We start from the raw sequence: 57124 nt of genomic DNA, 5'->3' as shown, positions 1-57124 counted from the left end.
AGGCGAGCTCGGCCAACGCCTCCACGAACTCGGGGTCGTCCTGAACGAGCTTCTTGAGCATGCCGATGGCTTCGCTGTACCGCTTCAGGCCGCCCAGAGTGCGCGCCTTGAGGTAGTTCAGCTCGGGGTCCATCTTGTCCGCGGGAATGGTCTCCAGCAGCTCCATGGCCTCGAGATTGCGGCCGCTGCGCATCATCAGGTCGGCAAGCTGGCGGCGTATCTCCACATCCTTGGGGTTCTGGGCCAGATACCCCTCCAAGGTCTTGAGCGCCTCGTCGTAGTGCTGCTCGGCAAGGTAGACCTGGGCGAGCATGAGCTGGAGCTCGATGTTCTTGGGATACTCCTGGATGCCGAGCCTGAGAATCTTCTGCGTGTCCTCGGAGTTGCCGGATTTCCAGAAAAAATCAGCCGCCTCGGCGATGATTTCCGGCGAAGGGTCCAGGGTGAGCAGCTCGTCGATGGCGTATTGGCCCAGGGTGGCGTTCTGGGAACGTTTCGCATCCTGCAGCAGCAGGTAGTTGTACGTGGTCGTGGCCTCCGGCGAGAGGTCCCAGTCGTCGGCCCGCATGCCGTTGCCCTTGGACTGGCAGGCGGCGAGACACACGGATGCGAGCACAAGGGAAAGCGCGAGGACAAGGGGGACGTTGGGGCGGCGTCCCTGGTGAGCGGATTTTGTCATTGGCAATGTATCTGAGCCGGGCGGCCGGAAAGGACCGAAGTGCGCCGGCGGTTAGTCGTTGCGTATGATCCAGTCCGATGAAAAGTCATCGATTTCCTGCGTCAGGTGGTTGCGCAGCTTTTCCAACAGGCGGGATTCCAGCTGCCGGACGCGTTCCCGCGTGATGCCGTACTTCTCGCCGATCTCTCGCAAAGTGACCGGTGGATCGGCCAGCAGCCGCTTCTCCAGAATGTCGCGTTCCTTCTCGTTGAGCTGTGGAAGGATGGACCTGATCTGCTCCTGCAACGCGTTCGAAATCTCGTCCGTGGCCAGCCGGTCCTCGATGGTGGGGCCGATGGCCGGGAGGATGTCGAGCCGCGTTGTCGTGGAGTCGTCGCCCAGGGTCACGTCCAGGGACATGTCGTTGGAGCCCAGACGCTGCTCCATCTCCTGCACCTGTTCCTCGGTGACGTTGAGATTCTTGGACAGCGTGGCGGCGTCCGGATCATAGCCCATGGTCTGCAGCCGGCGGCGCTCCTTGTTCAGATTGTAGAAGAGCTTGCGCTGCGCCTGGGTGGTCCCTATCTTGACCATCCTCCAGTTGTCCATGATGAATTTGAGAATGTACGCCTTGATCCAGAAGGCGGCGTAGTAGGAAAACTTGATGCCTTTTTCGGGATCGAATTTCTGTACGGCGCGCATGAGGCCCACGTTGCCTTCCTGGACAAGATCCAGCACATTCTGCATCCAGCGACGCTGGAAGTCCATGGCGATCTTGACCACGAGGCGGAGGTGCGAGGAGACGAGCCGGAAGGCGGCCTGGGTGTCGTTGTCGTCGCGCACGCGTCGGGCGAGCTCGAACTCCTCCTCGGGCTCCAGCATGGGGAAGCGGCTTATCTCGCGCAGATAGAGTCGCAGGGCGTCCTGCGTGACGGGCCGGGTGTCCTTCAGGTCGGCCAGCGAAGGCAGGTTGGCGATGGGGTTCTCTTCCTCATCGTCGTCCAGCTCGCCGTCGTCCATATCCGAATCGTCCAGCTCGTCGTCGACAAGCTCCACATCCTCGGGTTCGGCATCGTCGATTTCCGCGTCGTCTTCCACCTTGGCCTGTTGCCGTGCCTGCTCCTCGGCCTGCGCGGCGCCGTCCTTGGCGGATTTCTTCGCGTTCTTTTTCTTGGTCTTGGCAGTCATGGCGTCCTTATAAGGATGCGCGCTTCCTGGTGAAGCGGCGTTAAGTCCTTACCATATCTTGAGATCATACTCACTACAATAAAGGGTATAGTTTTTGTTTGTCCTTTTCAACGATTTTCAGTACATGTACATTTTTTCAGGTCAATTCTTCCCCGGTATGTCCCGACGGGGTCCCCAGCCCCGACGGAAGGCCGCTTGAGACGGTCCGTATTCTTGAATACTCAAACTTTGGAGAATTCGTGTCTCTATTTACGACCTTTCGAGATTCGCAAGGCGTTGTGGTGTTGGATGGAGCCATGGGCACCATGTTTCAGGCCCGCGGCCTGCCCTCTGGCGTTTCCCCCGAGCTTTTCGGGCAGGAACGGCCCGACATCACCGCCTCAATCCATCAGGCCTATGTCGACGCCGGCGCGTGCGGCCTGACCACGAACACCTTCGGCGGTACGCGCTTCAAGCTGCCTGCCGACGCCGACGTGCACGCCGTGAACTTCAGCCAAGTGCAGGTGGCGCGCCAGGTGGCGGACAAGGCCGGCCGGCCCGTCATGGTGATGGGCAGCGTGGGACCCACCGGCAAGTTTGTCAAGCCGTTGGGAGAGCTGGACTTTTTGGAAATGGTCCAGGCGTATGAAGAGCAGATTCGCGGCATTGCCGACGGCGGGGCCGACCTCATCGTGGCCGAGACCCACTACGATCTGGCCGAGGTCCGCGCCGTGTCCGTGGCCACGCGCAACGTCTGCGACCTGCCGCTGTGCCTGTCCATGACCTTCGAGCAGGGTGTGAGCCTTACCGGAACGCCGCCGCTCACATTCGTCGACACCGCGCAGAACCTGGGCGTGGACGCCGTGATGGTCAACTGCAGCGCCGGACCGGCCCAGCTTGCCGAGCTGGCCGAGGTCATGGCGCCGCGGCTCTCTGTGCCACTTATATTGCGCCCCAACGCCGGCCTGCCCGTGCTGGAGGACGGCGAGACAGTCTTCAAGATGGGGCCGGCCGAGTACGCCGAGAAGATGGCCAAGCTGCCCGCCCTGGGCGCCAAGTTCCTGGGCGGATGCTGCGGCACGTCGCCCGATCACATCGCCGCCGTGGTCAAGGCTGTGGAGGATATGGCCCCCACCGTGCCGGACACCGGCTGGAGCGGCGTGGTGCTCACCTCGCGCGCCGTATCCGTGCCCATTGCCGCGGGCGGCCCCTTCGCGCTCATTGGCGAACGGATCAACCCCACTGGCAAAAAGGTGCTCACCGAGGAGCTGCAGCGCGGCGAGTTCTCCCAGGCCATGACCTACGCCAAGCAGCAGCTCGACGCCGGTGCGCCGATTCTGGACGTGAACGTGGGCGCGCCCATGGTGGACGAAACCAGGCTGCTGCCCGATCTGGTGCTGCGCCTGGTGGAGCGCCACACCGTCCCCCTGTGTCTCGACTCCTCCAACCCCGACGCCCTGGAAGCCGGCTTGGCGGTCTATCCCGGCTCGGCCCTGATCAACTCCATCTCCGGCGAGGAAGGCCGCATGGAGGCCCTGGGGCCGCTGTGCAAGCGCTACGGCGCGCCGTTCATCCTGCTGCCGCTGCAGGGCAAGAAGCTGCCCGTGGCCGCGGCGGATCGCATCGCAATCCTGGAAAAGCTCCTGGAAAAAGCGGAGTCGCTCGGCATTCCGCGCCGGCTGATCATGGTGGACGCCCTGGCCCTGGCCGTGTCCAGCAAGCCGGACGCCGCGCGCGAGTGTCTGGAGACTATCCGCTACATCACGCAGACACTGGGCCTGCCCACCACGCTGGGGCTCTCCAACACCTCCTTTGGCCTGCCGGCGCGGGAGCTGGTGAACACCACCTTCCTGGCCATGGCCATGAGCGCAGGGCTCTCCTCGGCCATTGCGCATCCCGGCGCTCCCGGTTTCTCCGAGGCCATCGCCTCGGCCGAGGTGCTGCTGGGACGCGACCGCAAGGCAGCCAACTTTATCGAGAACTACTCCGACTGGAAGCCGGGCGTTGCGTCTGGGGGTGCGCCCGCCAGAAAAAAGCCGTCCATGGAGGGCCTGCCCGAGGGTGAGCTGGAGATGGCCGTCATCCAGGGCGAGAAGGAGCTCGTAGTCAAGCTGGTGAATGCCGCGCTGGAGAACGGCGAGAAGCCCTTCGACATCGTCAACGGCAAGCTCATTCCTGGAATCACCGTTGTCGGCGATCTCTATGAGCGCAAGGAGTACTTCCTGCCGCAGCTTCTGCTGGCCGCCGAGGCCATGCAGGCCGGCTTCGCCGTGGTCAAGCCGCTCCTGGAAGAGGAGGCCGAGGCCGAGGTCAAGCCCGTGATCATCATGGCTACGGTGGAAGGCGACATCCACGACATCGGCAAGAACATTGTCTGCCTGCTGCTCTCCAACTACGGCTTCGAGGTTGTGGATCTGGGCAAGGACGTGCCTGCCGCGACCATCGTTGCCGAAGCCAAGAAGCGCAACGCGGCCGTCATCGGGCTCTCGGCCCTGATGACCACCACCATGGTGCGCATGCAGGACACCGTGGACCTGGTGAAAGAGCAGGGCGTGTCCGCCAAGGTCATGCTGGGCGGCGCAGTGGTGACGCGCGAGTACGCGGATTCCATAGGCGCGGACGGCTATGCCGACGACGCCGTGGGCGCCGTGCGCGAGGCGCGCAAGCTGTGCGAAACGCGCGAGAAGGCATGAAGCCCCTTGCCTTCCGCGGTATTCGGCACTAGGTAGTGGGTGCTGTTTTGAATTTGCCGGTATAAACGTCAACGCCGCGGAGTGCTGCTCCATCATGACCTTGTTTCGTACATCCGTATCTTCACGCCCGGCCCCGTATCTCAAGGGGCTGGGCGTTGCCGTTGTTGTCGCCCTTGTCCTGGCCGCCATATGGTTGCGTCCGGCCTACGCCTCTCTGCAGAAAATGAGCGACCTGGACGTGCTCCAGCTCATCAGCGAGTCCAAGGGCAAGGTCACGGTCATCAACTTCTTCGCATCCTGGTGCGGCCCGTGCCGTCTGGAGATTCCGGAGCTTATCGAGCTGCGCAAGCAGTACCCGAAGGAAGATGTCGTGGTAGTGGGCCTGGCAGTGGACGACACCAGGGACGCGCTGCAGGCCATGTCCGACGAGGTCGGGTTCAACTACCCTGTCTACCTGGCGGAATCTTCCGCAGCCAAGCTGTTCAACGTGGAAGGCGTACCCATGGTGCTGGTCTACGCGCCGGACGGCAAGCTTATCACCACACAGGTGGGCTACCGGCCCGGATACGTGCGGGAACTCGTTGAGGAGCATCTGCCCAAGTGAGCCTGACGACCAAAGAGTTTTACATCCGCAAGGCGCGGGTGCAGGACGTGGAGGTCATCCACAAGGGCGTCATGGCCTGCGCCAAGGAAGGGCTGATGCTGCCGCGGGCGTTTACCGACCTCTACAGCCACATGCGCGACCACTATGTGATCGCCCCTCGGGAGGGAGACGGTCCGGTCAAAGGGTGCTGCGCGCTTTCGCTTTGCTGGAAGGACTTCGCCGAGGTCCGCTCCCTGATGGTGGATGAGGACATGCGCGGCCATGGCTGGGGCAAGCGTCTCGTGGAGGCGTGCCTGTCCGAGGCGGTCACGCTTGGCTTCTACAAGGTCTTCACCCTGACGTACCAGGTGGAGTTTTTCCACAGCCTGGGCTTTACGGAAGTGGACAAGAACGAGCTGCCACAGAAGGTGTGGTCCGACTGTATTCATTGCGCGAAGTTTCCGGACTGCGATGAGACGGCTTTGCTCATCGAACTGTAATCGCAGGCGTTCCGGCAGGAGCTGGAGCGGTCAAAGGGCCGGCGTTTCGCCCGGCTGCCCCGAACCATCATGAAAGAATCACAACTCAAGCCCGTCGTGGATAGGGAGACCATCCGGCGGCGCGTGGAAGAGCTCGGCCAGGAGATCGGCGAGCGTTACAAGGGCAAATGCCTGCACATCATCTGCGTTCTCAAGGGGGGCTTCATCTTCGCAGCCGACCTTATGCGCGCGCTGCCTGTATCCCCAACCATTGATTTCATTCGTCTTGCAAGCTATGGAGGAACTACGGAGAGTTCCGGGAACATAGAGTTTCTCGCGGATCTGAGCGATGAGGTCTGTGGAAAACATGTGCTTATAGTGGATGATATCGTCGATACCGGGCTTTCCATGCGCGCGCTGCTCGACCATATTGCCGGTCTGGAGCCGGCGAGCCTTGAGGTTTGCGCACTGGTGGATAAGAACGAACGGCGCCGTGTTCCTATCCATGTGGAATATGCCGCTTTTCAATTGCCGGGCGGCTTCCTTGTAGGGTATGGTATGGACTACGCCGAACAATACAGAAACCTGGATGCGCTCTACGTGCTCGAACCTTCCGAGTAAGACCCCGCGAGATCGCATCCGCAAGAGCCTGGAGACGGCCCGGCCATGATCGTTCAATGCCCCAGTTGCTCCACCAAGTATAACCTTCCTGACGATAAGGCCAAGGAAGGCGCCAAGGTCCGCTGTTCTGTCTGCAAGCACGTGTTTCCGCTGATCGGCCCCACCGATCTGGAAGCGCCGGCCGAGCCGCCGGTCCCGGAACCCGAGCCGCAACCCGAGCCAGAGCCCGAGGCGCAGATTCCTCCGACCGACGAGGAGGTCTTCTCCCAGTCCTTCAATGACGAGGAGGAGATAGACTTCGGCGATTTCGGCGACCTCGGCATCGAGGGGCTGGATGACCTGGACGAGACCTCCGTGGCTTCGGAGCCCGGCGGAGCCGTCGACTTTGGCGATCTTGCCGGCGAAGGTGAGGACACCATCGACTTCGGCGATCTGGCTGGCGAAGAGGAAGAGGCCGGCGAGACCATCGATTTCGGCGACCTCGAAGGTGAGGAGGAAGAGGGGGCCGAGGCCCCGACGGAGTTCGGGCCCGCCGAGGTGGACATGGAGGAGGGCGAAGACTCCTTCGAGGACATCTTCGGCAAGAAAGAGGTGCCCGAGGATCTGGCTGTGGAGCTCGATGGTGGCGAGGGTGAGGAACCTGCCAGTGAGATCGAGGAGGCTGCCGCGGCGGCCGAGGCGGCCGACTCCCGCATCGGGGTGGACGAGGACCTCTTCGACATCGACGCCCAGAACGAGAAGCGCGCCAAAGAGTCCCTGACCAAGAAAAAGGTCAAGAAGAAGATCAAGAAGGAGAAGCCGGGAAAGGAAAAGAAGAAGAGCAATCCGATTGCTTCCGTCATCGTTTTCGCCGTTCTCCTGCTCTTTGCCGGCGGCGTCATCGCCTATCTCTATGCGCCGGACCTTTTGAAATCCATTCCCTTCATCGGCTCGTTGGTGGAGACGCCCGGTGCGCCTGCTCCAGCGCAGCCCAAGGCTCCAAAGCCGGCTGCCGGCCAGAAGCCCGCGTCAGAGGCTCCCGCACCCGTGGCCGACATCAAGGATCTCGCCCTCAAGGACATCCAGCAGAACTACGTGGAGAACGAGAAGGTTGGCGAGCTCTTCGTGGTCCAGGGGTCCGTGGTCAACAACTTCAAGACCCCCAAGGAGCTCATCCGGATCGAAGCCTCGCTGTTCGACGCCAATGGCCTCCCCGTGGTGACCAAAAAGCAGCTCATCGGCAACACCCTCACCCTGTTCCAGCTCCAGATGCTGACCATGGAAGAGATCGACAAGGAGCTGCAGGACAAGGTCGGTATCGTCACCTCCAACACGAATATCCCCTCCGGCGGCGAGGTGCCGTTTGTCGTGGTCTTCGCCAACCCGCCGCAGAATGTGGCCGAGTTCGGAGTCAAGATCATCGAGGCCAAGGATCCGCCCGCCGATAAAGCGCAGTAAACAGATAAAGGGGCGTAAGCCTTGGCGAAAGAGCGCACGGTGTACGTCTGCAGCTCATGCGGCGCGCGTACGCCGCAATGGCGCGGACAGTGCCCCACATGCCGGGAGTGGAACACACTCTCGGAAACCGTCGACAGAACTCGTACCACTTCCTCCGGCTCCGGAAGGCCCCCGAGGCCGGCTCCGCCGCCCGGCTCCGGTCTGCCCGGCGCGCCCGTCGTTCTGGGCGATCTCTCTCCCGACATCTCCAAACCGGAACCCACCGGCCTGGGAGGTCTCGACCGCCTTTTGGGCGGCGGCCTCGCCCCCGGCTCCGCCGTGCTCCTGGGTGGTCCGCCCGGGGTAGGTAAATCCACTTTGCTTCTCCAGCTTGCCGGCGCACTGGCCAAGGCAGGCAAGGGCGTGCTCTACATCTCCGGCGAGGAGTCCCTGGGGCAGCTTCGCGGCCGCGCCGAACGGCTCGGCGCCTTGTCGCCCGGTCTGGAGGCGCTGGCCACAAGCAGGCTGGAGGACGCCTTGCCTGCGCTGGAGTCCGGCGAGCAGCGGCTGGTGATCCTCGACTCCGTGCAGACCGTGGCCTCGCCCCGGACGGACGGCCTGCCCGGCAGCGTGGGGCAGGTGCGCGCCGTAGCCGCCGAGTGCCTGGAGCTGGCCAAGGTCCGCGGTTTCGCCATCGTCCTGGTGGGCCACGTGACCAAGGAGGGCCACATTGCCGGGCCCAAGCTGCTGGAGCATATGGTGGACACGGTGCTGGCCATGGAGGGGGACAAGCAGAACACCCACCGTATCCTGCGCGTGCTTAAGAACCGTTTCGGCTCCGACCGCGAGCTGGCCGTCTTCTCCATGGAGCGCGAGGGGCTGGCCGAGGTCACGGACCCGTCGACCCTGTTCCTGGAGGACCGCGATCCTTCCCTGTCCGGCTCGGCCCTGGCCATGGCCGTGGAGGGCAACCGGCCCTTTGCCGTGGAGGTGCAGGCCCTGGCTGCCAAGAGCTACCTGGCCATGCCGCGGCGCACCGGCCTGGGTGTGGATGTGAACCGGCTGAACCTCCTGCTGGCCGTGCTGGAGAAGCGCCTTTCCGTCAACCTGGGCCAATGGGACATCTATGCCAAGACCGCAGGCGGCATGCGCATGCAGGACCCCGGCATGGACCTTGCCCTGGTGGCCGCGGTGCTCTCATCCTACTATGACCGGCCCCTGCCGCCAGCGGCGGTGTTCTGGGGCGAGCTGGACCTCAACGGCCGCATTCGTCCGGTTTCCGGCCACGACATCCGCCTGGAGCAGGCCCGGCGTCTGGGCTGGAAGCCGATCTTCTGCCCCATGTCCAAAAAGTCCGAGCAAGGGGTAATTGTTCCGGAGACTTTGGCCGATTTGCAAAAGCGGCTGTTCGGCGCATGAGCCGGCTGGAATATTTGCTCAATTGCCAACAGATACGTATTGCCGTATCGTTTCGCTGTTTCCTATAGAGAGCCATGTTGGCCGGGAAAGGCGCCGTTGGATAGCCAAAAAGCGGAACCAGAGCTCAATTAACAGGAGCAAGGCGGATGGAAATGGATGGTCGTGAAACAGGATACGCAGATATTGGCACATGCATACTTGTACTTGGTCTTGCACTGTGTGCTTTGATGTTTGCCGGCGTTGTCGCAGGAGGCGGTAGTAGCGGCTGGTGGGTTGCGGCGGGTGCCGCCGCGGTCGGTCTGATCGGCACAATTTTCGTTTTCGGCTATATTCGAAAAAACGTGGGGCGGTTTGTGGACGAAACCGAGGGCCTGCTCGGTCCCGAAGCCGTTCCGGCCTCGGCCAAAACGCTCGATGGCGCGGCGGCGATGCTGCGGAACTCCCTGGCCACAGCATCCGGCAAGGAGCGTTTTCTCCTGGAGGCGACGACCATTACCGACTCCGGAACTCCGCTGGCCATCGTAGATCAGGAAGGGGGCATCCGTCTGGTCAGCCGCGGTTTCGCTGACCTGGTGGACAAGCCGATTTCGCGCATCCAGGGCGAGCTCATCACCTCGGTGCTGGGAGATGACGCTGCGGACATTCTCCGCGGCGATACGCATGGCCTGCAGGTGAACCTGCAGACTCCGGCCCGGCATCTCCGGCTCATCATCCATGCCGACTGGCTGCCCACGACCGGGCAAGAGCCCATGCTCATCATCAGTCTGGCGGACGCCGAATCCATCGCTCAGGAGTGCAAGGACCTGCAGGGACAACAGGCGCGGCTCCTGGAGATCGGCTCACAGATCAGCGGCCTGGCCCAGCGCGTTGCCGCCGCGGGCGAGCAGCTTTACGCCTCGGCCGATGAGCAGGCGCGAGGGGCTCAGCAGCAGAAGGATCAGTCCGAGTCTGTGGCCACGGCCATGGAGGAGATGGCAGCCACTGTGTTGGAGGTTGCGCAAAACGCATCGGCCACGTCCGAGGCCGCGGACGGAGCGCGCCGCTCAGCCAGTGAGGGCGCCCAGCTCGTGGGCCAGGCCGTGGACGGCATCCACCGCGTTTCCAGCCATACCGAAAAGCTCTCCACCGTGCTCGACCAGCTCGGTGAGCAGTCCAGCCAGATCGGCCAGATCATAGGCGTGATTAACGACATCGCCGACCAGACGAACCTGCTGGCCCTGAACGCGGCCATCGAGGCCGCGCGCGCCGGAGAGGCGGGCAGAGGCTTTGCCGTGGTGGCCGACGAGGTGCGCAAGCTTGCCGAGAAGACCATGGCCGCCACCAAGGAGGTGGAGGCTTCCATATCCACCATCCAGTCGCGGGCCACCGAGGCCACGGAATCCATGCGCGTCACCGAGGAGCAGGTGCATCAATCCACGGAGCTCTCCAATCGCGCCGGCCAGGCCCTGGAGACCATTCTCGGGGCCATCGAGAACATGGTGGAGCGGATCACGCAGATCGCCACGGCCGCGGAGCAACAGTCAGCAGCGGCCGACGAGATCAACCAGTCCGTGGAGGAAATCGCCACCATCGCGCGAGATTCCGAGGAGGGCGCGCTCCAGACGGCCGACGCCACCAAGTCCATGACCAAGCTGGCTCAGGAGCTTCTGGGTCTTGCCGTCAGCCTGGCCGGCAATGCGGACGATCAGACCAAGTTCTGGAAGTCCGAAGGTCAGATGCGCGGCGTGCTGCCCAAGATGATGCAGGACTTTATCCACGAACATTACGGGGAGAAGATTTCGGCAAAGGTTTCGAATGCCCTGGGCAACCCCGTGTTTCTGCCCGGCGTCAACTATCCGGATCAGGTGCTCAAGCAGATGGCGCACGAAGTGGGCCAAGCCACGAATACGAGCACGAAAGACGTCTTCATCGCATTCGGCAAGTATACCGTGCCGAAGTTCAAGAAAATGTACCGCCGCTACTTCAAGCATGAGAACCTGAAGGAGCTGTACCTGGACATGGATCGGGTGCACGAGCAGCTGACCAAGGATTATCCCGGCATCCAACCCCCGCGCTTCACCTATGACGACAAGGGCGATACACTGGTGATGGAGTACACATCGGGGCGCGGCCTGTTCGAGTATTTCGAGGGCATCATCAAGGGCGCTGCGGACTTCTTCGACAAGCCCGTCTCGGTCAAGATTACGCCCCTCACCCGGGAAAAGGCTCGGGCGGAGATTCGATTCCTCTAGTCGGCTGGAGACTGCATGAGCGAAAATGAAACGTTTACAGTAGATATTCCACGCGCGCAGGCGTTTTTAGAGCGGTGTGAATCCGAGCTGCCGAAGCTGGACGCCCGGCTTGCTCGCACCATCCAGGAACGAGAGCCCGAGTTTTTAGAGCTAGGCAGCTCGCTGCAGCAATACTCGCTGCAGGCCTCGCAGCTTGCCGAGGAGACAGGCTCGCTGATCAACCTGACCTCGGCCGAGGCCATGGATTCCTTCCGGGACGAGCTGCACGTCGAGCTCGACAAGATGACTGCACTCTGGTCCAAGGCGGCCAGTGACCAGAATGTGCAGGAGCTGACCACGATTCACGACACCGTGGACGTGCTGACCAAGACCATCGACGAGTACCGCCGGGTGGTCCGGGCACTGTCCATGCTTGGCATCTCTACGCGCATCGAGTCCGCCCGCCTCGGGACGGAGGGCCGGGGGTTCACCACCCTGGCGGACGATGTGGAGAAGCTGGCCAAGCGCATCGTGGAGTACTCCGGACAGATCATGGAGAAGGTGAACGACCTGTCCGAGATGGTGGAGGACACCCTGTCGCAGACCGGCGAGATGCGGGAGCACCAGGCAGCCTCCAGCCAGACCATCGAGACCACCATTCGCACCAATCTCGACTCCCTGGTGCAGATGGCGGACAAATCCGGCGTTGTTTCCCGCAACCTGGAGCCGCTTTCCCGCGAGATTGCCTCCTCCATCGGCGAAGCCGTGGCCTCGGTGCAGTTTCACGACATCACTCGCCAGCAGGTGGAGCACGTGGAGGAATCGCTGCAGGAGCTGCGCGATCTGATCTCCGAAAAAGAGTGGCATGGCAATGCCAAGACAGACGAAGTGCGCGACCTCGTGGGGTTTGTGGGCGACGTTACCGGCCTGCAGCATTCGCAGCTCATCAACGCCTCGTCGAGCTTCAACACGGCGGTGGTTTCCCTGCAGAACAATCTTTCCGCCATTGCCGAAAACGTCTTCAGCCTGGAGCAGAACGCCTCAAGCATCACGGCCTCGGAGAGTGGCGTCTCCACACTGGACGCCATCGAGGCCGGGCTCAAGGACGTGATGAAGGCCATGGATGACTTTGCCGAGCAGGGCGAATCCATCGGCCAGATCATGGTGCGAGTGGCCGATACCGTGACGGAAATGACGCACTTTCTTGAAGATATCGAGGAAGTGGGGTCCGAGATCGAACTCATTTCCCTCAATGCCAGCGTCAAGGCAGCGCATACCGGCGAAAAGGGCAAGGCCCTGGGCGTGCTGGCTTCTTCCATCCAGCAGCTTTCCCAGCAGGCCGGTGGGCTGACCGCATCGGTCACGGATATCCTGGGCCGTATCGGCGAGGCCTCGACCCATCTGAAATCCAACGCCGAAGCGTTCATGGATACGAGCCAGGTCACGGATATTGTCACCAGAATCGAGCAGATATTGGCAGGACTCAGACGTATTGACGACGAGGTTGATTCAGTGTTCGATAATATAAGGCAGCAGGGCAGGGATCTCGGCACGTCCATCGAGTCCTTCAACAGCTCCATGACTTTTCATAAGGAAGTGTGCGAGAACCTGGAGCGTGGAGCCGTCGTGCTTTCCTCCCTGCGTGACGAAGCTACGGACATCGTGCCTCAGGACAAGGACGAAAGTCGACCAGAACGATTGGAAAAGATGCTCGCCCGGTATACCATGGAGGCGGAACGGCTGATTCATCAGCAGGCCTTCAACAAGGAGGGCTCCTGCTCTTCGGACGGTTCCGGCGGCGAGGAAGGCGCATGTTCAGATGACGCGGAGGCATGGGGCGACGTCGAGCTCTTTTAGTGCTCGGAAGCTCTGATGCATTGTCCCGGAATAACGGGAAACAATTTCGGATGGGACTCTTTATTCAAGGCGAAAATGCACCAAGGAGATAGATGTGGCGAAAACCATAATGACCGTTGATGACTCGGCCAGCGTGCGACAGATGGTCGCTTTTACCCTGAAGAACGCCGGTTTCAACGTCATCGAAGCGCAGGACGGACAGGATGCGCTGAATAAACTGAACGGCCCGGTGGACATGATCATTACCGATCTGAACATGCCCAACATGGATGGCATTACCCTCATCAAGAACGTTCGAGCCAAGGCGCAGTACAAGTTTATTCCTGTCATCATGCTGACCACGGAATCCCAGGCAGGCAAGAAGCAGGAGGGCAAGAGCGCCGGGGCCACAGGTTGGATCGTCAAGCCGTTCAAGCCGGATCAACTGCTGGCTGTAGTGAACAAGGTGCTGCGATAGCCGACATCCGGTCGGGCCGGCTCCGGCCGTTCCCGGTTTCAAGGGGAATGGGGTAACATGACGCAAGACGACATCAACAGACAAGCCTTCCGTGAAGAGGCCACGGAGCTCCTGACCGAGCTGGAATCCGCGCTCCTGGAGCTGGAGGAGAACCCCGACGACCATGATCTCGTGGATCGGGTGTTCCGCGCCATGCACACCGTGAAGGGCTCCGGCGCCATGTTCGGCTTCGACGACATCGCCGCCTTTACCCACGATGTGGAGACTGTCTTCGACCATGTGCGCAACGGCCAGATGGCTGTGACCAAGGAGCTTCTGGACCTCACCCTGGCCGCACGCGACACCATCGCCTACCTGCTGGACTGCGCCGACACAGGGGACGCCGTGGACCTGGAGCGCACCAACGCCGTGACCGTCGGCCTGAGGGCCTTGGTTCCTGGTTCGATCGCTCAGGACAATGCCGAGGCGACTGCCGCTGCCGAACCTCAGGACGTGGAAGAGAGTACGCCGGCCACCTTCCGCATCCGCTTCAGGCCGGAGGAGAGCATCTTCTACAGCGGCACCAACCCGTTGTCGCTCATCGTGGAGCTTTCCGAGCTCGGGGCATGCCACACGTATGCGCACATGGAGAACGTGCCGGAGCTGGAGGAGATCGATCCGGAGCGGTGCTACGCCTGGTGGGACGTGATTCTGACGACGACCCACGGTCTTGACGCCATCCGCGACGTCTTCATCTTCGTGGAGGATGACTGCGACCTGAAAATCGAGACAATCGACCAGGACGGTGACTTCGACGACCGGGCCGACTACAAGCTGCTGGGCGAGATTCTCGTGGAGCGGGGCGATCTTGCGCCGGCGGACCTGGAGCGCGTGCTTCAGGAGCGCCAGCCACTCGGCGAGGTGCTGACCTCGTCCGGCGTGGTCTCCAAGCAGAATGTCGAAGCGGCCTTGGCCGAGCAGAAGGCCGTGCGGGATATCCGCAAGGGCCGGACCAAGCCGGAGGTCACCGAAGCCGCTTCCTCCATCCGCGTGGCCGCCGATAAGCTGGATCAGCTCGTGGACCTGGTGGGCGAGCTGGTCATCGTGCAGGCGCGCATCAGCCAGGTGGTCAGCGAACGCCGCGATCCGCTGCTCACCACCCTCTCCGAAGAGCTGGAGCGCCTTTCCGACGAGCTTCGCGACTCCACCCTGAACATCCGCATGCTTCCCATCGGCACAACTTTCTCCAAGTTTCGCCGCTTGGTGCGCGATCTCTCAGACGAGCTGGGCAAAAAGATCGAGCTCGTCACCCACGGCGCCGAGACCGAGCTGGACAAGACAGTGATCGAGCGGCTCAACGATCCCCTGGTCCATCTCTTGCGCAACTCCATCGACCACGGCATCGAAACCCCGGACAAGCGCACCGCGGCCGGCAAGGAAGAGGCCGGGACCATCGTGCTCTCGGCGCAGCACTCCGGCGGCGAGGTGCATATCCGCATCGAGGACGACGGCAAGGGGATGGAGCCCAAGGCCATCTTCCAGAAGGCCGTGGAGCGGGGCATCGTCTCCGCGGATGCGGAGCTCTCCGATAAGGAGTGCTACTCCCTCATCTTCCAGCCGGGCTTCTCCACGGCGGAGAAGGTCACCAACGTTTCGGGCCGGGGCGTGGGCATGGACGTGGTCAAACGCTCCATCGAGTCCCTGCGCGGCAGCGTGGATGTGGAGTCCGCCCCGGGCAAGGGCACGGTCATCACGGTCCGGCTGCCGCTGACGCTGGCCATCATCGATGGCCTCCAGGTCCGCGTGGCCGACGAGTACTTCGTCATTCCGCTGACCATGGTGGAAGAGTGCGTGGAGTTGATGAACCGCGCCGACGACGCGGCCAAGCTCCAGGCAAGCGGCAACGGTTCGGAGCAACAGCTCGCCGTGCGGCCCAAGGCCGAGCAGCGCATCGTGAATCTGCGCGGGGAGATCGTCCCCTACATCCGGCTGCGCGAGTGGTTCGAGTCGCCGGGGGACAGGCCGGCCATCGAGCAGATCGTGGTGGCGGGCGTGGATGGAACCCGCGTGGGAATCGTGGTGGATACCGTCATCGGCGAGCATCAGACCGTCATCAAAAGCCTTGGCAGATTGTACCGGAATGTGGAAGGAATCTCCGGCGCGACGATCAAGGGTGACGGCACCATGGCGTTGATTCTGGATGTGCCCAAGCTCGTGCAGTGCGTTAACAGGGAACAGTAGCGATTACGGCCGCCGGGACAGGGAGCCTGCCTTAGTGACCACGCAGAAGTCGAAATCAAGGGGAGAGCGCGGCAAGACCGCCGACGTCCAAACGAAATCGTTTCGGCCGGGCGGCATGTCGGCCAAAGATTTCGAGCGCTTCAGTCAATTCATCTATGGCGAAGTGGGCATCAAGATGCCCATCAGCAAAAAGACCATGCTGGAAGCACGGCTACAGAAACGGCTGCGCTACCTGAAGATCGAAGACTACCACTCGTACTGCGAGTTCCTGTTCTCCTCGGAGGGCATGCAGCGGGAGCTGCCGCACCTCATCGACGTTGTCACAACCAACACCACGGACTTTTTCCGCGAGCCCAAGCACTTCGAGTTTCTGTCGGATACCGTGCTGCCGCTTCTGGCCCCGCGCCTGGGGCCCCGACCCCTCACCGTGTGGTCGGCGGGCTGCTCCACAGGCATGGAGCCGTACACTCTGGCCATGGTGCTCAGCGAGTTTGCGGGCACACGCACAAGCTTCACGTTCTCCATCCTGGCCACGGATATCTCCACCCAGGCTCTGGAAAAGGCCGTGACGGCCATCTACGAGGAGGAACGCGTGCTGCCCGTGCCCAGCATGCTCAAATCCAAGTATCTGCTGCGCAGCAAGGACCGCAGCAAGCGCCTGGTGCGCATCGTGCCGGAGCTGCGCAAGCTCATCCGTTTCCGGCGGCTCAACTTTATGGAGGACTTTACCTTCAAGAGGCCGCTGGACATCATTTTCTGCCGCAACGTGATCATCTATTTCGATCGGCCCACGCAGGAGGTTCTGTTTCAGAAGTTCTGCCGGTGTCTCGCGGCGGGAGGATTTCTGTTCATCGGGCATTCCGAGAGCCTTTCCGGCATGGACCTGCCGCTGAAGCAGGTAGCCCCCACCATCTACCAGCGTATCTGATTCAGGAACGATGCATGGGAAACAAGAACTCTATCAAAGTGCTCATAGTCGACGATTCGGCTCTGGTGCGTCAGACACTTACGGACGTGCTCAACTCAGACCCCGAGATCGAGGTCGTGGGCTCGGCGGCCGATCCCTTTGCCGCGGCCAAGCAAATGGAGGAAGTGATTCCGGATGTGCTGACCCTGGATGTGGAGATGCCGCGCATGGATGGCGTCACCTTTCTGCGCAAGATCATGTCGCAGCATCCCATCCCGGTGGTCATTTGCTCAACGCTTACGGAGTCCGGCGCGGAAACCACCCTGCGCGCTCTGGAGTTCGGCGCGGTGGACATCATCCAGAAGCCGAAGCTGAACACCAAGCGTTTTCTGGAGGAGTCGCGCATCCGCATCTGCGACGCGGTGAAGGCTGCTTCCAAGGTGAGCGTGAAGAAGATAACGGCGCGTCCCAGGGCGCCGCAGCCCAAGCTTTCGGCCGACGCCATCATGCCGGAGAAGCGCTCCCGCGCCATGGTCCAGACCACGGAGAAGGTCGTGCTGGTGGGCGCGTCCACAGGCGGGACCGAGGCCCTGCGCATATTTCTGGAGACACTGCCGGCGGATTCCCCCCCCGTGGCCATTGTGCAGCACATGCCGGAGAAGTTCACAGCGGCCTTTGCCAACAGGTTGGACAAGATCTGCCGCGTGAAGGTGAAGGAAGCGGCGGACGGGGACAGCATGCTCCGCGGCCAGGCGCTCATCGCGCCGGGCAACAAGCACATGCTGCTCAAGCGTAGCGGCGCCCGGTACTATGTGGAGATCAAGGACGGGCCGCTGGTCAGCCGGCACCGTCCCTCTGTGGATGTGCTGTTCCGTTCCGGCTCGCGCTATGCCGGCAAAAACGCCGTGGCCGTGATCATGACCGGCATGGGCGATGACGGCGCGCACGGCATGAAGGAGATGCACGACGCCGGCGCCTTTACCATCGCACAGGACGAGGCAAGCTGCGTCGTGTTCGGCATGCCGCAGGAAGCCATCAAGCTGGGCGGCGTGGACAAGGTGATGTCGCTTACGTCCATCGCCGCGGAGGTGGTGCGCCGGGCAGCTGGCGACTAAGCGCCACCTCAGCAATGAATATTCTGACTGGCGGCAGGAAAGACGAGTATCGCTCGGAGGGCGTGTCCCCACGATATTCGACCTCCGGGCTCGGCGATACTGACGCCGCCACGGAGCTGAGAAGCATTGTTGAGATGGCTTCCGGGCTCAGCTCGGGCTGTCCTTATGGCGGTAGGAGAGAACCCGCACAGAGTCGATGGTTACCAGGCCGCCTTGCATGAGCTCATGCAGTATCGGCACGAACGCTTCGATCTTCGACTCCTCGTCCACAATCTCGATGCGCATGGGCAGGTCCTCGGAAAGCCGCAGGATGCTGGCGGTGTGCACCAGGCTGTGTGCGCCGAAACCGGACAGACCGCGGAATACAGTGGCGCCGGCCAGCCCTTCGCGCCGCGCGGCTTCCACGATTACCTCGTACAGGGCGCGGCCCTTGTGCCGGTCCGCCTCGCCAATGTAGCAAATCAGTCGTTTTGCTTCTGAGGGAATAGTCGGCTCTTTCATTGTGGTCCTCCGTTCGGCATCAGATTGCCTTGCCCAGGGCCAGGCCCAGCCAGAGCAGGGTGAACCCGATGGCGATCTGGCCGCCGACATTGGCCGCGAACGGCAGCAGTTGCCCGGTCCGCAGCATGCCCGTGCTCTCAAAGGCGAAGGTGGAGAAGGTGGTGAACGCGCCCATGAACCCGGTAAGGATTATGGTGCGCGCCTCGGGGGTAATGGCCAGGCTCTCTTCGGATATTCCCCAGATAAGGCCGAAAAGGAACGATCCCAATATGTTGGCTGCGAATGTGCCGAAGGGAAATTCACTGCCCATAATGCGATGGACAAGGCCGCTGACTCCGTAGCGGGACAGGCTGCCGAGCCCACCTGCAATGCCGATAAGTAATAGTTTTTGCATGATGATAACGTAATGTGCGTGGTCCGCCGCGACCGCGCTTCTCTTGGGAGGAAAGCATGGCGCTGGAGACGGAGATCAAGTTCAAGGGGGCGGACTTCGACCGCGTCCGCACGATCCTACTCGCTTTGTCTGCGGAACGGAAGGGGCGGTGGATGGAGCGCAACCTCGTGTTCGACGACGCGGACCGTTCCCTGCGCCGCAAGGGCGTGCTCCTCAGGCTGCGGCAGGACCGGAACTCCGTGCTCACGCTGAAGCAGCCGCCGGCAGAGGAGCAGGAGGACGTGAAGGTCTTCCACGAGCACGAGACCATAGTGCAGGACTTCGAGGCAATGCGCGCAATCCTGGGGGGGCTCGGCTACACCGTGGCGTTTCGTTACGAGAAAGTCCGGGAAGAATGGGCTGCGGGCGAGGTCCACGTCTGTCTGGACGAGATGCCTTTCGGCCAGTTCGTGGAGCTGGAGGGGGAGCGCGTGGCCATACTGGCGCTGGCCAGGGAGCTCGGACTGTCGCTGGACACGTCAACCACGGCTACATATCATGCACTCAACCAGGCATGGCGGGAGGAAGAGGGATTGGCTCCTGATGAAAATTTTGTTTTCGAATCCCCGCCCGATGTATAGTATAACGTAATCGGCGAACGCTTTACGAGTTGCCTGGAATACTGGCCAAGTCAATGATCCCTGCATATTGTGGGAAAGATACCGGTAAATGATACGTCCGGGCCTCGACATCCCCACCGTGTGGCAGTATAGTCGATGTAAGCCTGAAAAAGGTATGTTTCATGACCACTCCCAATAAACGCCCCGAGTTCGAACCGGAAATTGGTCTTGAGGACGAGGTAGGGGAGCCTCGCAAGTACAAAGTGCTTCTGCACAATGACGACTACACAACTATGGACTTCGTCGTTCAAGTGCTTATTGAAGTTTTTCGGAAGTCGGAAACAGAAGCAACGCATATCATGCTGACCATTCATGAGAAGGGGGTCGGCACATGCGGCATATATCCGGCAGAGGTCGCCGAGACCAAGATAAACGAGGTCCATACCCGCGCACGACGGGAAGGTTTTCCTCTGCGGGCTTCCATGGAGGAAGTGTGAGGAAGGATCGCGGCCTTTGCCAAGGATGCACCACGAGGATTTCATGCTGAGCAAAAGACTTGAGAACGTACTGACTGTAGCGGTGCGCGAGGTTCGCCGCCGCAACCATGAATATCTGACCCTGGAGCACCTGCTGTACGCTTTGGTTCAGGAGGAGCAGGGCAAGGAGATTCTCTCCAACTGCGGGGTGGACGTTTCGCGCCTGCAGAACCAGCTGGAGCGCTTCTTTGTGGACCATATGGAAGTGATTCCTGAGGTGTCCACCGAGGTGGTTCAGACTCTTGGCGTGCAGCGCGTGCTGCAGCGCGCCATTCTGCAGATGCAGTCCGCCGGCAAGGAGAAGGTCGAGGTGGGCGACGTGCTCGCCGCCCTGTTCGACGAGGACGACTCCTTTGCCGTCTACTTCCTGAAGTCGCACGGGGCCACGCGCCTCGACATTCTGGAGTTCATTTCGCACCACGCGCCCAAGTCCGGCGCCTGGAAGAGCGACGACTCTCTGGAAGGCAAGGTGGATTCCGGGCCGGGCACCAAGAAGAAGAACGGATCCATGCTTGAGCAGTTTACCGTCAATCTGGTGGAGCGCGCCAAGGCCGGTTCCATCGACCCGCTTATCGGTCGCGACGCCGAGATGGAGCGCACCGTGCAGGTGCTTGCGCGCAGGCGCAAGAACAACCCGCTTTTCGTGGGCGATCCCGGCGTGGGCAAGACCGCCATGGCCGAGGGTCTGGCCCTGCGCATCGTCAATCAGGAAGTGCCGGAGCAGTTCCAGGACGCCGTCATCTACATGCTGGACATGGGCGCGCTCCTGGCCGGCACCAAGTACCGCGGCGATTTCGAGGTGCGCATGAAGGGCGTCATCTCCGAGCTGGAGAAGACCCCGGGCGCCATTCTCTTCATCGACGAGATCCACACCATCGTCGGCGCCGGCGCTACCAGCGGCGGCACCCTGGACGCCTCGAACATCCTCAAGCCGTTCCTGGCCTCCGGTTCCATTCGCTGCATCGGCTCCACCACGTACGAGGAGTACAAGAACCACTTCGAGAAGGACCGCGCGCTCTCGCGCCGGTTCCAGAAAATCGAGATCAGCGAGCCCACCATTGACCAGTGTGTGGACATCCTCAAGGGCCTGCGCGGCTATTACGAGGAGTACCACGGCGTGCGCTACACCCTGCCCGGCATCAAGGCCGCGGTGGAGCTTGCGTCGAGGCACATCAACGATCGCTATCTGCCGGATAAGGCCATCGACGTGATCGACGAGGCCGGCACGCTGCACAAGCTCAACCCGGGCTCCAAGAGCACGGTGAGCGTGGCCGAGATCGAGAAGGTCGTGGCGCGCATGGCGCGCATCCCGGCCCAGCGCATCACCGCCTCGGACAAGACCCGCCTGCATGACCTGGAAGGCGACCTGAAGAAGGTCGTGTATGGCCAGGACACCGCCGTGGAGACCATTTGCCGCTCCATCCTGCGCTCCCGCGCGGGCCTCAAGCAGCACGGTCGACCCACGGGTTCGTTCCTGCTGTACGGCCCCACGGGCGTGGGCAAGACCGAGCTGGCCAAGCAGCTTGCCTCCACCCTGGGCGTGCAGTTCCTGCGCTTCGACATGAGCGAGTACATGGAGAAGCACGCCGTGGCGCGGCTCATCGGTGCGCCTCCCGGCTACGTGGGCTTCGACCAGGGCGGCCTCTTGACCGACGCCATCCGCAAGAACCCGTACACCGTGCTCCTGCTGGACGAGATCGAGAAGGCCCATCCGGACCTCTTCAACATCCTCCTGCAGGTCATGGATTACGCCACCCTGACGGACAACAGCGGTCGCAAGGCCGACTTCCGTCACGTGATTCTGCTGATGACCACCAACGCGGGCGCTCGCGAGATGTCCGCCGCCAACCTGGGCTTCGGCACCAGGGGCTCCGAGGACATGAGCTTCAAGGGCAAGGAAGCTTTGGAAAAGCTCTTCAGCCCCGAGTTCCGCAATCGCCTCGACGGCATGGTTTCCTTTGCGCCGCTTTCGCAGGAGATCATGGAGCGCATTGTGGACAAGTTCGTGGCCGAGCTGGAAGAGCAGATGAAGGAGCGGAAGGTCACGCTGGAGCTCACGCCCCAGGCGCGCACCTGGCTGGCCGAGAACGGTTTCGATCCCGCCTTTGGCGCACGTCCCCTGGGACGGCTGCTGCAGGAGGAGATCAAGGACCGCCTGGCCCAGGAGATTCTGTTCGGTTGCCTGCAGAAGGGCGGCACGGCGCGTATCAAGATGAAGCCCGAAAAGCAGCGCTCCAAGGACGACAACCTGGCTTTCGAGTTCACCGCGGGTTCCTGCGCGACAAAGAAGCCGACAAAGACAACATCCAAGAAGCAACGCGCCAAGGAGACCGTGTCCTAAGGGCCGCCGAACGGTCCCTCGCACGGCCCTGGCCACACGGTTTCTGCCGTGGCCATATTCTATTTGCCCAAAGACGGGGTAGGATTTCCCGATCCCCAGGGCGCAGATCCCGACGGCTTGCTTGCGGTGGGGGGAGACCTCTCCCCCCGCAGGCTCACCGCGGCCTACGCCTTGGGGATTTTTCCATGGTACCACCAGGGCAGCCCCATCCTCTGGTGGTCGCCGGACCCGCGCTGCGTTCTGGAGCCGGAGAACCTCGTGGTGGGCAAGCGTCTGGCCAGAACCCTGCGCCAGCGCGGCTACGCCGTGACTCTGGACAGGGTCTTCGACCGCGTCATCGAGTCCTGTGCCTTCACCTGCCGCCATGGCGAGTACGGCACCTGGATCACCTCGGAGATGATGGACGCCTACACCGCACTCTACGACGCCGGACTCGTGCACTCGGTGGAGGTGTGGAACGGCTCCGGCAAGCTCGTGGGCGGCCTGTACGGCGTCTCACTGGGGCGGGTGTTCTACGGCGAGTCCATGTTCCACACAGCCAGCGACGCCTCCAAGGCCGGGCTGGTCTGTCTCGTCCGGCTGCTGGAGCAGCACGGCTTCACCCTGATGGATTGCCAGCAGACCACGCCGCATATGCTGCGTTTTGGCGCGTATGAGATCCCCCGTGCCGAGTTCAACCGGAGGTTGAGCACCGCCGTGCGTGAGGAAACCCTCCGGGGCTCCTGGAGCCACTGGCTGCTCGATCCCGAAAACCCGCCGCGCTCCTGAGCCGTATCCAAACGAAACCCCGTCCCGATCATGTCACGCCTTCCAGACCAGGATGCTCCGCCGGAGGGCGCCGCCGACCGCGAGGCCACGGAGCCATCGGATCATCAGCCTGGAGCGAGTCGTCCGGAAGAGCAGAAGCGGCGGTCATCCGCCGCCGGGCATCGCGGGGCGTCCGCCTCCTCCTCCAACCCGGATTCATCACGCAACGCTGCGCACCCCGGCGGCAGAAAACGTTGGCGACTCCGCCTGAGCCGGTCCGGCGCACCTGTCCCCATGCCGTTCGGCCAGGGCTTTCTGCGCGCAGTGCTCTGGGGCGACATCGTGGCGACGCTGGCGCTTCTCGCTCCTGTTCTGGACTACTACCAGCCTGTCGTGCGGCCGTACGCCGCCGGCGCGTTGGCAGTTTCCCTTGGCGCGGAGATATACTGGTTGCGGTTGCTTCGGCAGGGGACGGCCCGCGCCGGAGCATTGCTGCTTACTTTGGGCGGGCTCTTCGGCTTCTACGCCGTGCACAACTTCGTGGCCGCCGGCATGATCATGCTCTATCCCACTTGGTACGGCGTGGTCTTTGTCGTGGCGGGCGCGTTCTTTGCCTGGGCCAGCGTGGGCCTGCTGCGGCTCTGGTCCCGGCTCTAGCTTGCCGGCTTTCTTTGGAACTCGATTCGAGACACGGCGATTCGCGCAATGCGGAATCAGGCTGCGCCGTTTCAGGAGGCTCTATCAGGGGACGAGCCAGCGAAGCCAGCGAACTCTATGTAAGCCCATGGTAATCAGCAGTGAGATTGCGAACGTCACGACGATAAGCAACGGTCCACTGAGAAGCGGCTCAAAGCTTCTTATCGAGAATGGTGGTAGCAGCGTGCCGTCGAAAATAGGCAAGAGCTGCCCGCTGAATACGTCCAAGACAAGCATGTGGCACAGGTAGATGCCGTACGACATCTTGGAGACGTAGATAACCGCGCGCATGAAGCGGCTGTCACGGTACGTGAGCGACTTGAAGAATAAAAAGATTGCGAAAGCCATCAACATGACGAATGGCGTTCCGAAATCAAAAAACGCAGGCCAGCGGCTTCTTAGCACAATACTGTACTGGTAGTAGCTCCAGAATGTGAGAATGCCGCCGATAAAAAACAAGGGCGGGGAAAGCATGAGCCCAATGGACTTTGGGATGTCTGAGCGGCGTATATAATATCCAAGAACAAAATAAAACATGTAGAAAGAGAATAATGCTTCCCGCATGTAATAGGATGGATGGGATTGGTAAGCCATTTCAACAAAGAAAAGAAAAGCATTGTACAAGAAATAGAGAATGAGAAATGTCTTAGCCAGTCGCATGTCCTCATTCTTTCCATCTCCTACAAACATCTTTCGAATGAATGGCGTCATGAAATATATGCAGATCATCATATACAGAAACCACAGGTGCCCGGCCCAACTTCCAGTCAGCAGGCGTTTGAAGAAGGTAGGCAGCCAGAACGTCACTCCGTCTAGTACGTCACGTATATAGTATATGAATGACCATGCAATAAGCGGTATGACTATTTTGGGAAGGCGCTTTTTGTAGAAGGGAATGACGTCAAGTCGTTTTTCTGGAGAGAGCAATATGGCTCCAGAGATCATCACGAGTACAGGTACGCCAAAGTATGAGAATGTGATCAGTGCATGGCCAATCCACCACGTGCGCATGTCCGATAAATCGGTGCGGGATATATCAACGGCATGCATTGCGATGACCCCGAAAATGGAGAGGACTCGCAGCACATCCAGATAGTATATGCGTTGGGGGTGGCGACCGACAGAAGGTGGTTCGGGAAAATCTTGAAGTGCGACGTTGTTCGCCATGGGAAAATTCTTCTTCGACATCGAAATACGCAGGGTAAGATAGCGCCGCCGTGACGGGCACGGCGGCGTGTGTTATCAAATGCGGACCGTATGTATGGTTAGCCTTCGTCGCCAGTCACCAGCGGTTCGTGCTGGGCAAGGTCGTACATGCCTCTGAGCTTGAAGGGCAGGGAGTAGTGGGGAATCTGGTCGAAACGGATGAAGCCGATGGTCTTGCCCTCGGGTAGCTCGGAAAGGGGCGGCAGGCCCAGGGGCACGGGCAGATCCACCGGTCCGGAGTTCAGCACGGAGACTCTGTCCGCGTAATGCTCCTTGATGTAGTCGATGACCTGATCGCGCTCGTCCGCGGTGAACGCCTCCATGAGCACGCGCTTGGAGAACTCGGGATCGGCCGGCACTTGCGGGTGAATGGGATCGCCCAGAAGCTTGTTCCAATCGTAAGAGGCCATTTCGGCTTCGTCGTAGTCCGGGCGGAAGAGATGCACCTCCACGTCCCGGCGGCCTTTGAAGCTGTTGATGGTTATGGTAATAAAGTGAGCGCGCTCCACAGGGGGCTCTGTCTCGGGCGAGTGCAGATTGATTTCCATAATATCTCCTTGTGAATTCCTTCCGCGCGGCGTTGGGCCTGGGCGGGCCGGAACATGCGTCGACCCGGTGGAAGCTGGACGGGGCGGACCGTTTCCGGATAGTTGGTATGGTCTCCGGGAGCTTCCGGCGCAGGTGCTGCGCAGCAGGCTTTTCTCTATGATATATCCTTGCCGGAGTGAAGACCCTAACTGTTTCCTAAATCAAGTAAAGTATCATCAATGAGCGATCGTTTCAAACTCGTCAGCGAATTCACTCCCAAGGGAGACCAGCCCACGGCCATTGAGGCGCTAGCGGAAAACCTGGAGCAGGGCGTACGCGACCAGGTGCTCCTGGGCGCCACGGGCACGGGCAAGACCTTCACCATGGCCAGCGTCATCGAACGCCTGAACCGGCCCGCGCTGATTCTTGCTCCCAACAAGACCTTGGCCGCGCAGCTCTACAACGAGTTCCGGGCCCTGTTCCCCAAGAACGCGGTGGAGTACTTCGTCAGCTACTACGACTATTACCAGCCGGAAGCGTACGTTCCCCAGTCGGACACCTATATCGAGAAAGACTCGTCCATCAACGATGAGATAGACAAGCTGCGCCACGCCGCCACGCACGCGCTGCTCACCCGGCGCGACGTGGTCATCGTGGCCTCGGTCTCCTGCATCTATGGCCTGGGCTCGCCGGAATACTACTCCAAGATGGTCATCCCGGTGGAGGTGGGCCAGACCCTTTCCATGAAGGCGCTGATGAACCGGCTGGTGGAGGTGCAGTACACCCGCAACGACCTGGACTTCCACCGCGGCACTTTCCGCGTGCGCGGCGACGTGCTGGAGGTTATTCCGGCCTACCACCACGAGCGCGCCCTGCGGCTGGAGTTCTTCGGCGACGAGATCGAGGCCATGTACGAGGTGGATCCCCTGACCGGCGAGGTGGGCGAGTCCGTCTCCAAGACCGTTATCTATCCGGCCAGCCACTACGTATCGGACCGCGACAACCTCACCCGCGCCATGGAAGACATCCGCGAGGAGCTGGGGGAGCGCCTGCGCGCCTTCCAGGAAGAGAACAAACTGGTGGAGGCCCAGCGGCTGGAGCAGCGTACCATGCTCGATCTCGAAATGATTGAGGAGATGGGCTACTGCAACGGCATCGAGAACTACTCGCGCCATCTGGACGGCCGCACGCAGGGCGAGCCGCCCTCGTGTCTGCTGGACTACTTTCCGGACGACTTCCTCCTGTTCATCGACGAGTCGCACATCGCCGTCTCCCAGGTGGGGGCCATGTACAAGGGCGATATCTCCCGCAAGTCCACCCTGGTGGAGTACGGCTTCCGCCTGCCGTCTGCCCTGGACAACCGGCCCCTCCACTTTGATGAGTTCCTGGAGCGCATCAACCAGACCATCTATGTCTCGGCCACGCCTGCCAACTGGGAGATCGAGCGCTCCCAGGGCATCGTTGTCGAGCAGATTATCCGGCCCACCGGGCTGCTGGATCCCATGGTGGAGGTGCGGCCCACCAAGGGCCAGGTGGACGACCTCATGGCCGAGATCAAGGCCCGCGCCGAAAGTGACGAGCGCGTGCTCGTGACCACCCTGACCAAGCGCATGGCCGAGGACCTGACCGAGTACTGCAACAACCTCGGCGTACCGGCGCGCTACCTGCACTCCGACATCGACACCCTGGAGCGCGTGGCCATCATCCAGGCCTTGCGCGCCGGCGAGTTCACCGCCCTGGTGGGCATCAACCTGCTGCGGGAAGGGCTCGACATACCAGAGGTTTCCCTGGTAGCCATCCTCGATGCGGACAAGGAGGGCTTTCTGCGGTCCACGCGATCGCTCATCCAGACGTTCGGCCGCGCTGCGCGCAACGTGGGCGGCCGGGTCATCCTCTATGCGGACGCCATGACACCCTCCATGCGGAACGCCATAGAGGAGACGGAGCGACGCCGTGAGAAGCAGCTTGCCTACAACGAGGAGCACGGCATTACCCCGGAGACGGTGAAGAAAGAGCTCTCCAACATTCTGGAGAGCATCTACGCCGGTTCCAAGGACAAGACGAAACGGGATCGCCGCCGGGAGGTCGTTCTCGCCGAGGAAGGCGCGGACTACTCCATGAACCCGGCCGCGGCGAGCCGCGAGATCAAGAAGCTGGAGCGCGCCATGCGCGAGGCGGCCAAGGATCTGGAGTTCGAGCGCGCAGCCGAGCTGCGCGACCGCATCCGCGCCATACGCGAAACCTTCCTCGCCCCCCAGGAGGATTGATGAAGCTGGGCCACTCCTCGTTGCGCTACTCCAGGTTGCGCGGGCGTTTCGGCATCTTCTGGCCGGTCATCATCGGATCGATGGTGCTCTGCACCATCTTCATCCTCGCCATCATCTTCTATATGGTCGTGGAGGGCTGGGCCTTCTGGGACAGCTTCTACATGACCGTCATCACACTCTCCACCGTGGGCTTCCAGGAGGTGCAGCCTCTGTCCGTGCCTGGGCGGATATTCACCTCCGCGCTCATCCTCACCGGTGTCGGCAGCTTCGCATTCATGGCCGGCTCCGTGGCGCAGCTCCTGGTGGAGGGAAAGATCAACGAAATTCTCGGGAGAAGACGCGTGCACAAGACCATCGGCAAGCTGTCGGGCCATTACATCGTGTGCGGCTACGGCCGCATCGGCGCCATTGTGTCCCGCGAGATAACCCGCGATGGGCATCCTCTGGTCGTTATCGAGAACGATCCGGAAACGCTGATCAAGCTGGAGCAGCAGGACATCCTGCACGTTGCCGGGGACGCCACCTCCGACGAAGTGCTGCTCTCCGCCGGGCTGGAGCGCGCCTCCTGCCTCATCACCGCTCTGACCCAGGAAGCGTCCAACGTCTACGTGGTGCTCACGGCGCGGCAGCTCAACCCCACCATCACCATCATCTCCCGAGCCGACAACGAGAAGCACATCAACCGGCTGGAGCGCGCAGGGGCCAACCGCGTGGTTCTGCCGCACACCATCGGCGGCGTGCGCATGGCCCAGAGCGCCCTGCGGCCCACGGTTACTTCGTTTCTGGAAATCGCCGTGCGCGGGGGGATCGACCTGCAGATGGAGGAGCTGCACATCAGCAAGGACTCCACGCTGGTGGGCAAGGATCTCATCGAGTCGCGAATCCGCCAGGACTACAATATCATCATCGTGGCCATCCAAAAGAGCGATGGTAAAATGCACTTCAATCCCACCCCGAAGTACGTCATCGAAGCGGGCGACACGCTGCTTGCCATCGGCGGGCAGGACAACCTCACGCAAGTGTCGGAGGTCCTGTAACAGGGCAGACGCTAGGATTTCAGCAGGTCGGCCAACCGTTCGGACTTTTCCTCAAGATCTGCGCGCAGGATAGAGATCATTGTGCGCCGGATATTCTGCCAGCGCTCGCCGGCGTACTTGCCGTGCAGCTTCTTCTCGTTGCCGCGGCTGTTGGAGGCGGACTTGGAATCGGTCTCCGAGAGCACGCCGGTGCGCTTGAGATGGCCTACCCCCAGGTGGCCCTGGTACACGGGCGGCGTATCCTGCTCGGCCAGGCGCAGGTCCAGGTCGAAGTCGTCAAGCTGGCTGGGGGAGTAGCGCAGGTCGAACCCGCCTACGATGTCGAACGATTTGCGCGGGAACAGGTGGCAGCATCCAGTAACAGACAGCGCCGGCCGGATGTACTGGAAGTAGCCGGGGTTGAGCCCTTGCAAGTGGAGGTCGGAAACCTCGGGGTACTCTGTCGGCTCTCCATATGTGGGCCGTGGTTGCAGGTCCACGGACTGGGTGAACGGCGTCATCCCGGCGTCGTGCACGCGGCAGCCCCACGCGCCGGCCTCCGGATAGAGCTCCTGCGCGGCCATCAGCCGCCGCATCCAGTCCTTGGGCGGCTGCGCGTCGTCATCAAGAAACGCCACGAACTCGCAGCCGCGCACCTCATCCATGGCGAGCAGCCAGTTGCGCGCGGCCGGCGCGCCGATGTTGGTGGGCGTGGAATGGACCGCGAGCTTGTCCGGCCCCACACGGCGGAGCCACGCGGCGCAGATGTCCGCGGTTCTGTCGCTGGAACCGTTGTTGAGTATGTGCACCTTGGCGCCGGCCAGCTCGGAATCGAACACCCGTTTCAGGGTCGCATCCAGCTCCCCGGCCTTGTTGAAGGAGTAGAGCAGCACGGCAACGCGGTTGGGAATTGCCGCGCGGCGCGTGTGGATGCGGAATATCACGTCGTACAGCATCAGCCGCAGGTTCACATGCCACGGACGGCGGTGCAGCACGCTGATGAGGCGCGAGACGGCCTCGTCCTTGTGGTCCAGCTGGTACAGGCACATGGCCAGGCTTGCTTCCGCCTCGGCTGCCTCCAGGTACTCGTCCGCAACGCGGTAGTGCTGAGAGGCGGTCTCGTGGTCGCCGGCAAAGTGATGCACCCGGCCCAGGATCAGCAGCCGGATGGGTTGCAGCGAGGGCGGCCACGCCGGGCTCAGCAAGTTCAGCACCCGCGATTTCTGGCCCATGGCGATGGACAAACGGATGGCCATGTCCAGCGACCGCGGCAGGAAGATGTTGTCGGCAAGCCGCTGCACCAGGATGTCCAGCTGCTCGTCCGACGGCTTGCGAAGAAAGGCGCTGCTGAAGGGCTGTTCGTCCTCGGCGCGGGAAAGGAACTCTGCAAGCATGCACGGCAACGTCGAGCTGCCGTACCCCAGGTGCGTGGCCAGCTTGACCACGTGATGTGCCGCCATCAGGTTGAGCGGATCGGACTCCCACGCGGCCGAGAGCATGTCCAGGGCCAGCAGCGGGCCGTGCATGCCGGTATCCCCGGAACGCCAGCCCAGCGCCGCGCCGGCCATGGCCGTGCGATGCAGGGTGCCGACACTGCCGGTCAGCAGCATCTCTTGCAGTACGTTGGGAATGTCGTCCGGATAGGCGAGGGCTGGGTTCCAGATTGGCGTTTGCGGCGGAGCCGCTGCCGGGATATGCTCGGAATCTGCCATGTATGAGACCTGTGTTGCCTGTGCCGCAGTGGCGTTGAAAGCTCCAGTCTTTTGGTGCTGTTCGAGGTGCTGAGTCGTGCTGCGACCGCTAATTTTATAGTACGCCGTTTACCGTTTTTATCAAGGAACCCCTGCAACGTATGGAAACATCGCAATTTGCGCTCGTTATCCTGCACTACGGCAATCCGGCGCTGACAGCCCGCGTGCACGACCAGCTCCTGGCCGCTGATCTGGAGTGGGCGGAACGCATCTTCGTGCTCGACAACGCGGCCCCGTTGCCCTATGAGCGCGCCTGGCGACGGCTTCCGCAGAACATCTACTGGGCCGGAGCCCTGGCCTATGCCGTGCAGGTCTTCGGCGACATGGGCGTGGAGAAGCTGTGGTTCCTGAACAACGACATTCTCTTTGCCTCCGATCCGCCGTACATTGGCAAGGCCCTGGCCAGGCTGGAACGCATGGAGACATCGTCGCGCGGGCCGGGAACCCCGGTGGGGTGCTGGGCGCCGGCTGTGCTGCGCAGCCCGTACCACCCGCAGATGACCGCCGATCCGCGCCTGCAGATGAGTGAGGTCGCCCTTATCGACGGCATCGCTCCCATGTTCGATCTCGCCGCGTTACGTGCGGCCGGGGGCGTGGACTGCGGGGACAATCCCTACGGCTACGGTGTGGACCTTATCCTCAGCCGGCGTATTGCCGAGGCAGGCTATCGGCTGGTGGTGGATCATCAGGTAACAATCCGCCACACGTACCATTCTACGGCCAGGACCGTGGACGGATTTATGGACACGGCAGCCCGGGTAGAAGCGGACTATCTTGCCACGCGCCTGGGTCCGCGCTACCAGGATGAGCTGACGAACTGGAAGTTGCAACGACTGGATCGCGATAGATTGTAAGGAGCAGGGAGTGACCGAGGAACGTACGGCGAATGATTTGCAGGAGCGGGTGCAGGAGCTGCGCCGCCAGATAGCTGAAAATGACCGGCTGTACTACGTGCTGGACGCACCAGTGCTGTCCGACCCGGAGTACGACGCGCTGTTTGCCGAGCTCAAGCAGTTGGAGGCGGAGCACCCGGAGCTGGACGACCCGAACTCCCCGACCAAACGCGTGGGCGGCGCGCCGCTGGATTCCTTTGAGCAGTACACCCACGCACTGCCCATGTTCAGCCTGGACAACGGCTTTTCAGTTGAAGATTTCCGTAATTTTGTCGATCGCCTGGGACGCCTTCTGCCGGGCGTGGACACCAGCGCACTGCCCTTCTGGGTGGACCCCAAGATGGACGGTCTGGCCACTGAGGTCGTCTACGAAAATGGGCAGCTTACGGTTGGTGCGACCCGCGGCGACGGCGAGGTGGGCGAGAATGTCACCGAAAACGTGCGCACAGTGCGCAACCTGCCGCTGGCATTGCATTTCCGCGAAGATATGCCTGCGCCGACCGTTCTGGATGTGCGCGGCGAGATGCTCATGGACCGCAAGGAGTTCGAGGCCATGAACGCCCGCCAGCTGGAGGAGGGCGGCAAGGTCTTCGCCAACCCGCGCAACGCCGCGGCCGGCTCCCTGCGCCAACTCGATTCGCGCATCACGGCGCAACGTCCCCTCAAGTTCATCGCCTATGGCGTAGGCCGCGTGGAGTGGCCTGCAGGCGTGACCGCCCCGGACTGGTCCACGCAGGAAAAGCTCATGCTCGGCCTGGCCGAGTACGGCTTCACCATCCCGCCGCGCTGCCGGCTGTGCAGCACTCCGGCAGAGGTGGAGGACGCCTATGCCGAGCTGTCCGAGGCGCGGGAGTCTCTGCCTTTCGAGATCGACGGCACCGTGGCCAAGCTGAACGACCGCAGCATGCAGGACGCCCTGGGCGCCACGGCCCGCGCGCCGCGTTGGGCTCTCGCGCTCAAGTTTCCGGCGTATCAGGGCGTGACTACGCTCAAGGATATTCGCGTGCAGGTGGGCCGCACCGGTGCGCTCACCCCGGTGGCCATCCTGGAGCCCGTCTCCCTGGCCGGGGTCACGGTCTCCCGCGCCACCCTGCACAACGAGGACGAGATTCGCGCCAAGGAGCTGATGATCGGCGACCAGGTCGTGGTCCAGCGCGCCGGGGACGTGATCCCCGAGGTGGTTCGACCGCTCAAGGACAAGCGCACCGGCGCGGAAAAGGAGTTTGTTTTTCCCAAGTACTGCCCGGAGTGCGGGGCCGAGGCCGTGCGCCTGCCCGGTGAGGCGGCGTGGCGCTGCCCCAACATCGCCTGCCCGGCCGTGCGCAAGCAACGGCTCATTTATTTCGTATCCAAGGCCGGGCTGGACATGGAAGGCCTGGGCAGGAAGTGGGTGGAGCAGTTTGTCGACTCCGGCATGGTGAAGTCCCCGGCCGACCTGTTCTCGCTGGAAAAGAACGAGCTCGTGAAGATGGACCGCATGGGCGAGATCCTTGCGGAAAAGATTATCGACAGCATCGAGGCCTCCAAGGAGGCGCCCATGCGCAGGCTCATCGCCGCGCTGGGCATCCGGCTGGTGGGTGAACAGACGGCGCGGACTCTGGCCACGTACTACCGCAACATGGACGCGCTCATGGCCGAGGCCTCGCGCGAGCTGGCCAATGGCGAGGCCGATCCGTTGCAGGAGCTGCCGGACATCGGGCCCGAGGTGGCCGCATCGCTACGGGCGTTCTTCACCAACACGAGCAACCACGAGCTTCTGGAGCGGCTGCGCGAGGTCGGGCTGTGGCCGGAGACCGATCTGCCCGAGCCCTCTCAAGCGCCTTCCGAAGGGCCCCTGGCCGGCAAGAAGGTGTTGGTCACGGGAGCTGTTCCCGGCCTGACGCGCGACGAGGCCAAGCAGGCCGTGCTTGATGCCGGGGGCGAAGCCGCATCCTCTGTGTCCAAGAATCTGGACATGATCGTGGTGGGCGAGAAGCCCGGCCAAAGCAAGCTGGACAAGGCGGAAAAGCTGGAGATACCGCGCCTAAGCGCGGATGAGTTTTTGCGTCTGATTGGAAAGTAACATACGGAATAGACATACAAACACGAGGGAGGCGCAGATGTCCGCTACCATCATCGTCACGGGTGCGAAGGGGCGCATGGGCTCGACCATCGCCGGGCTGGTGCAAGAGGATCCGGATCTTACGCTCGCCGCCGTTGTGGAACGGCCGGGCACCGTGGAGGAACTCCAGGGCTACGACTGTCTGGTGTCGTCCGATCTGGACGATGTCCTGACCAAGCTGCCGGGTGCGGTGGTTATCGACTTCACGGCGCCTGAGAGCACCATCCGCTCGGCCAAGGCGTGCGCCGCGCACGGCAATCCGCTGGTGGCCGGGACCACCGGCCTCACCGTGGAGCAGCAGAAGGTCATGGAGGAGTCGGCCGCCTCCGCGCCCATCTTCTGGGCTCCGAACATGAGCGTGGGCGTGAACGTGCTGCTGAAGGTGCTGCCGCAGCTCGTGGAGCTGCTGGGCGAGGCCTATGACATGGAGATGGTGGAGCTGCACCACAACAAGAAGAAGGACGCGCCCAGCGGCACGGCCCTGAAGCTGGCCGAGTGCCTGGCCGAGGCGCGGGGCTGGAAGCTCTCCGATACGGGAACGTACTGCCGCGAGGGCATCATCGGCGCGCGTCCGGAAAAGGAAATCGGTGTGCAAACCATCCGCGGCGGCGACGTCGTTGGCGTGCACACTGTCTACTTTCTTGGACCCGGCGAGCGCATCGAGGTGACGCACCAGGCGCACTCGCGCGAGACCTTTGCCCAGGGTGCGCTTCGCGCCGCTAAGTGGATCGTGAACCAGGCTCCAGGCAAGCTTTACGGCATGGCCGACATGCTGGTGTAGGCCGTGTACGAGGAGAGCAGCCGTCGGAGCGCTGCCCTGGATGGGAAGGAGAGGGCCCATGCAGAAGCATGACGGCCGTAGCGAGAAGGAGAAGATGCTTGCGGGCGAACTGTACCGCGCATCAGGCCCGGAGATCGCCGCCGATGTTTTGCGCGCCGAGCGTCTGTTCTCCGCATACAACGACACGGCTGCCGGAGACGCGGCGCAGCGCGCCGCCATCCTTGCCGATCTGCTCGGTTCCGTGGGCAAGGACGTGGTGCTGCGGCCACCGTTCTACTGCGACTACGGCTATAACATCCACCTTGCTGATGGCGTGTTCGCTAACTTTGGCTGCGTGTTTCTGGATGTCGCGGCTATCGAGGTGGGCCAGGGCGCGCAGATCGGTACATGCGTGCAGTTGCTCACGGCGGACCACCCGCGCGACCCGGCGCTGCGCCGGCAGGGTCTGGAGTGCGGCAGGCCCGTGCGCATCGGCGCAAACGTCTGGATCGGATCGGGAGCCATCATTCTGCCCGGCGTGACCATAGGCGACGACGCCATTGTGGGAGCCGGCAGCGTGGTCACACGTGATGTGCCGGACGGCGCCACGGTGATGGGCAACCCGGCCAGGATGCGGAAGCCGTCGCAAAATATGGCCTGAGGGCGGACGGCGCGCCAGCCTGTTACTCCACGATATCCATACCACACTAAAAAGGCCGCCCCCATCCGGGAGCGGCCTTTCTCATTGTTAGTCAGGTCCGTGGCTACAGGCTGTACACGGTGTCGCCGGGCACGACCTTGATGTTGTTCTGCTCAAGCGTCTCGATGGCCTGGTCGGTGCGATCAAAGCGGAAGATGAGGATGGCGTTCTTGCCGCTCTGATTCACGAAGGCGTACATGTACTCCACGTTGACGCCCTGGGTGGAGAGAACTTCCAGGATGTGAGCGAGTCCGCCGGGGTGGTCGGGCACTTCCACGGCGACCACGGTGGTGCGCCCCACGGTGAAGCCGTTCTCCTTCAGGGCCTCTCGGGCTTTCTGCGTATCGGAAACAATGAGGCGCAGGATGCCGAAATCAGAGGTGTCCGCCAGGGAGAGTGCGCGGATATTAATCTTGTTCTCCGCAAGAATGCGGGTGACCTCGGCCAGACGGCCCGCTTTGTTCTCCAGGAAGATGGAAATCTGTTCGACTTTCATGGTCGCTGGGCTCCTTATTCAATGGGCATTGGAATCGGGTTTGATTCCATATTGGTAGCACCAGGCGGAGCGCCTGACAAGACGGCCCGCCGGAAATATGCGCTCAAATGCGGTCGCAGAAAGCCTGGTCCAGGAACGACTCCAGAGCGTCATCCATGAGGTGGATGTACTCCTTGATGTCATAGCTCTTGCGGCACTTTTCGCAACGCAGCGTCACTTCGCGGCAGCCTCGGTGCGCCACCAGCGGTGTTCCGCAGTGCTTGCAGGGAATGGTTGTGGTTACTGTACGGCGGGAAGAAAAAAAGTGGGACATGGCAAGCCTCGTAGCCTCGTACTCGTAATGGGGACGAGTCGCCTGGAGCTCAACTACGCCGTATGGCGCTGACCACGGCCACACTCTTGATCCCGAGCTTCTGGCCGGTGAAGCCGAGGCCCTCCTCCGTAGTGGCCTTCACGGCCACACGCTCCGGGGGCAGGGCGAGCAGTGCGGCAATGTTCTTGGCGATTCGTTCGCGGTGCGGTCCCACTTTGGGGATTTGCGCGATGATCGTCAAGTCCGCATGGACAATCTCGATACCGGTGCGGCGGACGTCCTCCAGCACCTCGCGCAGGAAGAAGGAGGACTCCATGCCTTCGAAGCGGGGATCGTTATCCGGGAAGCGCTGGCCGATGTCGCCGCCGCCCATGCAGCCGAGCAGGGCGTCGGTCAGGGCGTGGAGCACCACGTCGCCGTCGGAGTGGGCCACCACCTCGGGCCCGCCCTGGATGGGCACGCCGCCCAGCACCATGGGCCGGCCGGAGCCGTACTTGTGCACATCGTAGCCGAATCCGGTGACCGGAATCATGGCCGCCTCCTTTTGCAGGAGCCTCACGTCCTCGGGGTTGGTGATCTTCACGTTGGCCTGCTCGCCGTCCACGATGGCCACGGGCCTGCCCAAGGCCTCCACCAGGGAGGCGTCGTCCGTGGCTTGCAGACTCTTTTCCACGGCCAGGGCGTGCGCCGCTTCCAGAACGTCGCGCAAAAAGGCCTGCGGCGTCTGCACGCTTACGAGGCGGCTGCGGTCCAGGGTGCGCGTCACACATCCGGACTCGCATTCCTTGATGGTGTCGGTCACGGCCACGGCCGGGATGGCCGCTGGGGTTTCCTCATCCAAAGCGTCGATGAGCCGCGTTGCGAGCCCGGCCGAGAAGAAGGGCCGCGCCGAGTCGTGGATCAGCACCCGGCCGCACTCCTTGGGCAGGGCGGCAAGCCCGTTGGCCACGGAGTCCTGGCGGCGTTCACCGCCGGCCGTGGTCAGCCACGGCAGGCCCAGGGGACGCGACGCCGTCAGCTCCTCCACCATGCGCGCGCTTTCGTCCAGCATGGCCGGGGGAAAAACAAAGACAATGCCAGCCAGGTCCGGGATATGCGAGAAGGTCTCGGCAGAGCGCCAGAACAGGGGCGCGCCGTCCAGGGTGAGGAACTGCTTGGGCCGATCGCCACCCATGCGGGTGCCGCTGCCTGCGGCCAGGATCACGGCCCATGTTGTGGACGCTCGTGCTGTCATGCTTTGGATCTCGAAGAAAAGATGGGAGCCGGACTGTAAGCCGGGTTCTGTACCCGCCGCAAGGGCGGGTGGCCGCCATTCCTCTGGGGCCCGGATTACTCCGGGTCTCTAGCAACCTACCCGGGGGCTTCGGCCGGGCCGACCTCGAACGCCCCCCTATTTGGTCTTGCTCCGGACGGGGTTTACCAAGCTTGCCGTGTCGCCACGACAACTGGTGGGCTCTTACCCCACCGTTTCACCCTTACCTGCGCGGCTGTGTGCCGCCCAGGCGGTCTGTTTTCTGTGGCACTGTCCGGGGATCACTCCCCCTGGGCGTTACCCAGCGTCCTGCCCTGCGGAGCCCGGACTTTCCTCTCGGGGCGCAAGCGCCCAAAGCGACGACCCGTCCGACTCCCGATCAAGCAGATAAGGCCTGATCAAATGCACGTCAAAGACTTTTACAATGGGGCTGGGGCAAACCTTTCTGGAAGAAAGGGATGCGCAACATTGGCCCTACATTTCCAAAGATTTTTAATTGGAAATTGAAGACCTGACAGAGAGCCCATCAAAAAGTTTAGGAAGGGAGAGCGCGAGAGGGAGAACCCTTTTTAAAGGGTGTCCCTCTCGCAAGACGTTAATCTTTTTATAAAACTCTACTCGGCTTCCTCGGCGGCTTCCTTGTGCGTCTTTGGCGCGGCCTGGGGCTTGCCGGGAACAGGCTCGTGGCTTTCCTCGAAGTGCTCGCACCAGTAGATGAGGCGCTGGCAGTTGGGGCAGTTGAGGATCTGCTGGCCCTTTTGCAGCTCGATGAAGCTCTGCGGCGGGATGGCGATGTTGCAGCCCGAGCAGACGCCTTCCATGACCGGGACAATGACCGGCGCGGCCAGGCGGGAGCGGATGAACTCGTAGCGGCCCAGGACCGGCGCGGGCACGTGCTGACCGGCGGCCTTGCGCTGCTTGTCCAGCACGGCCAGGCGCGCCTCGATCTCTTCCACGCGCTGCTCCAGGGTGGACTGTTTCTCGTCCAGATTCTCCTTGAGCGAGGAGGACTCGGATTCCACCTCTTCCAGGGCGGCGCGCTGGCGCTCCAGCTCTTCCACCAGGGCCATGCGCTCTTCTTCGCGCATGCGGTTGAGCTTTTCGATGTTGTCCATCTCGCGCATCATGGCGTGGTACTCTTTGGTGTTGGACGCCATCATGAGCTTGTTCTTGGACTTCTTGATCTTCAGGTCGTCGTCGGAGATCTCGCCATCGAGCCGCTTCTGCTGCGACTGCAGGTAGTCGATCTTCTCGAGGATCTGCTCCTTGCGCTCGCGGAACTGGGAGTAGTCCTGCTCCAACTGCTCCACTTCCTTGGGTGCGCTCTCCAGCTCCTCTTTGAGGAGTATGATCTCACTGTCCACCCGCTGCAGGGCGACGAGCTGTTCAATTTGCTTCAGGTAGATACTCACTGTGTTGCCTCCTCGGTCACACGAAAAAGTGCCGGAGCGGGGTCGCTCCAGGTTGCGCGGCCAGCGCGGGTTATGCGCCGGACGCGGAGCCGAGCAGCGTGCGCGGCTCATATCCCGGGACGAATACGACCCGGACCTTGGGATTCAAAGCGGCCAGGCCTTCCGCCAGAAGGGAGGCGAATCGGCGCATCATCTCCTCCTCCAGACAGAAGTGCCCCACATCCACCATGGGCAGGGGGGCTTCCAGGGCCACGTGGTATTTGACATCCCCGGTGATCAGAATGTCCGCGTTGCGGGATCGCGCCGCCTGGGCGAGCGACGATCCGGAGCCGGGACAGATGGCCACCCGGGACACCGTGTCGGGAATAGGATGGTGGGGTGGAACCATGCCCACCATCACGGCGCTGCCGACATGGCCGGCGATGCGCTCGGAAAATTCGTTCCAGGCCAGGGGCTGGGGCAGGTCGCCCACCTGGCCGATGCCGTAGACGGCGTCCTCGAAGGCCGTATCCACCATGTTGAAGGCAGACATGTCGGCAAGGTCCGCGGCGACTACGGCGCGGATCTCGTTCCAGGCGTCCTCCTCATGCAGCAGGAAGCACTCGCCGGAACCGGCACCGTCGTCGAGGAACTGGACGTCTACCACGCCGGGCAGGCGCTGCCAGCGCTCCATGTTGGGCTCGTCCTCCGGGCTGACCGGAAAGACTGCCCCGCGGGTGTGCACGCGGCGGGTGGTTTCCAGGGGCTGGACGTTCTGCAGGGAGAGCTCCCGCGCCAGCCATCCGGCCGGGCCGTTGAGGTTGGCGTCCAGGGAGGTGTGCGAGGCGTAGAGTGCGGCCCCGGAGCCGAGCACGAGGCGGACGGTTTCGAGGTACGGTCCGGCTTCACTCAGAAATTTGGGCTCGATGGCCAGGGGGTGGTGGGTGAGAATGAGGTCGGCGTTTTCATCAATGCAGCGGGCTATGGCAGCCGGCGTGGGGTCCAGGGTGACGGCCACGGTGCGTGTGTCCCTGGATCGTTCGGCCGAGCCGGGGATCTGGACGCCGGACTTGTCCCACGGGGCCTGCGCGGAAAGTGGCGCAGTTTCCTCGATAACGCGGATAATTTCATTCAGTTTCATGGCACCCAAAAGAAGATGCTCCTCAGGGAAGTCTCCCAAGGAGCATCAACAATAGTCTAACCGCCAGGCGGCGGATTGGAGCGAAGGTTTTTCGAACCCTTGCAATGATTCATCCTTCTGGTGGGCCTACCAGGATTCGAACCTGGGACCTGCCGGTTATGAGCCGGTGGCTCTGCCAACTGAGCTATAGGCCCTTTTAATCATTAAAAGAGCAGAGATACATAGCCCAATTCGGCGGGGCTGTCAACAGACCTTCTATAGAATCCGAAGCTTATGCTCAGGTCGTCTCCATGTCGGCGCATTCCTTCTTGACGTAGCCTATGGCGGACTTGGCGGCCACGGCGCCTTCGCCCACGGCCACACTGATCTGCAGGAAACCGCCCAGGCAGTCGCCGGCAGCGAACACGCCCGGGATGTTGGTGGCCTTTTTGTCGTCCGCCACCAGGAAAACGCCCTTGCGCTCGATGCCCAGGGTGTAGGCGAAGTCGGAGGATGAGGCTTCGCCGATGGCCACGAACAGGCCGTCCGCGTCCATGGTCTCGCCATCCTCGAAGACAATGCGCTCCAGGCCGTTTTCGCCCTCAAGACGCGTCACCTTCTTTTCCAGCACCGGAATGGACGCCTCGTCCAGCATCGTGCGGTAGTCGCCGTTCATGGTCGGGGCCTTGCCCTGGGTGATGATGGTGATGTCCGGGGTGTAGTTGGTCAGCTCCAGGGCCTGGTTGGCTGCGAAGAACGCCTCGCCGATGACCACGACCTTCTTGCCGCGGAAGAAAAAGCCGTCACAGCTCACGCAGTAGGAGACGCCCTTGCCCTCGTAGTCACCCAGGTTATCAATGCCCGGCTTCACACGGGAGACGCCCGTGGCCAGGATGACGGCGCAGGTCTTTATCTCGGTGTCCTTGGTCTTGACGGTAAAGCGCATATCCTCGTCCATGTGGATGGACAGGACGCGATCGCAACGGATCTCGGCGCCGAACCGCTCCGCCTGGGCGCGGCCGCGCTCGATGAGCTCCTTGCCGGAGATGGTCTCCGGAAAGCCGAAGTAGTTGTCGATCTCGTAGTCGCCAGCAATCTTGGGCTGGCAGCCGAGAACCAGCGTGGAAAGGCCGGCGCGGGCGGCGTAAATAGCGGCGGAGAGCCCTGCCGGGCCGGCGCCGATAATTGTGATCTGTTTCGTTTCCATGAATATCTCCGTTATTCGAGTCCCAGCTGGCCGAGCAGGTCGTCCACGTCTTGTTGCGAGGACTCCCGCTGCGGCCCCTTGAGCTGCGAGACCCGAGCTTTCGATTCTTCCCGGATGGACTTGATGTCCTTGTCCGGGGCTTCTTCGCGCGCCTTCAGGGTGAGCCCGGTGGAGAGGTAGAGCTCGAACACCGTGGTTTCTATGGCTTTGAGCGCATTGATGATCTTCTTGATGCGCTGGCCAGTCAGATCCTGAAAGCTGAGCGAGGTCATTATCTGCACGAGGTTCTGGCCGAGCTCGTCGTTGATGTCGATGAGCTCGCGGATGGCTAGGTTGGATTTGCGTGTACGCCGCAGGCCGGCAAGAAGCTCTGTTGACTTGTTCTGCAGTTCCAGGTGCTTTTCCACCACATCCATGATGGAGACCGTGGCCTCCTCGGTGGTGGAGAGGATGTCGTCGAGCTGTTGGGAGGCCTCGCTGAAGAGCTCCTCCGTGGACAGCTCGGAGCTGCGCATCTCGTCCGGTTGCGAGGCGTTGCGGATTTCCTTGTAGATGGTCTGGAGGCCGTTGCGCATTTCCTCGTTCATTTCACGGTAGAACTCGCCTTCGATGAGCGCTCTGGAGAGACTCTCCTGCAACTCCCTTTCCACGGTGTGCGTAATGGTCTGGGAGATGTTCTCGACCACACGGGACGAGATTTTCTCCACGAGACGCTCCATGACCGTGTTCTGAGAAAACATGCGCGTGCTCCTGCTGGTGGTTTACTCTTCGTGGTAGAGACGGCGTTCGCGGATAGTGCGGCGTTCCTGCTGGAAAACGAACTGGACCACGGCCTCGAGATCCTGCTCCCGGATGCGGGTGAACTTGAGCGCCCACTGGGGGCTCAGTTCGTCGCGGGAGGAGGCGGCGCGTTTGTCCAGCACAACGCCCACGGCGCTTGTCAGGCGCAGGGGCATGCGGGAAAGAAAGAGCACGACCTCGACATGGTCGCCGGGGCGGAAGTCGTGCGTGGTGTGGAAGCGGATGCCGTTGCCGGAGACCTCGTAGACATCCGCGGGAATGGGGAAGTCCTGCTCCAGCCGGTCGCGGCTGGCCATGGACACGAGGGTGTCGAGCTTGGCGTCGAGCGCCAGCAGGAACTCACCGATTTCCTTGGGAACGTTGGAGCCCACGAAGATGTTGCGGGCATCGGGCAGGAGCAGCGTCTCGTGAAAAAGCTGCGGCGCATCCGGGGATTCGATCCGCCGCATGAGCGCGTCGATCCGCGTCGATACGCGTGAGAAGGTACGTCTGTCTTCCTCGTGTTCCTTCATGAATGGCTCGCGGTTACTGATCCACCTCGATGCGCATGGCCTTGACCGGACAGACCCGGGTGCACTGGCCGCACGTGGCGCAACGCTCCATGTCGAATACCACACGCCGCGTATTTTTGTCCAAGCTGAGCGCCTCGGTATGGCAGATGGCCACGCACACGCCGCACTGCATACACGAATCCTCGTCGCGGAAGATGGTCTGCTCCGGCGTGCTGATCTTGATGCCCAGGCCCTTGAGGTAGGAGATGGCCTCGTGGAACATCTCCTCTTCGCCGAAGAGCTCCACGGTCATGAAGCCGTCCCGGCGCGGAGTGATCTGCGCGCGCAGTATGTTCACGCTCAGGTCAAACAGCCGGGTGAGGTTGCAGACCATGGGCGAGCCGGAGACCTCCGAGGGGAAGGTCAGCATGATGATCTTGCGGTACGCCTTGCGCGGGGCCGAAGGATCGATGGTTTTGGAGGCGATGTTGTTCATGCAGCGTCCATAAAGATGCAAACGGGGCGGCGCGAGCAACGCCGCCCCGGTCGGGTTTGGATGATATGGTGCGGCCTAGCCGGGGTTCTTCAGGAAGTCGCGGGCGCGCTGTGCTTCCTGGGAGTCCGGGAACTTCTTGATCAGCTCGTTGAGCTGGAGCTTGCCGGCCTTCTCCTTGCCGATGGTGATGAAGGAAATGCCCTGCTTGAGCAGCGCGGCCGGGTACTTGTTGCTTTTGGCGTGCTTGGCGATGACTTCCTGGTAGGACAGGATGGCCTGCGGATACTGGCGCATCTGGTAGTACGCCTCGCCCTGCCAGAAGAGCGCGTTGGGCACCAGGTCGCTCTTGGGATTTTCCTTTACGTAATCCGCCCACATGACCTGCGCAGTCTCGTAGTTGCGCGCTTTGAACTGGGCCAGGGCCTCGTCATAGAGCTGACGGCTCGGATCGGCGGGCTGGGCCTGCGTCTCCTCGGCGCCCAGCTCGGCCGCCTGGGAGTTGGACATGCCAAGGCTGGCCAGGGCCTGATCTGTCGTCTGCTGCTGTTGCTGCGGCTGGGATTGCTGCATTGCAGGATGGAGCTGCGGCTCCGGCTGCGCAGGCTGGGACATGGTGTCGGAGTAGGGCGCGACGGATGAGGCGGAAGGGCGCATGAAGCGCCGCTCCAGCTCGTCCATCCGGCCGCGGAGGCTGGCGATCTGCGTGCGGATGGAGTCCAGCTCCGCGCTCAGGTTCGCCTGGTTGGGACGGATCTGTTCAACGCTCTCTAAGCGCTGTTGGTTCGAGTTCACCTGCTGCTGCAGATTGCTGAAGTTCTGCTGCGAGACGCAGGCCGTCGCCCCAAGGCCGAGAAGAGCGAGGGGAATGAAGCGTGTGCATATGCGTTTCATGAGGGTCCTCTCGATGAAATTGGCGTCAATCGGAATGAGACAGTGCCGCACGGAAGTTGTCGCACCTTGCTTTGGGGCTCAGGCGGGCTTGCGAGCGCGCCGCCGTCCCACCAGAATGTAAATGATGCCGCCGAGAACGGGAATGAACACGGCGACACCGAGCCAGGCGAGCTTTTCCGTGGGCGAGGGAAAATCCCTGTAGAATATGTGCCAAATAGACCACAGATTCGGAATGATGGGAAGGGCCAGGATAAGGGCCGTCAGAATCCAGCTGTTCGTCATTGATTCCGCTCCTTGCGGAGATTGGGTCCGGTCTCTGGAGGGGCGAAACGGCGTTCCTTGCCCGTGATGATGAGCAGAAGCAGCCCGAAAACGCCGACGGAGATGGCGCTGTCCGCGACATTGAAAGCCGGCCAGTGGTACGAGCCCACGTAGACATCGATAAAGTCGATGACGTGGCCGATGAAGAGCCGGTCCACGAGGTTGCCTGCCGCACCGCCCAGGATCAGGCCCAGGGTGAGCAGGGTGAGCTTCTGGCCGAGCGCGGTTCGCGCGATCATTCCGGCCAGGATGATTATCGCCAGAACAGACGCCGCCACGAAGAACCAGCGCTGCCAGCCGGAGCCCTGCGCCAGGAAGCTGAACGCCGCCCCGGTGTTGTGCACGTGGACGATATCGAAGAACCCCGGAATCACGGCGATTCGCTCCGCATACGGCTGCACCGTCGCGGCGATGATCTGCTTGCTGAGCTGATCAACAAGCACCACGGCCGCGGCGGGCAGAACGGCGTATGCAAGACGGCGGTTCATGGTTCGTAATTACAGCTACTTCGTGCCCACAGCCGTGGCACAGCGGGAGCACATGGAGCCTTCCGGCACCTCTTCGCCCACGGCCTCGCGCTTTGCAACGTCCGGAGCCGTTTTCCAGCAGCGCTCGCACTTCTCGCCGGAAGCCTGCTCCACGGCGATCTTCAGCCCTTCCACATCCTCGGCCTCGGTGGCGTCAGCGGGCGCATCGGCAAGGGGCGCAAGCTTAGCGCCCGAGACGATGAACACCTCGGTCAGGTCCGCGCCGGTGGACTCCAGGGTCGAGCGCAGCTCGTCCGAAGCGTACAGCGTGACCACGGCGGAGAGAGAATGGCCGATGTGGCCGGACTTGCGGTGCGGCTCGATGGCCTTGGTCACCTCGGCGCGCACGGCGGCCAGGGTCTCGAAGGCTTCCAATTCCGGGCCGTCCAGTGGCTCGGGCAGCTCGGGCGCCTGCAGAGCGAAGACCGTGGAGATATCCGGCCGTAAGGCGTCCGGCAGATGGCCAAAGGCCTCTTCCGCAGTAAAGCTGAGGATGGGAGCCATGTCCGCCAGCAGCCACAGCAGCGTCTTCCAGAGCACGGTCTGCGCGGAGCGGCGCTCCTTGGAGTCGGCCCTGGAGGCGTAGAGGCGATCCTTGACGCAGTCCAGATAGAAGGCCGAGAGGTCCGTGACGCAGGCGTTGTGGATGTTGTGGAACACGCGGTGGAACTCGTAGTTCTCGTACCCGGCGCGGTTCCTGCGGCGGCTGCGGGCCGCCAGCTCCAGGGCGTAGCGGTCCAGCGGCAGAAGGTCTGCGTCCGCCACGGCGTCCTCGGGAGTGAAGTCCTGCAGGTTGCCCAGCAGATAGCGTGTGGTGTTGCGGATGCGGCGGTAGGCGTCCACCAGGCGGCTCATGATCTCCTCGGAGATGCGCACGTCCTCGGTGTAATCCACGCTGGCCACCCACATGCGCAGGATCTCGGCGCCGTACTGGTCGATGATCTCCTGCGGGGCCACCACGTTGCCCACGGACTTGGACTGCTTCTTGCCTTCGCCGTCCACCACGTAGCCGTGAGTGAGCACGGCCTTGTACGGGGCCTGGCCGCGGTTGCCCACGGAGGCCAGCAGCGAGGAGTGGAACCAGCCGCGGTGTTGGTCCGAGCCTTCCAGATAGAGGTCGGCCGGGTAGCGGCACTCCGGACGCTTCTCCACCACGGCGGCGAAGCTGGTGCCGGAGTCGAACCAGACGTCCAGGATGTCGGTTTCCTTCTTCCATTTGGATGCGCCGCAGTGGGGACACGCCTTGGGCGCGCCGGGCAGCTTGAGCAGCTCCTCGATCTCGGCCTCGAACCAGTAGTCGCAGCCGCGCTCGTGGGTTTCGAAGTGGGAAACAACCGCTTCCACCCATGCCTGGTCGAAGAACGCCTCGTCGCACGCCTCGCAGAGCAGGGCCACGATGGGCACGCCCCAGGTGCGCTGGCGGGAGATGCACCAGTCCGGCCGGTTGGCGACCATATTATGGATGCGTTCGCGGCCCCAGGAGGGAATCCAGCGCACATCGTTGTCGATGGCGTTGAGCGCCTTCTTTCTGAGGTCGTTGGTCTCCATGGTGATGAACCACTGGGTGGTGGCTCGGAAGATGACCGGCTCCTTGCAGCGCCAGCAGTGGGGGTAGGAGTGCTCCACTCTGGACTGGGCCAGCAGCCGGCCCTTGGACTCCAAGAGCTCGATGACCTTGGGGTTGGCCTCCCAGACGTTGAGCCCGGCAAAGTGCTCCACGCTTTCCAGGAAGCGGCCGCAGTCGTCCATGGGCGAAAGGATTTCCAGACCGTAGGCCAGGCCTGTGTCGTAGTCTTCGCGGCCGTGACCGGGCGCGGTGTGAACCAGGCCGGTGCCGGCCTCAAGCGTTACGTGCAGGCCCAGGACGATGGGCGAGAGGCGGTCGAAGAACGGATGGCGCGCCACCAGACCTTCCAGCTTCTCGCCGATGGCCTCGGCCTGGACGGACCAGTCTTTCCAGCCAAAGGTGCCGGCCAGGTCCTCCACCAGCTCCTTGGCAACGATGTAGTTGGCGCCGTCGGCGGATACCAGGACGTACTCGAACTCCGGATGCGCAGCCACGGCCATGTTGTCCGGAATGGTCCACGGCGTGGTGGTCCAGATGACGGCCGAGGTTTTCTCGATATCCGCGCCCGGGAACAGGGCGTTGAACTTTTCGCTGTTCTCGCTGTCCGTATCCATGGGGAAGGCCACGTAGATGGAGGGCGACTTGTGCGGCGCGTACTCCACCTCGGCTTCGGCCAGGGCGGTCTGGCAGGAGAGGCACCAGTGGATGGGCTTCTTGTTGCGGGCCACGGAGCCCTGGCCCATGAACTTGGCCAACTCGCCGGCCGTGGCGGCCTCGTAGCTGGGGTTCATGGTCTGGTAGGGATTGTCCCACACGCCCATCACGCCCAGGCGCTTGAACTCCTTGCGCTGGATGTCCAGGAACTTGGAGGCGTAGTCGCGGCAGCGCTTGCGTACGGCCAGGGGCGGCAGCACCTTGCCCTTTTCCTTGAGCTCCAGGGCAACCTTATGCTCGATGGGCAGGCCGTGGCAGTCCCAGCCAGGGACGTACTGCGAGGCATAGCCCATCATGTTGCGGCTCTTGACGATAATGTCCTTGAGCACCTTGTTCAGGGCGGTGCCGAGGTGGATATGGCCGTTGGCGTAGGGCGGGCCGTCGTGCAGCACATATTCGCCTTCTGCGCCGGAGGCCTGAACCATGGCCTCGTAGGCGTTCGCCTCCTCCCAGCGCTTGAGCATCTCGGGCTCGCGCTGCTTGAGGTTGGCCTTCATGGGGAAGCTTGTCTTGGGAAGGTGCAGTGTTTTTTTATAATCGCTCATGTAAATTCGGCTCCCGGAGAATGGGGGTCCGTGGGTGGAAACTGATGGAAAAATCCCTTCAGCGGGACAAAACAAAAAAGATTATGCAAGCACGCCGTAAAGTCAAGAACACACTCAACATGCGGCGAGATACGATTCCAGGCAGCCGGCCAGGCGGCGCACGCCTTCCTCGATCATGGCCTCGTTGGCGTTGGAGAAGTTGACGCGCAGGGTGTTCCCGCCGCTGCCGTCCACGTAGAAGGGCGCGCCGGGCACAAAGGCGACCTTGGCCTCGATGGCCTTCTCGAACAGGTCCATGGACGAGCAGCCCTGGGGCAGCGTGACCCAGAGGAACATGCCACCTTCGGGCCGGGTGAACTTCACGTCATCCGGAAAGTACTGCTCCATGGCCTGGATCATGACCTTGGCGTGATGGCCGTATGCCTCGCGAATTTTGGCGATGTGCGAGTCCAGGTCGTTGTCCGCCAGGAACCGGGCCAGGATGCGCTGCGTGAGCGTGGAGGTGTGCAGGTCCGCGGCCTGCTTGGCCGTGACCAGGTGGCCGCGCAGCGCAGGACCGGCCACGAGCCAGCCCACGCGCATGCCGGGCGAGGCGACCTTGGAGAACGAGCCGAGCATGATACGCCGGTCCGGGGCGAGCATCGAGCCTACAGGGGGGTGCGAGGTGCCGGAGAAGCGGAGCTCGCCGTAGGGATCGTCCTCCACAAACAGGGTCTGCGAACCTTCCAGCAGCTTGGCTGCTGCGGCGCGTTTCTCGCCGGACCAGGTTACGCCCGAGGGGTTCTGGAAGTTGGGCACCGCATAGAACACCGTGGGGGCGTCGCTTCCGAGCGTCGCAGCCATGGCGTCGATATCCGGGCCGTCGTCCTCCAGCGGCACGGTGCAGAAGCGCGGCTCCATGAACGCAAAGGCCTGGATGGCGCCGAGGTAGCCGGGCCGCTCCAGCATCACGGCCTCGCCGGTGTCGATGAAGCACTTGCCGATGAGGTCGAGGCCCTGCTGGGAGCCGGTGGTGATGAGAATATCGTCCGGATGGACCGTGACGCCGCGCCTGGCGTAACGCGCCGCGATCCATTCGCGCAGGGGCAGAAAGCCCTCGGTGGTGGAGTACTGGAGGGCCTGCGTACCTTCGTCCCGGAGTACGCGGGCAGCGGCTTCCTCAATGGCCTGCAGGGGAAAGAGATCGGGGTTGGGCAGGCCGCCGGCAAAGGAAATAACGGTCGGGTCTTCCGTGACCTTGAGGATTTCGCGGATAAAGGAAGGCCGCACGGCGGCGAGCCTGGACGCTGCCCATGGGGTGGTGTGGGATGTAGTCATGTCGATTCCGAGTATTCGGCCTGGAAACGGGCCGAGTGGGGTGAAATGTACGCCCAGCAGGGAACACTTCCATGGCTGGTGCGAACGGGAAGAACGACGCGGCAGTACTCGGACGGCTCGCCGGGATAGAAATCCTCCAGGATGTCCAGGCGGCGCAGACGGTCCGGACCGTCGTGAAAGGTGAATATCTCGCCGGCCACGTGCCGCCATGGGGTGGGCGGGGGCGTGAGCGCGGCGTTCGTGTCGAGGGGCGGGAGGGCGTTCTCCGGGAGCCGGCAATCGGCTGCGAGGTCCGCGCCGCCGGGGGCGAGCACGTCCTCCATGGGGATAAATAGCGTGGGGCAGCCTTCGGGTCTATCAAACACGCGTCCGCGCACAACTCCCGTGGAGCGGCTGGCATAGCCGTGACAAAGGCTGGCGTGGTTGTTATACCCGCATTTCAGGGTCCCGTAGACGAAGACCCGCAGAAAGGGGCCGGTCGTCGGCAGGGGGTCGGACATGGCGAAACACCAAGCGCCGGTTGCGGCGCCGGAATATTCAGAGGGTCAGAACCCGGCCTGCTCGCCGGATTGCAGCTCGGCCATATCGCGCAGGATTTGCAGCGTTTCCAGCGCTTCCTTCTCGTCGAGCTTTCGCAATGCAAAACCGGCGTGGACGATGAGGTACTCGCCTGGCTCTACGGCGCCATCCATAAGCATGAGGGATACCTTAATAAAGGTGTCGCTGTCGCCGACGCGGCAGTTGGCCACGCCTTCCTCGATGTCCACGATCTTTGCAGGAATTGCCAGACACATAAGAAACGCCTCTATGCATTCCGGCGGGTGAGGGTCCCGCCGTGTTTTTGGACCTCGTTGATGACAGCCTCGACCAGTGCGTCCTGACGCGCCTTGCACGTCTCGGTAATTTCGACCGCCATGCTCTGGTAGTCTTCAGGCTCCATGCCGACGATTACGGCATTGGGCCGGTGGCCGGCAAGGTCGCACATGACGAGCGTATCCAGGAGATCTGTCTGGTGCAAGGAGTTTTTGAAGGCAAGGGATTTGCGCAGCTCTTCGCCGTCGAAGTGGTAGATGGAGCCGGGCTTGTCGTTGCCCAGAACGGCGTCGACCACGATGAGCTGGTCGCAGCGCATGATGAAGTCCATGAGCTTGGTGCCGAGGGTGCCGCCGTCCAGGAGCTCGACATTGGGCGAAGGCTGGTACTCGGCTTCGAGCTTTTCGACGAGCCGCACGCCGATGCCTTCGTCGGTGTAGAGAATGTTGCCCACGCCGAGAACGAGAATTTTGGTATCGCTGCTGTTGGTATCGTCGAACATAAAAAATATGTGTGGTGTAAAAAAGCGGGAACCCGGAGGACCGGGCTCCCGCTTTTATGTTGGTTGAACCGGCCGAGCTACAGGACCTTGAACTTGTAGGTCTCGTTGGACTCGGAGTCGATGATGTGCACGCCGCAGGCGATGCAGGGATCGTAGGAGTGGACGGTGCGGAGCACTTCCACAGGGCGCTTAGGATCGGCGATGGGGGTGCCGACAAGGGCTTCCTCAACCGGGCTGAGGGCGCCGCTTTCATCGCGCGGGCCGAGGTTCCAGGTGGAGGGCACCACGAGCTGGAAGTTCTCGATCACGCCGTCCTTCTGCTTGATCCAGTGGCTCAGGCCGCCGCGGGGAGCGTTGACAAAGCCCACGCCCTCGGACTCCTTGGGCCATTCCCAATCGGTGTACAGGTCGGTGTTGCCGGAGGAAACGTTCGCCTGCAGCTTGTTGACCCAGGACTCGATCTGGTTGGCGATGACCACGGTCTCGATGCCGCGGCCAGCGGTGCGGCCCAGGGTGGAGAACAGAGCCTCGGGGCCGACGTTCAGGTGGGCGAGGACCATGTCCACGGTCTTCTTGATCTCGGGCTGGCCCTTGGCGTAGCCCACGAGCATGGTAGCCAGGGGGCCGACCTCGATGGACTTGTCCTGGTAGCGGGGAGCCTTCATCCAGGAGTAGCGGCCGTCACCGTGCATGTCCGTGTACTTGGGCTCGGTCACGCCATTGTAGGGATGGCGGGCTTCGGAGCCTTCGTACCAGCTGTAGCGGACGTGCTCTTTGATGTCATCGGGGTTGAAGTCCATGGGCTTGGAGAGATCGCGGTCGAAGAGGACGCCCTGCGGGATGTACCGGCTGTTGAGGTCGTACTCGTCGGTGGGGAACTCGCCGAAGCTCATGAAGTTGGTGGTGCCGCCGATGCCGGCCCAGTCCTTGTAGTAGGAAGCCACGGCGAGCAGGTCGGGGATGTAGACCTCGTCGACGAACTTCTTGGTCTCCTTGAACAGGGACATGAACTCGGCCACGCGCTCGGGGCGCAGGGCATCGTAGTTGGTACAGCCGCCGGCCACGGTGAACTGGGTGTGCGGGTTCTTGGCGCCGAAGATGGCCATGGCGCGGGCCGCCTTGACCTGGAGGCGCAGAGCCTCAAGGTAGTGGGCCGTGGCGATGAGGTCAACTTCCGCCGGCAGAACGTAGGCCGGGTGTCCGCCCAGGAAGTAGGCGTTGGTGAAGATGCCGAGCTGGCCGCTGTCCACGAAGGCTTTCAGCTTGTCCTGAACGGCCTTGAGGTCTTCGGCCTTGGTGGGACGGGGGGAGATGCTGTTGGCGATCTCGGCCGCCTTTTTCGGGTCGGCGTTCAGCGCGTTGGTGACATCCACCCAGTCCAGGGCGTGGAGGTGATAGAAATGGACGATATGGTCGTGCAGGAACTGGGAAGCCAGCACGAGGTTGCGCATGATGGTCGCGTTCTCAGGGATCTTCACGCCGATGGCGTTGTCCACGCAGCGGGTGGAGGCGAGGGCGTGCACGTACGTGCACACACCGCAGGAGCGCTGGGTGAAGTGCTGAGCGTCGCGGGGGTCACGGCCTTTGAGGATGATCTCGAGACCGCGGAAGAGCGTGGAGCTGGACCATGCATCCTTAACTTTGCCATTCTCAACCTCCACTTCGATGCGGAGGTGACCCTCGATTCGGGTGATCGGGTCAATGACCACCTTCCCGTTATAATCGCTTTGAGGGGCTGCCATATATCTTTCTCCTTAGTGTCTGCTCTAATGAAACGAGTAAGGTCACACGTTGCTGATCAAGTAGCTCTCGGAACTACATTTCGTAGAACGGAGAGTTCTGATCCCAGAAGTTGGGCTCGGAGCAGCCGATGCAGGGGTGGCCTGCTTGCACGGGCCAGTTGGTCTGGTTGAAGAGGACCTTGGGGCAGTTGTTGTAGGTCATGGGACCCTTGCAGCCCAGTTCATAGAGGCAGTAGCCCTTCTTGGCTTCTTCGGAGCCAAAAGACGGGGCGAACTCACCGGCCTCAAAGTGTTTAATGCGGGGACAGTTGTCGTGCACGGTCTCGCCGTAGAACAGCACGGGGCGGTTCAAGCCGTCGAGCTCGGGCAGGCCCTTGGTCAGGTAGTGAACCACGGTGCCGACGAAGTTGATGGGGTTTGGCGGGCAGCCTGCGATGTTGATGGGGGTGACGCCCAGCGGTCCGAGAGCGTCCATGACGCCCTTGGCGGCCGTCGGGTTGGGAGCGGCAGCCTGGACGCCGCCGAAGCAGGCGCAGTTGCCGATGGCGATGACAGCTTGAGCTTTGGGGGCGATTTCGGAGCACATCTCCAGCATGGTCTTGCCGGCGATCTTGCCGTAAACGCCACCGTCTCCGGTGGGGAGACCGCCCTCGATAACGCAGACGAAGTCGTGCTTGATGGCTTCGTGCAGGGCTTCCTCGACAGCCTCGCCGGCGCCGGCCATGAGAGTCTCATGGTAGTCCATGGAGATGGTGTCGAGAATCAGTTCGTCGATAAACGGATCCGTGGTCCGGAGAACGGCTTCCGAACAACCGGTGCACTCGGCGTTGTGCAAGTAGACCACGGACGGCCTCTTTTTGGATGTAAGGGCTTCGGCGACCTTGGGCGCAAAGGCGGGGCCCATACCCATGGCCGCTGCAACCGCCGTGCAGAACTTCATGAAGTCACGGCGAGTGACACCTCTTTGCTCGAGGCGTTCCTCTGCACCATCTCGTCCGAGACCAACGTACAATTTCATCAGGCTACCTCCGTCCGCTAGTGGTTATCGTCCTGAGAGGACACGCTCCTGCCAGGGAACGCCCGGCTGAGCCGGGAAAATCTTGAACGACTGGTCCGATGAGACTTGTAACCTATCCTCCCAAACTTGGGCGTCATTCGAGATATCAATGCGCCCGTGTTACACCCTGTGTAAAATTACAGCAATTATTTATATGCTCTATCTATGCCGAAAGAAACACAAGGTCAATAGGGAATCCCTCTTTAGAAGGGCATGATTTTGCACCGGATCGGTGGCTTCTGGGGCCGATATGTACCCATTCTCGAGCAAGCGAAAACGAACCGCCACAACAACTTATATCCACTCGATTATCGCGTTCAGGGCGTATGGCGGTTGCGTAATACAATAAAAACTTCAGTAACACTCAATCGATCAACAACCCGCTTGCCATGCCGAAGACAAAATCGGTGCTGTATATAGCCGAGCCGGGGAGAAGAAGGCCGAATGAATTTGTTCTGTAAGTGACGTGGAGGGCGCGGAGCAGGAGGGGATATCCTGAGAAGCGGGCGCAAAAAAAGGCGGCGAGGAATCCCCCGCCGCCGAAAGCAAAAACGTCATGGCGTCCCAATAGGAACGGACGCTACTTATTCATGATGTCGAGGAACTCGCGGTTGTTCTTGGTGCCGCGCATCTTATCCAGGAGGAACTCCATGGAGTCGATGGACGACATGGGGGCGAGCACCTTGCGCAGGATCCAGACGCGGTTGAGCACGTCCTCCTTGAGCAGCAGCTCTTCCTTGCGGGTGCCGGAGCGGTTGATGTCGATGGCCGGGAAGACGCGTTTCTCGGCAAGGTGACGATCGAGATAGATCTCCATGTTGCCGGTGCCCTTGAACTCCTCGAAGATGACCTCGTCCATGCGGGAGCCGGTATCGATAAGCGCGGTGGCGATGATGGTCAGGCTGCCGCCTTCCTCGATGTTGCGGGCGGCGCCGAAGAAGCGCTTGGGCCGCTGCAGGGCGTTGGCGTCCAGACCGCCGGAGAGGACGCGGCCGGACGAGGGGGCCACGGCGTTGTAGGCGCGGCCGAGACGGGTGATGGAGTCGAGCAGGATGACCACGTCGCGCTTGCGCTCGACCAGGCGTTTGGCCTTTTCGAGGACCATCTCCACGACCTGGACGTGGCGCTGTGGCGGCTCGTCGAAGGTGGAGCTGACCACCTCGGCGTTCACGGTGCGCTCCATGTCGGTTACCTCCTCGGGCCGCTCGTCGATGAGCAGGACGATGAGGTAGACATCGGGATGGTTGGCGTTGATGGAGTTGGCGATGCTCTGGAGGAGCATGGTCTTACCGGTGCGGGGCGGGGCGACGATGAGGCCGCGCTGGCCGCAGCCGATGGGGGAGAGCAGGTCGATGACGCGGCCGGAGTAGTTGTCCTTGCCGCTCTCCATTGAGTACTGGCGATTGGGGTAGATGGGGGTGAGGTTGTCGAAAAGAACGAGTTGCTTGGACTTTTCCGGGGTATCGAGGCCGATTTCGCTGACTCGCAGCAGGGCGAAGTAGCGTTCGCCTTCCTTGGGCGGTCGAATCTGGCCGGAGATGATGTCGCCCTTGCGTAGACCGAATCGGCGTATCTGCGATGGGGAGACGTAGATGTCGTCCGGCCCGGGCATGTAACTGTACATGGGTGACCGCAGGAAGCCGAAACCATCCGGCAGTATTTCCAGGACGCCTTCGCCGTAGATGGCGCCGTTGTTGGAGGCGCAGCTTTGCAGGAGGGCGAAGATGAGCTCTTGTTTGCGCATGGAGCTAGCGTTCTCGACGTTGAACTCCTTGGAGAGCGCCATAAGCTCGGACATGCTTTTGGTTTTGAGCTCGGAGAGATTCATGATGGACTCCGTGTTTTGCTGCTTGGGAGCTTTAGATCGATTTTTTCTCATACAGTCTATTCTGTTGCTGGATGAGGTTCGAGCGGCAAAGGGACGATGCGACGTTGCCCCTTGGGTCAAAAGACTTGGTTGTACATGCGTGTTGGAGCCCGTGGGACTCACTACAAAAGATTCGACACAGGGAAAATGAAACCCGGATATACGACAAGGGCCGAATTTTATTCAAAAGCGTCGCAAAACGCGGCGCAAAACATCAATTCGCGGAGCGATGATGGTGCACTTGTTTCGTCTTAGGTGCGGGATGCGTTATGTCAAGTACGCCCTGATTGGGTAATATGGGCGAAATTACTAGGCGAAGACGGAGGTTCTGTAGCCCAAGGAACAGCGAAGCGCAAGCGTTTTCTAGTCCTTTTCCTCGGTCTGAAGCACATCCTGAAAGAGATCCTCGATGTCATGCTTGACGTCATCCGGCTCTTTATCAAGAGCATGGGCCAGCTCCATGGTCAGTAATCCCATGGCCTGTTCCAGAAGGCGGCGTTCGCCGAACGACAGCTCTTTTTCCTTGCCGATGAGCATAAGCTCCTTGAGCACGTAGGCGACATCGGTGAGGTCGCCGCTCTTGAGCTTCTCTGAGTATTCACGATAACGGCGATTCCAGTTTTGTCCAGAGTAGCCGGTAAAATCGGAACGGTCCTTGAGGGACTCGATGATGGCTGAACCCTCGTTGCCGGAGCAAAGTGGACGCAGGCCGACGTTGTCGGCATTTTCCACGGGGACCATGAGCGTCACATTATTGGAAAGGATGCGCACTATGTAATACTCGGCTTCGCATCCACCAATTTCCTGAGTCTCGATACGATCAACCCGGCCTACTCCTTGGGCAGGATAGACCACAAGCTGTTCCTGTGCGAACACCTAATTTGCTCCTTGGCGAAGAAACTAAACGCGGCGGGAATGTGTCATTTCGATTAACTTAACCGAAACCACTCAATTAGTCCATAGCACCGCAAAGTTGATGCCAGCACCATGGAAGGCCAGGGCCGGGACCCCTTATGAAGCAATGCGGAAGGAGTTTACCTGTTCGGTGGCGCGCTCCGATCCGAAACGCGCAAATGTCACCAGGGCCTTCAGGGCGGCGTCCAGAATCTTGGACACTGTCGGCAGCTCCTCCGCCGTGAATGGGGAGAGCACGTAATCGGCCGTTTCGCCGACCAGCGGGCGGCCTACGCCCAGGCGCAGGCGGTGAAAATCGTTGGTGCCCAAACGCTCGGCAATGGACTTGAGGCCGTTGTGGCCGGCATTGCCGCCGCCGAACTTCATCTTCATGCGTCCCAGTGGCAGATCCAGCTCATCGTGAATCACCAAAAGCTGGTCGGGCTGCATCTTGTAGAACCGCAGCACAGGCGCCACGGCGTCGCCGCTCAGGTTCATGAAGGTCATGGGCTTGAGCAGCAGCCACGCCGGCTTGTTGGCCACCGGTCTGGCCTGCCACATGTCGCCTTTTCCCTTGGCAGCGCTCACCGGCGCCAGGCCGGCCGATGCTCTGCCTTCGAGCTTTTCCCTCAGGGCGTCCACCAGCAGGAAGCCGAAGTTGTGGCGGGTGGCGGCGTATTTGGGGCCGGGGTTGCCGAGACCGGCCAGGAGCATGGAGAAGGAGGACATGGATGGTCAAAGCCACGCCCCCCGAACCTGATGCGGCGCGGGGGGCGTGGAAAAGTGCATCGGTGAGGCGAAAACAGGCTACTCGGCTTCGGCCTCGGCGGCTTCGCCTTCGGCGGCCTCTGCTTCTTCACCTTCTTCGCCGCCGGTCTCGCCGGTGGCGGCAAGGCCGCGCTTGGCGGTCATGTTAAGGATGGTGAAGTTTTCCTCGTAGAAGGGCTCCACGTTCTCGGGAAACACGAGGTCCTCCATGTGAACGTGCATGCCGACCTCGAGCCCGCTGACGTCGATCGGAATGGTGTGCGGGATGTCCATGGGCAGGCATTCCACCGTGACGGAATCGTGGAAGATCTCGAGAATGCCGCCTTCCTTGCGTCCGGGAGGGGTTCCCTGCAGCTCGATCGGCACGTCCACACGCAGCTTCTTGTGCGGGTCGATGCCGTAGATGTCCACGTGGTTGACCTTTTTCTTGTAGGGATGGTGCTCCACCTGCCAGATGATGGCGGGCATGGACTTGGTCTCACCGTCCGACTCCACCTTCAGGGAGAAGACCTGGGTGCGGCCCATGTCGCGCAGAGTTTTGCTCAGAACGGCTTCGTCGATGGTGAAGGCGAAGTTTTCGCCCTTGCCGTTATAGAAGACGCCCGGGACCTTGCCCCCGGCGCGCAGCCGGCGGTTGTAGCCCTTGCCCAGCTCCTCGCGCGCGGTGACCTGAACGATGTATTCCTTCTTGGCCATGGAAATTGCTCCTTTTCGATAAGACGCCTGCGTTGGGCGTCCAAAATACTCTCTAATGACGCTCAGACAAACAGAACTGAGACAGACGACTCCGTATGGATGTTGTGGATGGACTTGGCGAGCAAGCCGGCCACGGAAAGAACCTCGAGCTTGTTGCAGGCCTTCTGCTTCTCCTCCACCGGAATGGTGTTGGTGACGATGACCTTGGAGAACTGCGAGTTGCAGAGCCGCTCCACAGCCGGGCCGGAGAGCACCGGGTGGGTGGCGCAGGCCATCACTTCCTTGGCGCCGTTCTCCAGCAGCACGTCGGCGGCGGAGACCATGGTGCCCGCGGTGTCGATCATGTCGTCCAGCACAACGGCCATCTTGCCCTTCACATCGCCGATAACGTGCATGGCCTTGGCCTTGTTGGGCTCGTCGCGGCGTTTGTCTACGATGGCCAGGGTGGCGCCCAGGCGTTTGGCGTAGGCACGGGCGCGTTCCACGCCGCCGGCGTCC

53 protein-coding genes, 1 tRNA gene, 1 other RNA gene and 2 pseudogenes (2 of these 57 running past the window's edge) are annotated in these 57124 nt (G+C 62.0%); 24 read left to right on the top strand and 33 right to left on the bottom strand.

Translation table 11 applies throughout. From position 1 onward, the window contains the following. Together E8L03_RS04875 and E8L03_RS04870 are read right to left on the bottom strand one after the other, a co-directional pair. Positions 1-679, bottom strand: the start of a protein-coding gene (locus tag E8L03_RS04875) for a tetratricopeptide repeat protein (protein ID WP_171266714.1). 1031 nt of this gene lie to the left of the window's left edge; the window shows 679 of its 1710 coding nt (coding positions 1-679); it begins with the start codon at positions 677-679; its stop codon lies off the left edge, out of view. Between the two features lie 51 nt (positions 680-730). After that, positions 731-1846 (bottom strand): sigma-70 family RNA polymerase sigma factor, encoded by a 1116-nt coding sequence (locus tag E8L03_RS04870; RefSeq protein WP_144234745.1) that lies wholly within the window; start codon positions 1844-1846, stop codon positions 731-733. 296 nt (positions 1847-2142) lie between these two features. Between E8L03_RS04870 and E8L03_RS04865 the strand changes: the two genes are divergently transcribed. The 12 genes from E8L03_RS04865 (at position 2143) to E8L03_RS04810 (ending at position 17802) form a co-directional block, all read left to right on the top strand. Then, positions 2143-4518 carry a homocysteine S-methyltransferase family protein gene (locus E8L03_RS04865; RefSeq protein ID WP_171266713.1) on the top strand — a complete coding sequence of 792 codons (2376 nt, stop codon included), beginning with the start codon at positions 2143-2145 and terminating at the stop codon, positions 4516-4518. Between the two features lie 94 nt (positions 4519-4612). Further along, entirely contained in the window at positions 4613-5122 is a 510-nt protein-coding gene (locus E8L03_RS04860) for a TlpA family protein disulfide reductase (protein ID WP_167512383.1), read from the top strand. A gap of 71 nt (positions 5123-5193) precedes the next feature. Next, positions 5194-5601: an N-acetyltransferase gene (locus E8L03_RS04855; protein WP_235896553.1), complete on the top strand. Its 408-nt coding sequence runs from the start codon at positions 5194-5196 to the stop codon at positions 5599-5601. 69 nt (positions 5602-5670) lie between these two features. Then, positions 5671-6201, top strand: coding sequence for a hypoxanthine phosphoribosyltransferase (hpt, locus tag E8L03_RS04850; protein WP_144234741.1), 531 nt, complete (start codon positions 5671-5673; stop codon positions 6199-6201). A 45-nt stretch (positions 6202-6246) separates the two neighbouring features. Then, the gene (locus E8L03_RS20880) at positions 6247-7638 is read left to right on the top strand and encodes a DUF3426 domain-containing protein (protein ID WP_216367943.1); all 1392 of its coding nucleotides are present in this window, start codon (positions 6247-6249) and stop codon (positions 7636-7638) included. 21 nt (positions 7639-7659) lie between these two features. Continuing rightward, a complete protein-coding gene (gene radA, locus E8L03_RS04840) occupies positions 7660-9036 on the top strand; it encodes a DNA repair protein RadA (protein WP_144234740.1) in 1377 nt (458 codons plus the stop codon). Between the two features lie 353 nt (positions 9037-9389). Beyond that, positions 9390-11267 carry a methyl-accepting chemotaxis protein gene (locus E8L03_RS04835; protein ID WP_244963668.1) on the top strand — a complete coding sequence of 626 codons (1878 nt, stop codon included), beginning with the start codon at positions 9390-9392 and terminating at the stop codon, positions 11265-11267. A 15-nt stretch (positions 11268-11282) separates the two neighbouring features. Then, complete coding sequence (locus E8L03_RS04830; protein WP_171266711.1) at positions 11283-13103, top strand: methyl-accepting chemotaxis protein; 1821 nt, start codon at positions 11283-11285, stop codon at positions 13101-13103. Between the two features lie 94 nt (positions 13104-13197). Continuing rightward, on the top strand, positions 13198-13560 hold the full coding sequence (locus tag E8L03_RS04825; RefSeq protein ID WP_144234737.1) for a response regulator: 363 nt from the start codon (positions 13198-13200) through the stop codon (positions 13558-13560). A 57-nt stretch (positions 13561-13617) separates the two neighbouring features. Continuing rightward, on the top strand, positions 13618-15780 hold the full coding sequence (locus tag E8L03_RS04820) for a chemotaxis protein CheA (RefSeq protein ID WP_171266710.1): 2163 nt from the start codon (positions 13618-13620) through the stop codon (positions 15778-15780). 34 nt (positions 15781-15814) lie between these two features. Next, positions 15815-16708: a CheR family methyltransferase gene (locus E8L03_RS04815; RefSeq protein ID WP_425325950.1), complete on the top strand. Its 894-nt coding sequence runs from the start codon at positions 15815-15817 to the stop codon at positions 16706-16708. Positions 16709-16722: 14 nt separating this feature from the next. Further along, on the top strand, positions 16723-17802 hold the full coding sequence (locus E8L03_RS04810) for a protein-glutamate methylesterase/protein-glutamine glutaminase (protein WP_171266709.1): 1080 nt from the start codon (positions 16723-16725) through the stop codon (positions 17800-17802). Positions 17803-17949: 147 nt separating this feature from the next. On the opposite strand, the gene E8L03_RS04805 is transcribed toward E8L03_RS04810, so the two are convergent. Further along, positions 17950-18303, bottom strand: a complete 354-nt coding sequence (locus E8L03_RS04805) for a DUF190 domain-containing protein (protein WP_144234734.1) — start codon at positions 18301-18303, stop codon at positions 17950-17952. Positions 18304-18322: 19 nt separating this feature from the next. Further along, the gene (locus E8L03_RS04800) at positions 18323-18697 is read right to left on the bottom strand and encodes a fluoride efflux transporter FluC (RefSeq protein WP_171266708.1); all 375 of its coding nucleotides are present in this window, start codon (positions 18695-18697) and stop codon (positions 18323-18325) included. A gap of 56 nt (positions 18698-18753) precedes the next feature. On the opposite strand from E8L03_RS04800, the gene E8L03_RS04795 reads away from it, so the two are divergent. The 5 genes from E8L03_RS04795 to E8L03_RS04775 all read left to right on the top strand — a co-directional run bounded on the left by E8L03_RS04795 (position 18754) and on the right by E8L03_RS04775 (position 23577). Next, a complete protein-coding gene (locus tag E8L03_RS04795) occupies positions 18754-19317 on the top strand; it encodes a class IV adenylate cyclase (RefSeq protein WP_171266707.1) in 564 nt (187 codons plus the stop codon). 161 nt (positions 19318-19478) lie between these two features. Further along, on the top strand, positions 19479-19793 hold the full coding sequence (locus E8L03_RS04790; protein ID WP_144234731.1) for an ATP-dependent Clp protease adaptor ClpS: 315 nt from the start codon (positions 19479-19481) through the stop codon (positions 19791-19793). A gap of 43 nt (positions 19794-19836) precedes the next feature. Next, complete coding sequence (clpA, locus tag E8L03_RS04785; protein WP_144234730.1) at positions 19837-22173, top strand: ATP-dependent Clp protease ATP-binding subunit ClpA; 2337 nt, start codon at positions 19837-19839, stop codon at positions 22171-22173. A gap of 48 nt (positions 22174-22221) precedes the next feature. Beyond that, positions 22222-22941, top strand: coding sequence for a leucyl/phenylalanyl-tRNA--protein transferase (aat, locus tag E8L03_RS04780; RefSeq protein WP_144234729.1), 720 nt, complete (start codon positions 22222-22224; stop codon positions 22939-22941). 30 nt (positions 22942-22971) lie between these two features. Next, on the top strand, positions 22972-23577 hold the full coding sequence (locus tag E8L03_RS04775) for a hypothetical protein (protein WP_144234728.1): 606 nt from the start codon (positions 22972-22974) through the stop codon (positions 23575-23577). 84 nt (positions 23578-23661) lie between these two features. Here the strand turns inward: E8L03_RS04775 and E8L03_RS04770 are convergent, their stop codons facing one another. Together E8L03_RS04770 and E8L03_RS04765 are read right to left on the bottom strand one after the other, a co-directional pair. Further along, entirely contained in the window at positions 23662-24783 is a 1122-nt protein-coding gene (locus tag E8L03_RS04770) for an acyltransferase (protein ID WP_171266706.1), read from the bottom strand. Positions 24784-24881: 98 nt separating this feature from the next. After that, positions 24882-25370 (bottom strand): hypothetical protein, encoded by a 489-nt coding sequence (locus E8L03_RS04765; protein ID WP_144234726.1) that lies wholly within the window; start codon positions 25368-25370, stop codon positions 24882-24884. A 219-nt stretch (positions 25371-25589) separates the two neighbouring features. Here E8L03_RS04765 and uvrB point away from each other — a divergent pair, with 219 nt between their 5' ends. Together uvrB and E8L03_RS04755 are read left to right on the top strand one after the other, a co-directional pair. Further along, positions 25590-27617, top strand: coding sequence for an excinuclease ABC subunit UvrB (gene uvrB / locus E8L03_RS04760; RefSeq protein ID WP_144234725.1), 2028 nt, complete (start codon positions 25590-25592; stop codon positions 27615-27617). Then, positions 27617-28654: a potassium channel family protein gene (locus E8L03_RS04755; RefSeq protein ID WP_144234724.1), complete on the top strand. Its 1038-nt coding sequence runs from the start codon at positions 27617-27619 to the stop codon at positions 28652-28654. The genes uvrB and E8L03_RS04755 overlap by 1 nt, the downstream gene beginning before the upstream one ends. Positions 28655-28665: 11 nt before the next feature. Here E8L03_RS04755 and E8L03_RS04750 read toward each other — a convergent pair whose 3' ends face one another. Then, a complete protein-coding gene (locus E8L03_RS04750; protein ID WP_171266705.1) occupies positions 28666-30345 on the bottom strand; it encodes a glycosyltransferase family 2 protein in 1680 nt (559 codons plus the stop codon). A gap of 140 nt (positions 30346-30485) precedes the next feature. Between E8L03_RS04750 and E8L03_RS04745 the strand changes: the two genes are divergently transcribed. The 5 genes and pseudogenes from E8L03_RS04745 to E8L03_RS21175 all read left to right on the top strand — a co-directional run. Beyond that, positions 30486-31238 (top strand): glycosyltransferase family protein, encoded by a 753-nt coding sequence (locus tag E8L03_RS04745; protein WP_171266704.1) that lies wholly within the window; start codon positions 30486-30488, stop codon positions 31236-31238. 10 nt (positions 31239-31248) lie between these two features. Further along, a complete protein-coding gene (gene ligA, locus E8L03_RS04740) occupies positions 31249-33339 on the top strand; it encodes an NAD-dependent DNA ligase LigA (protein WP_171266703.1) in 2091 nt (696 codons plus the stop codon). Positions 33340-33376: 37 nt separating this feature from the next. Beyond that, positions 33377-34159, top strand: coding sequence for a 4-hydroxy-tetrahydrodipicolinate reductase (gene dapB / locus E8L03_RS04735; protein ID WP_171266702.1), 783 nt, complete (start codon positions 33377-33379; stop codon positions 34157-34159). A 40-nt stretch (positions 34160-34199) separates the two neighbouring features. Next, positions 34200-34346, top strand: a pseudogene (locus E8L03_RS21180) (maltose acetyltransferase domain-containing protein); the annotation flags it as partial. Positions 34347-34628: 282 nt separating this feature from the next. Further along, a pseudogene (locus E8L03_RS21175) lies at positions 34629-34772 on the top strand (DapH/DapD/GlmU-related protein); the annotation flags it as partial. Positions 34773-34902: 130 nt separating this feature from the next. On the opposite strand, the gene E8L03_RS04725 reads toward E8L03_RS21175, so the two are convergent. From E8L03_RS04725 to E8L03_RS04600, 26 genes are all read right to left on the bottom strand, one after another. Beyond that, positions 34903-35334 carry an ACT domain-containing protein gene (locus E8L03_RS04725; RefSeq protein ID WP_144234718.1) on the bottom strand — a complete coding sequence of 144 codons (432 nt, stop codon included), beginning with the start codon at positions 35332-35334 and terminating at the stop codon, positions 34903-34905. Between the two features lie 103 nt (positions 35335-35437). Beyond that, positions 35438-35647, bottom strand: a complete 210-nt coding sequence (locus E8L03_RS04720; protein WP_144234717.1) for a dual CXXC motif small (seleno)protein — start codon at positions 35645-35647, stop codon at positions 35438-35440. A 49-nt stretch (positions 35648-35696) separates the two neighbouring features. Next, positions 35697-36881 carry a 2-C-methyl-D-erythritol 4-phosphate cytidylyltransferase gene (ispD, locus tag E8L03_RS04715; protein ID WP_171266700.1) on the bottom strand — a complete coding sequence of 395 codons (1185 nt, stop codon included), beginning with the start codon at positions 36879-36881 and terminating at the stop codon, positions 35697-35699. A 20-nt stretch (positions 36882-36901) separates the two neighbouring features. Continuing rightward, positions 36902-37275: RNase P RNA component class A (rnpB, locus tag E8L03_RS04710), an RNA gene on the bottom strand. 238 nt (positions 37276-37513) lie between these two features. Continuing rightward, positions 37514-38311, bottom strand: coding sequence for a zinc ribbon domain-containing protein (locus E8L03_RS04705; RefSeq protein WP_144234715.1), 798 nt, complete (start codon positions 38309-38311; stop codon positions 37514-37516). A 70-nt stretch (positions 38312-38381) separates the two neighbouring features. Next, on the bottom strand, positions 38382-39431 hold the full coding sequence (locus tag E8L03_RS04700; RefSeq protein ID WP_144234714.1) for a Nif3-like dinuclear metal center hexameric protein: 1050 nt from the start codon (positions 39429-39431) through the stop codon (positions 38382-38384). Between the two features lie 118 nt (positions 39432-39549). Then, positions 39550-39625: transfer RNA gene (locus E8L03_RS04695), tRNA-Ile, on the bottom strand. An 83-nt stretch (positions 39626-39708) separates the two neighbouring features. After that, positions 39709-40617 carry an NAD(P)/FAD-dependent oxidoreductase gene (locus E8L03_RS04690; protein ID WP_144234713.1) on the bottom strand — a complete coding sequence of 303 codons (909 nt, stop codon included), beginning with the start codon at positions 40615-40617 and terminating at the stop codon, positions 39709-39711. A gap of 11 nt (positions 40618-40628) precedes the next feature. Further along, positions 40629-41357, bottom strand: coding sequence for a protein phosphatase CheZ (locus tag E8L03_RS04685; protein WP_144234712.1), 729 nt, complete (start codon positions 41355-41357; stop codon positions 40629-40631). Between the two features lie 21 nt (positions 41358-41378). Next, positions 41379-41930 carry a PilZ domain-containing protein gene (locus E8L03_RS04680; RefSeq protein WP_171266698.1) on the bottom strand — a complete coding sequence of 184 codons (552 nt, stop codon included), beginning with the start codon at positions 41928-41930 and terminating at the stop codon, positions 41379-41381. A gap of 13 nt (positions 41931-41943) precedes the next feature. After that, complete coding sequence (locus E8L03_RS04675; RefSeq protein ID WP_144234710.1) at positions 41944-42405, bottom strand: NIL domain-containing protein; 462 nt, start codon at positions 42403-42405, stop codon at positions 41944-41946. Positions 42406-42480: 75 nt separating this feature from the next. Continuing rightward, the gene (ybgF, locus tag E8L03_RS04670) at positions 42481-43296 is read right to left on the bottom strand and encodes a tol-pal system protein YbgF (protein ID WP_144234709.1); all 816 of its coding nucleotides are present in this window, start codon (positions 43294-43296) and stop codon (positions 42481-42483) included. A gap of 78 nt (positions 43297-43374) precedes the next feature. After that, a complete protein-coding gene (locus tag E8L03_RS04665) occupies positions 43375-43578 on the bottom strand; it encodes a PLD nuclease N-terminal domain-containing protein (protein ID WP_144234708.1) in 204 nt (67 codons plus the stop codon). Further along, the gene (gene lspA / locus E8L03_RS04660) at positions 43575-44105 is read right to left on the bottom strand and encodes a signal peptidase II (RefSeq protein WP_144234707.1); all 531 of its coding nucleotides are present in this window, start codon (positions 44103-44105) and stop codon (positions 43575-43577) included. The genes E8L03_RS04665 and lspA overlap by 4 nt, the downstream gene beginning before the upstream one ends. A 15-nt stretch (positions 44106-44120) precedes the next feature. Beyond that, positions 44121-46970, bottom strand: a complete 2850-nt coding sequence (ileS, locus tag E8L03_RS04655; RefSeq protein ID WP_144234706.1) for an isoleucine--tRNA ligase — start codon at positions 46968-46970, stop codon at positions 44121-44123. 114 nt (positions 46971-47084) lie between these two features. After that, positions 47085-48287, bottom strand: a complete 1203-nt coding sequence (locus tag E8L03_RS04650) for an aminotransferase-like domain-containing protein (RefSeq protein ID WP_171266697.1) — start codon at positions 48285-48287, stop codon at positions 47085-47087. Continuing rightward, positions 48284-48787 (bottom strand): gamma-glutamylcyclotransferase family protein, encoded by a 504-nt coding sequence (locus E8L03_RS04645; RefSeq protein WP_171266696.1) that lies wholly within the window; start codon positions 48785-48787, stop codon positions 48284-48286. The genes E8L03_RS04650 and E8L03_RS04645 overlap by 4 nt, the downstream gene beginning before the upstream one ends. Before the next feature lie 45 nt (positions 48788-48832). Beyond that, a complete protein-coding gene (locus E8L03_RS04640; protein WP_144234703.1) occupies positions 48833-49081 on the bottom strand; it encodes a HypC/HybG/HupF family hydrogenase formation chaperone in 249 nt (82 codons plus the stop codon). An 11-nt stretch (positions 49082-49092) separates the two neighbouring features. Then, positions 49093-49602 (bottom strand): HyaD/HybD family hydrogenase maturation endopeptidase, encoded by a 510-nt coding sequence (locus E8L03_RS04635; RefSeq protein WP_144234702.1) that lies wholly within the window; start codon positions 49600-49602, stop codon positions 49093-49095. 77 nt (positions 49603-49679) lie between these two features. After that, positions 49680-51344 carry a nickel-dependent hydrogenase large subunit gene (locus E8L03_RS04630; RefSeq protein WP_144234701.1) on the bottom strand — a complete coding sequence of 555 codons (1665 nt, stop codon included), beginning with the start codon at positions 51342-51344 and terminating at the stop codon, positions 49680-49682. A 73-nt stretch (positions 51345-51417) separates the two neighbouring features. Continuing rightward, positions 51418-52362, bottom strand: coding sequence for a hydrogenase small subunit (locus E8L03_RS04625; RefSeq protein WP_144234700.1), 945 nt, complete (start codon positions 52360-52362; stop codon positions 51418-51420). Positions 52363-52981: 619 nt separating this feature from the next. Beyond that, positions 52982-54229: a transcription termination factor Rho gene (gene rho / locus E8L03_RS04620; RefSeq protein ID WP_216367941.1), complete on the bottom strand. Its 1248-nt coding sequence runs from the start codon at positions 54227-54229 to the stop codon at positions 52982-52984. A 402-nt stretch (positions 54230-54631) separates the two neighbouring features. Beyond that, positions 54632-55144: a CarD family transcriptional regulator gene (locus tag E8L03_RS04615; protein ID WP_171266695.1), complete on the bottom strand. Its 513-nt coding sequence runs from the start codon at positions 55142-55144 to the stop codon at positions 54632-54634. 135 nt (positions 55145-55279) lie between these two features. Then, on the bottom strand, positions 55280-55891 hold the full coding sequence (pth, locus tag E8L03_RS04610; protein ID WP_144234697.1) for an aminoacyl-tRNA hydrolase: 612 nt from the start codon (positions 55889-55891) through the stop codon (positions 55280-55282). Positions 55892-55969: 78 nt separating this feature from the next. Beyond that, a complete protein-coding gene (locus E8L03_RS04605) occupies positions 55970-56626 on the bottom strand; it encodes a 50S ribosomal protein L25 (protein WP_144234696.1) in 657 nt (218 codons plus the stop codon). A gap of 62 nt (positions 56627-56688) precedes the next feature. Then, a protein-coding gene (locus E8L03_RS04600; protein WP_144234695.1) for a ribose-phosphate diphosphokinase crosses the window boundary here: on the bottom strand, positions 56689-57124 show its end. 503 nt of this gene lie beyond the right edge of the window; only the last 436 of its 939 coding nucleotides appear in the window; the start codon falls outside the window, past its right edge; it ends in the stop codon at positions 56689-56691.

The sequence above is a fragment of the Oceanidesulfovibrio marinus genome (assembly GCF_013085545.1).
Lineage (GTDB): Bacteria > Desulfobacterota > Desulfovibrionia > Desulfovibrionales > Desulfovibrionaceae > Oceanidesulfovibrio > Oceanidesulfovibrio marinus.
This window is presented reverse-complemented; position numbering and strand designations above follow the sequence as displayed.

Excerpts from the sequence above, each read along its gene's own strand:
- E8L03_RS04700 (WP_144234714.1), bottom strand. The coding sequence starts at position 39,431 with ATGAAACTGAATGAAATTATCCGCGTTATCGAGGAAACTGCGCCACTT.
- E8L03_RS04800 (WP_171266708.1), bottom strand. The coding sequence starts at position 18,697 with ATGCAAAAACTATTACTTATCGGCATTGCAGGTGGGCTCGGCAGCCTG.
- E8L03_RS20880 (WP_216367943.1), top strand. The coding sequence starts at position 6,247 with ATGATCGTTCAATGCCCCAGTTGCTCCACCAAGTATAACCTTCCTGAC.
- E8L03_RS04665 (WP_144234708.1), bottom strand. The coding sequence starts at position 43,578 with ATGACGAACAGCTGGATTCTGACGGCCCTTATCCTGGCCCTTCCCATC.
- E8L03_RS04675 (WP_144234710.1), bottom strand. The coding sequence starts at position 42,405 with ATGAACAACATCGCCTCCAAAACCATCGATCCTTCGGCCCCGCGCAAG.
- E8L03_RS04775 (WP_144234728.1), top strand. The coding sequence starts at position 22,972 with ATGTCACGCCTTCCAGACCAGGATGCTCCGCCGGAGGGCGCCGCCGAC.
- E8L03_RS04650 (WP_171266697.1), bottom strand. The coding sequence starts at position 48,287 with ATGACTACATCCCACACCACCCCATGGGCAGCGTCCAGGCTCGCCGCC.
- E8L03_RS04725 (WP_144234718.1), bottom strand. The coding sequence starts at position 35,334 with ATGAAAGTCGAACAGATTTCCATCTTCCTGGAGAACAAAGCGGGCCGT.
- E8L03_RS04630 (WP_144234701.1), bottom strand. The coding sequence starts at position 51,344 with ATGGCAGCCCCTCAAAGCGATTATAACGGGAAGGTGGTCATTGACCCG.
- E8L03_RS04625 (WP_144234700.1), bottom strand. The coding sequence starts at position 52,362 with ATGAAATTGTACGTTGGTCTCGGACGAGATGGTGCAGAGGAACGCCTC.
- E8L03_RS04745 (WP_171266704.1), top strand. The coding sequence starts at position 30,486 with ATGGAAACATCGCAATTTGCGCTCGTTATCCTGCACTACGGCAATCCG.
- E8L03_RS04790 (WP_144234731.1), top strand. The coding sequence starts at position 19,479 with ATGACCACTCCCAATAAACGCCCCGAGTTCGAACCGGAAATTGGTCTT.
- E8L03_RS04765 (WP_144234726.1), bottom strand. The coding sequence starts at position 25,370 with ATGGAAATCAATCTGCACTCGCCCGAGACAGAGCCCCCTGTGGAGCGC.
- E8L03_RS04690 (WP_144234713.1), bottom strand. The coding sequence starts at position 40,617 with ATGGAAACGAAACAGATCACAATTATCGGCGCCGGCCCGGCAGGGCTC.
- E8L03_RS04685 (WP_144234712.1), bottom strand. The coding sequence starts at position 41,357 with ATGTTTTCTCAGAACACGGTCATGGAGCGTCTCGTGGAGAAAATCTCG.
- rho (WP_216367941.1), bottom strand. The coding sequence starts at position 54,229 with ATGAATCTCTCCGAGCTCAAAACCAAAAGCATGTCCGAGCTTATGGCG.
- pth (WP_144234697.1), bottom strand. The coding sequence starts at position 55,891 with ATGTCCTCCTTCTCCATGCTCCTGGCCGGTCTCGGCAACCCCGGCCCC.
- E8L03_RS04810 (WP_171266709.1), top strand. The coding sequence starts at position 16,723 with ATGGGAAACAAGAACTCTATCAAAGTGCTCATAGTCGACGATTCGGCT.
- lspA (WP_144234707.1), bottom strand. The coding sequence starts at position 44,105 with ATGAACCGCCGTCTTGCATACGCCGTTCTGCCCGCCGCGGCCGTGGTG.
- E8L03_RS04820 (WP_171266710.1), top strand. The coding sequence starts at position 13,618 with ATGACGCAAGACGACATCAACAGACAAGCCTTCCGTGAAGAGGCCACG.
- E8L03_RS04755 (WP_144234724.1), top strand. The coding sequence starts at position 27,617 with ATGAAGCTGGGCCACTCCTCGTTGCGCTACTCCAGGTTGCGCGGGCGT.
- uvrB (WP_144234725.1), top strand. The coding sequence starts at position 25,590 with ATGAGCGATCGTTTCAAACTCGTCAGCGAATTCACTCCCAAGGGAGAC.
- E8L03_RS04750 (WP_171266705.1), bottom strand. The coding sequence starts at position 30,345 with ATGGCAGATTCCGAGCATATCCCGGCAGCGGCTCCGCCGCAAACGCCA.
- E8L03_RS04605 (WP_144234696.1), bottom strand. The coding sequence starts at position 56,626 with ATGGCCAAGAAGGAATACATCGTTCAGGTCACCGCGCGCGAGGAGCTG.
- ileS (WP_144234706.1), bottom strand. The coding sequence starts at position 46,970 with ATGAGCGATTATAAAAAAACACTGCACCTTCCCAAGACAAGCTTCCCC.
- hpt (WP_144234741.1), top strand. The coding sequence starts at position 5,671 with ATGAAAGAATCACAACTCAAGCCCGTCGTGGATAGGGAGACCATCCGG.
- E8L03_RS04770 (WP_171266706.1), bottom strand. The coding sequence starts at position 24,783 with ATGGCGAACAACGTCGCACTTCAAGATTTTCCCGAACCACCTTCTGTC.
- E8L03_RS04640 (WP_144234703.1), bottom strand. The coding sequence starts at position 49,081 with ATGTGTCTGGCAATTCCTGCAAAGATCGTGGACATCGAGGAAGGCGTG.
- E8L03_RS04720 (WP_144234717.1), bottom strand. The coding sequence starts at position 35,647 with ATGTCCCACTTTTTTTCTTCCCGCCGTACAGTAACCACAACCATTCCC.
- dapB (WP_171266702.1), top strand. The coding sequence starts at position 33,377 with ATGTCCGCTACCATCATCGTCACGGGTGCGAAGGGGCGCATGGGCTCG.
- E8L03_RS04635 (WP_144234702.1), bottom strand. The coding sequence starts at position 49,602 with ATGTTCGACGATACCAACAGCAGCGATACCAAAATTCTCGTTCTCGGC.
- E8L03_RS04680 (WP_171266698.1), bottom strand. The coding sequence starts at position 41,930 with ATGAAGGAACACGAGGAAGACAGACGTACCTTCTCACGCGTATCGACG.
- E8L03_RS04830 (WP_171266711.1), top strand. The coding sequence starts at position 11,283 with ATGAGCGAAAATGAAACGTTTACAGTAGATATTCCACGCGCGCAGGCG.
- E8L03_RS04795 (WP_171266707.1), top strand. The coding sequence starts at position 18,754 with ATGGCGCTGGAGACGGAGATCAAGTTCAAGGGGGCGGACTTCGACCGC.
- E8L03_RS04645 (WP_171266696.1), bottom strand. The coding sequence starts at position 48,787 with ATGTCCGACCCCCTGCCGACGACCGGCCCCTTTCTGCGGGTCTTCGTC.
- ispD (WP_171266700.1), bottom strand. The coding sequence starts at position 36,881 with ATGACAGCACGAGCGTCCACAACATGGGCCGTGATCCTGGCCGCAGGC.
- E8L03_RS04870 (WP_144234745.1), bottom strand. The coding sequence starts at position 1,846 with ATGACTGCCAAGACCAAGAAAAAGAACGCGAAGAAATCCGCCAAGGAC.
- E8L03_RS04860 (WP_167512383.1), top strand. The coding sequence starts at position 4,613 with ATGACCTTGTTTCGTACATCCGTATCTTCACGCCCGGCCCCGTATCTC.
- ybgF (WP_144234709.1), bottom strand. The coding sequence starts at position 43,296 with ATGAAACGCATATGCACACGCTTCATTCCCCTCGCTCTTCTCGGCCTT.
- E8L03_RS04805 (WP_144234734.1), bottom strand. The coding sequence starts at position 18,303 with ATGAAAGAGCCGACTATTCCCTCAGAAGCAAAACGACTGATTTGCTAC.
- clpA (WP_144234730.1), top strand. The coding sequence starts at position 19,837 with ATGCTGAGCAAAAGACTTGAGAACGTACTGACTGTAGCGGTGCGCGAG.
- E8L03_RS04855 (WP_235896553.1), top strand. The coding sequence starts at position 5,194 with ATGGCCTGCGCCAAGGAAGGGCTGATGCTGCCGCGGGCGTTTACCGAC.
- E8L03_RS04865 (WP_171266713.1), top strand. The coding sequence starts at position 2,143 with ATGGGCACCATGTTTCAGGCCCGCGGCCTGCCCTCTGGCGTTTCCCCC.